Source organism: Amycolatopsis sp. NPDC034160, from assembly GCF_055575355.1.
Map to the genome: position 1 here is coordinate 1 of NZ_JBVISU010000026.1, position 57,671 is coordinate 57,671.

At 67.0% G+C, this 57,671-nt stretch carries 41 protein-coding genes and 1 pseudogene (1 of these 42 running past the window's edge); 28 read left to right on the forward strand and 14 right to left on the reverse strand.

Annotation, left to right across the window (positions count from 1 at the left end):
• Positions 1-1,087 precede the first annotated feature (1,087 nt).
• The 3 genes from asnB (at position 1,088) to ACZ54P_RS34775 (ending at position 4,678) form a co-directional block, all read left to right on the forward strand.
• Positions 1,088-2,929 carry an asparagine synthase (glutamine-hydrolyzing) gene (gene asnB, locus ACZ54P_RS34765; protein ID WP_465465848.1) on the forward strand — a complete coding sequence of 614 codons (1,842 nt, stop codon included), beginning with the start codon at positions 1,088-1,090 and terminating at the stop codon, positions 2,927-2,929.
• 25 nt (positions 2,930-2,954) lie between these two features.
• Complete coding sequence (locus ACZ54P_RS34770; protein WP_465465849.1) at positions 2,955-4,157, forward strand: cytochrome P450 family protein; 1,203 nt, start codon at positions 2,955-2,957, stop codon at positions 4,155-4,157.
• Positions 4,158-4,291: 134 nt separating this feature from the next.
• On the forward strand, positions 4,292-4,678 hold the full coding sequence (locus ACZ54P_RS34775) for a hypothetical protein (RefSeq protein WP_465465850.1): 387 nt from the start codon (positions 4,292-4,294) through the stop codon (positions 4,676-4,678).
• 21 nt (positions 4,679-4,699) lie between these two features.
• On the opposite strand, the gene ACZ54P_RS34780 is transcribed toward ACZ54P_RS34775, so the two are convergent.
• Together ACZ54P_RS34780 and ACZ54P_RS34785 are read right to left on the reverse strand one after the other, a co-directional pair.
• A complete protein-coding gene (locus tag ACZ54P_RS34780) occupies positions 4,700-5,455 on the reverse strand; it encodes an HpcH/HpaI aldolase family protein (RefSeq protein WP_465465851.1) in 756 nt (251 codons plus the stop codon).
• The gene (locus ACZ54P_RS34785) at positions 5,452-6,621 is read right to left on the reverse strand and encodes a M24 family metallopeptidase (RefSeq protein WP_465465852.1); all 1,170 of its coding nucleotides are present in this window, start codon (positions 6,619-6,621) and stop codon (positions 5,452-5,454) included. Before ACZ54P_RS34785 ends, ACZ54P_RS34780 begins: the two co-directional genes overlap by 4 nt.
• 93 nt (positions 6,622-6,714) lie before the next feature.
• On the opposite strand from ACZ54P_RS34785, the gene ACZ54P_RS34790 reads away from it, so the two are divergent.
• The gene (locus ACZ54P_RS34790; protein WP_465465853.1) at positions 6,715-7,530 is read left to right on the forward strand and encodes an SDR family NAD(P)-dependent oxidoreductase; all 816 of its coding nucleotides are present in this window, start codon (positions 6,715-6,717) and stop codon (positions 7,528-7,530) included.
• Between the two features lie 18 nt (positions 7,531-7,548).
• Here the strand turns inward: ACZ54P_RS34790 and ACZ54P_RS34795 are convergent, their stop codons facing one another.
• The 3 genes from ACZ54P_RS34795 to ACZ54P_RS34805 form a co-directional block, all read right to left on the reverse strand.
• Entirely contained in the window at positions 7,549-8,820 is a 1,272-nt protein-coding gene (locus ACZ54P_RS34795; protein WP_465465854.1) for a sedoheptulose 7-phosphate cyclase, read from the reverse strand.
• A 35-nt stretch (positions 8,821-8,855) separates the two neighbouring features.
• Entirely contained in the window at positions 8,856-9,785 is a 930-nt protein-coding gene (locus ACZ54P_RS34800) for an ATP-grasp domain-containing protein (protein WP_465465855.1), read from the reverse strand.
• 273 nt (positions 9,786-10,058) lie between these two features.
• Complete coding sequence (locus ACZ54P_RS34805) at positions 10,059-11,225, reverse strand: epoxide hydrolase family protein (RefSeq protein WP_465465856.1); 1,167 nt, start codon at positions 11,223-11,225, stop codon at positions 10,059-10,061.
• Between the two features lie 103 nt (positions 11,226-11,328).
• Between ACZ54P_RS34805 and ACZ54P_RS34810 the strand changes: the two genes are divergently transcribed.
• The 7 genes from ACZ54P_RS34810 to ACZ54P_RS34840 all read left to right on the forward strand — a co-directional run bounded on the left by ACZ54P_RS34810 (position 11,329) and on the right by ACZ54P_RS34840 (position 20,842).
• A complete protein-coding gene (locus tag ACZ54P_RS34810) occupies positions 11,329-11,964 on the forward strand; it encodes a TetR/AcrR family transcriptional regulator (protein ID WP_465465857.1) in 636 nt (211 codons plus the stop codon).
• Between the two features lie 532 nt (positions 11,965-12,496).
• Positions 12,497-14,020, forward strand: a complete 1,524-nt coding sequence (locus ACZ54P_RS34815; RefSeq protein WP_465465858.1) for an aromatic amino acid lyase — start codon at positions 12,497-12,499, stop codon at positions 14,018-14,020.
• On the forward strand, positions 14,005-14,823 hold the full coding sequence (locus ACZ54P_RS34820; protein WP_465465859.1) for an L-tyrosine 3-hydroxylase: 819 nt from the start codon (positions 14,005-14,007) through the stop codon (positions 14,821-14,823). Before ACZ54P_RS34815 ends, ACZ54P_RS34820 begins: the two co-directional genes overlap by 16 nt.
• A complete protein-coding gene (locus ACZ54P_RS34825) occupies positions 14,820-15,494 on the forward strand; it encodes an O-methyltransferase (RefSeq protein ID WP_465465860.1) in 675 nt (224 codons plus the stop codon). The genes ACZ54P_RS34820 and ACZ54P_RS34825 overlap by 4 nt, the downstream gene beginning before the upstream one ends.
• Before the next feature lie 9 nt (positions 15,495-15,503).
• Entirely contained in the window at positions 15,504-17,726 is a 2,223-nt protein-coding gene (locus ACZ54P_RS34830) for an SDR family NAD(P)-dependent oxidoreductase (RefSeq protein ID WP_465465861.1), read from the forward strand.
• Between the two features lie 429 nt (positions 17,727-18,155).
• Positions 18,156-19,661: a glycosyltransferase gene (locus ACZ54P_RS34835; RefSeq protein WP_465465862.1), complete on the forward strand. Its 1,506-nt coding sequence runs from the start codon at positions 18,156-18,158 to the stop codon at positions 19,659-19,661.
• Entirely contained in the window at positions 19,661-20,842 is a 1,182-nt protein-coding gene (locus ACZ54P_RS34840; RefSeq protein ID WP_465465919.1) for a hypothetical protein, read from the forward strand. The genes ACZ54P_RS34835 and ACZ54P_RS34840 overlap by 1 nt, the downstream gene beginning before the upstream one ends.
• A 370-nt stretch (positions 20,843-21,212) precedes the next feature.
• Here ACZ54P_RS34840 and ACZ54P_RS34845 read toward each other — a convergent pair whose 3' ends face one another.
• Positions 21,213-22,463, reverse strand: coding sequence for a LuxR C-terminal-related transcriptional regulator (locus tag ACZ54P_RS34845; RefSeq protein WP_465465863.1), 1,251 nt, complete (start codon positions 22,461-22,463; stop codon positions 21,213-21,215).
• Positions 22,464-22,850: 387 nt separating this feature from the next.
• On the opposite strand from ACZ54P_RS34845, the gene ACZ54P_RS34850 reads away from it, so the two are divergent.
• The 3 genes from ACZ54P_RS34850 to ACZ54P_RS34860 all read left to right on the forward strand — a co-directional run bounded on the left by ACZ54P_RS34850 (position 22,851) and on the right by ACZ54P_RS34860 (position 30,959).
• The gene (locus ACZ54P_RS34850; protein ID WP_465465864.1) at positions 22,851-24,251 is read left to right on the forward strand and encodes an acyltransferase domain-containing protein; all 1,401 of its coding nucleotides are present in this window, start codon (positions 22,851-22,853) and stop codon (positions 24,249-24,251) included.
• Positions 24,248-29,824, forward strand: coding sequence for an SDR family oxidoreductase (locus ACZ54P_RS34855; RefSeq protein WP_465465865.1), 5,577 nt, complete (start codon positions 24,248-24,250; stop codon positions 29,822-29,824). The genes ACZ54P_RS34850 and ACZ54P_RS34855 overlap by 4 nt, the downstream gene beginning before the upstream one ends.
• 499 nt (positions 29,825-30,323) lie before the next feature.
• A complete protein-coding gene (locus ACZ54P_RS34860; protein ID WP_465465866.1) occupies positions 30,324-30,959 on the forward strand; it encodes a helix-turn-helix transcriptional regulator in 636 nt (211 codons plus the stop codon).
• On the opposite strand, the gene ACZ54P_RS34865 is transcribed toward ACZ54P_RS34860, so the two are convergent.
• Both ACZ54P_RS34865 and ACZ54P_RS34870 read right to left on the reverse strand, forming a co-directional pair.
• On the reverse strand, positions 30,952-31,428 hold the full coding sequence (locus ACZ54P_RS34865; RefSeq protein WP_465465867.1) for a hypothetical protein: 477 nt from the start codon (positions 31,426-31,428) through the stop codon (positions 30,952-30,954). The genes ACZ54P_RS34860 and ACZ54P_RS34865 overlap by 8 nt on opposite strands.
• Positions 31,429-31,598: 170 nt before the next feature.
• On the reverse strand, positions 31,599-32,666 hold the full coding sequence (locus ACZ54P_RS34870) for a hypothetical protein (RefSeq protein ID WP_465465868.1): 1,068 nt from the start codon (positions 32,664-32,666) through the stop codon (positions 31,599-31,601).
• 286 nt (positions 32,667-32,952) lie between these two features.
• Here ACZ54P_RS34870 and ACZ54P_RS34875 point away from each other — a divergent pair.
• The 4 genes and pseudogenes from ACZ54P_RS34875 (at position 32,953) to ACZ54P_RS34890 (ending at position 35,959) form a co-directional block, all read left to right on the forward strand.
• A pseudogene (locus tag ACZ54P_RS34875) lies at positions 32,953-33,813 on the forward strand (LLM class flavin-dependent oxidoreductase).
• A gap of 187 nt (positions 33,814-34,000) precedes the next feature.
• On the forward strand, positions 34,001-34,405 hold the full coding sequence (locus ACZ54P_RS34880) for a cold shock domain-containing protein (protein WP_465465869.1): 405 nt from the start codon (positions 34,001-34,003) through the stop codon (positions 34,403-34,405).
• Positions 34,406-34,511: 106 nt separating this feature from the next.
• Complete coding sequence (locus tag ACZ54P_RS34885) at positions 34,512-34,964, forward strand: SsgA family sporulation/cell division regulator (protein WP_465465870.1); 453 nt, start codon at positions 34,512-34,514, stop codon at positions 34,962-34,964.
• A 440-nt stretch (positions 34,965-35,404) separates the two neighbouring features.
• A complete protein-coding gene (locus ACZ54P_RS34890) occupies positions 35,405-35,959 on the forward strand; it encodes a type VII secretion system-associated protein (RefSeq protein ID WP_465465871.1) in 555 nt (184 codons plus the stop codon).
• Between the two features lie 15 nt (positions 35,960-35,974).
• On the opposite strand, the gene ACZ54P_RS34895 is transcribed toward ACZ54P_RS34890, so the two are convergent.
• On the reverse strand, positions 35,975-38,698 hold the full coding sequence (locus ACZ54P_RS34895) for an ATP-binding protein (RefSeq protein ID WP_465465872.1): 2,724 nt from the start codon (positions 38,696-38,698) through the stop codon (positions 35,975-35,977).
• A 230-nt stretch (positions 38,699-38,928) separates the two neighbouring features.
• Between ACZ54P_RS34895 and ACZ54P_RS34900 the strand changes: the two genes are divergently transcribed.
• Positions 38,929-40,029, forward strand: coding sequence for an FAD-dependent monooxygenase (locus ACZ54P_RS34900; protein WP_465465873.1), 1,101 nt, complete (start codon positions 38,929-38,931; stop codon positions 40,027-40,029).
• Here the strand turns inward: ACZ54P_RS34900 and ACZ54P_RS34905 are convergent.
• The 4 genes from ACZ54P_RS34905 to ACZ54P_RS34920 are packed head-to-tail and all read right to left on the reverse strand — an operon-like array spanning position 39,975 to position 43,823.
• Entirely contained in the window at positions 39,975-41,123 is a 1,149-nt protein-coding gene (locus tag ACZ54P_RS34905) for an ABC transporter ATP-binding protein (protein ID WP_465465874.1), read from the reverse strand. The two genes, ACZ54P_RS34900 and ACZ54P_RS34905, sit on opposite strands and share 55 nt — an antisense overlap.
• Positions 41,120-41,896, reverse strand: a complete 777-nt coding sequence (locus tag ACZ54P_RS34910; protein ID WP_465465875.1) for an ABC transporter permease — start codon at positions 41,894-41,896, stop codon at positions 41,120-41,122. The genes ACZ54P_RS34905 and ACZ54P_RS34910 overlap by 4 nt, the downstream gene beginning before the upstream one ends.
• Before the next feature lie 29 nt (positions 41,897-41,925).
• Positions 41,926-42,783 (reverse strand): ABC transporter permease, encoded by an 858-nt coding sequence (locus tag ACZ54P_RS34915; protein ID WP_465465876.1) that lies wholly within the window; start codon positions 42,781-42,783, stop codon positions 41,926-41,928.
• The gene (locus ACZ54P_RS34920; RefSeq protein WP_465465877.1) at positions 42,780-43,823 is read right to left on the reverse strand and encodes an ABC transporter substrate-binding protein; all 1,044 of its coding nucleotides are present in this window, start codon (positions 43,821-43,823) and stop codon (positions 42,780-42,782) included. Before ACZ54P_RS34920 ends, ACZ54P_RS34915 begins: the two co-directional genes overlap by 4 nt.
• A gap of 428 nt (positions 43,824-44,251) precedes the next feature.
• Between ACZ54P_RS34920 and ACZ54P_RS34925 the strand changes: the two genes are divergently transcribed.
• Entirely contained in the window at positions 44,252-44,728 is a 477-nt protein-coding gene (locus ACZ54P_RS34925; protein ID WP_465465878.1) for a YbaB/EbfC family nucleoid-associated protein, read from the forward strand.
• A gap of 766 nt (positions 44,729-45,494) precedes the next feature.
• Here the strand turns inward: ACZ54P_RS34925 and ACZ54P_RS34930 are convergent.
• A complete protein-coding gene (locus ACZ54P_RS34930) occupies positions 45,495-45,647 on the reverse strand; it encodes a hypothetical protein (protein WP_465465879.1) in 153 nt (50 codons plus the stop codon).
• A 134-nt stretch (positions 45,648-45,781) separates the two neighbouring features.
• Between ACZ54P_RS34930 and eccD the strand changes: the two genes are divergently transcribed.
• The 8 genes from eccD to ACZ54P_RS34970 all read left to right on the forward strand — a co-directional run.
• Positions 45,782-47,176, forward strand: coding sequence for a type VII secretion integral membrane protein EccD (eccD, locus tag ACZ54P_RS34935; protein WP_465465880.1), 1,395 nt, complete (start codon positions 45,782-45,784; stop codon positions 47,174-47,176).
• Complete coding sequence (gene eccB, locus ACZ54P_RS34940) at positions 47,176-48,603, forward strand: type VII secretion protein EccB (protein ID WP_465465881.1); 1,428 nt, start codon at positions 47,176-47,178, stop codon at positions 48,601-48,603. Before eccD ends, eccB begins: the two co-directional genes overlap by 1 nt.
• Positions 48,604-48,765: 162 nt before the next feature.
• Complete coding sequence (locus ACZ54P_RS34945) at positions 48,766-49,095, forward strand: hypothetical protein (protein ID WP_063054162.1); 330 nt, start codon at positions 48,766-48,768, stop codon at positions 49,093-49,095.
• A 34-nt stretch (positions 49,096-49,129) separates the two neighbouring features.
• Complete coding sequence (locus ACZ54P_RS34950) at positions 49,130-49,423, forward strand: WXG100 family type VII secretion target (protein WP_465465882.1); 294 nt, start codon at positions 49,130-49,132, stop codon at positions 49,421-49,423.
• Between the two features lie 83 nt (positions 49,424-49,506).
• Entirely contained in the window at positions 49,507-49,854 is a 348-nt protein-coding gene (locus ACZ54P_RS34955; protein WP_465465883.1) for a hypothetical protein, read from the forward strand.
• Between the two features lie 85 nt (positions 49,855-49,939).
• Positions 49,940-52,753: a large repetitive protein gene (locus tag ACZ54P_RS34960; protein WP_465465884.1), complete on the forward strand. Its 2,814-nt coding sequence runs from the start codon at positions 49,940-49,942 to the stop codon at positions 52,751-52,753.
• Between the two features lie 532 nt (positions 52,754-53,285).
• Positions 53,286-53,612, forward strand: a complete 327-nt coding sequence (locus ACZ54P_RS34965; protein ID WP_465465885.1) for a hypothetical protein — start codon at positions 53,286-53,288, stop codon at positions 53,610-53,612.
• Between the two features lie 129 nt (positions 53,613-53,741).
• Positions 53,742-57,671, forward strand: the beginning of a protein-coding gene (locus ACZ54P_RS34970) for a scabin-related ADP-ribosyltransferase (RefSeq protein WP_465465886.1). Its footprint extends 21,516 nt past the window's final position; only the first 3,930 of its 25,446 coding nucleotides appear in the window; the start codon lies at positions 53,742-53,744; the stop codon falls past the right edge of the window.

A 57,671-nucleotide genomic window follows, 5' to 3' on the forward strand; every position in this document is an offset into this window, starting at 1 on the left:
GACGACCGGCACCCCATCCTGCCCACCAACCCGGAAACAACACCAACAACCACCACCAAGACCAACCCACAAACACACCGGTGGATCCAGGCTCAACGTCCCCGATCTTCCGTGGATCAAGCTCGTGCCGGGCACAGCCGCACCAGCGGGTGCACAACGACGAGTCGTGAGAATCCGGCACCTGAACCCGGACCCTCACAGCAGGTGCGGGGCCTTCACGGACATCCGCGACCAGGCCTTGACTCACAACCAGACGACTACTTGCGCAGGGTTTCCGCAAGCCACCATCAGGACTTCGCTTTCCCCGCACCGAAGGCGAGAAGCGACCGCCCACCCCAGGATGAAAAACGCTCATTGCGTTTCTTCCTTACCTTTCGAGCGATCAAAACTTGCCCTTCACGACCCCCGTGGCGTTCCTTCGGCGCGCAACGATATTCACCGCGGAAGTGCGATTCCCCGATTTCGCCGGTGCCTGTCGTCACACTTTGTCGAAAATGACTATCGTTGCCAATAGCATGACGATATTCGATCGGATGCCGGACGCCGGTGATTACCGAATCCGCTGTCGAGGAGTTCTGTTGAGGGGTAAGGCGAAGGTGTCGTGTTGGGCATCAGGATTCGGTACTGGGCGGTGGCGCTCCGAAGGTGTCGCGAAAGCCACTTTCGGGACATTACGTGTCCTGAAAGTGGCTTTCGCGACACGGGCAGCGGGCGCCGCCTTCGGGGGAACGCGCACCGCCTAGGTGGCATGCCCTGGAGTCAGGCTTGGTGTTGCGAAAGCGGCTTGCGCGACACCTCCTTGAGGGCTGGGGGAGGCGGGCATGGCTCCAATGCGGCATTGGAGACGGTCAGCGTCCCCAATGCCGCATTGGGGACATCAGGCCGCGGCGCGAGCCGACGTCGCTCGCAACACGACACCTTTGCCTTACCCCTCAATGGATCCCACCTGCCGTAGTGGAACGAAGTACTCGACAACGCCGGACTCGACCGGGTGCTCGGCCTGCCCGGCGACGGCCATCCGCTGATCCCCCTCGGCCACCGCGTGTTCGTCACGCGCGCGCCGAACCGATTCTGAGGACGACGAACCATGTGTGGAGTCACCGGCTGGGTCGCCTTCGACAGCGACCTCACCACGAGCGTGCCCCTCATCGAGGCGATGACGGAGACGCTGGGCAACCGCGGCCCGGACGCGGGCGGGACCTGGATCCGCACCCATGTCGCGCTGGGGCACCGCCGGCTGGCGGTCATCGACCTGCCAGGAGGTACGCAGCCGATGGAGGTCCGGACTCCGTCCGGGACAGTCGCGCTCACCTTCTCCGGTGAGGTCTACAACTTCCTGGACCTGCGCGCCGAACTCGAGGGCCGGGGGCACCGGTTCACCACCCACAGCGACACCGAAGTGGTGCTGCGCGGTTATCTGGAGTGGGGTGAGGCGGTCGCCGAGCGGCTCAACGGCATGTACGCCTTCGGGTTGTGGGACGAGCGCTGCGGCAAGCTGGTGTTGATCCGCGACAGAGTCGGTGTGAAGCCGCTCTACTACCACCGCACCTCCGACGGAGTGTTGTTCGGCTCCGAACCGAAGGCGATCCTCGCCAATTCGCGATTTCCGCGCGTCGTGGACACCGGCTGCCTGCGTGAGCTGGTCGGGTTCACCAAGGCTCCCGGCTGGTCACTGTGGAAGGACATGTACGAGGTCGAGCCGGGAACCGTCGTGACGGTGACCCGTGCGGGCATCCGGCACCACACCTACTGGCGGTTGGAGACCACGGCGCACACCGACGACCTCGTGACCACCGTGGAGAAGGTCGGCGAGTTGTTCGGGGACGCGGTGCGGCGGCAGACGGTGTCGGATGTGCCGCAGTGCGTGCTGCTCTCCGGTGGCCTGGACTCCAGCGCCGTCACCGCGGTCGCCGCCGCGGAACTGTGCACGCGAGGGGAGAAGACCCATACGTTCTCGGTGGATTTCGCCGGGTACGAGGAGAACTTCCGCCCCGACGAGTTGCGGGAGACGCCGGACTCGCCGTTCGTCCGTGCGGTCGCCGCGCACGTCGGCTCGGTGCACCACGACATCGTGCTCGACTCCCACGCGCTGGCCGACCCCGGATTGCGGCGCGCCGTCGTCGCGGCACGGGACATGCCGATCGGGCTCGGCGACATCGACTCCTCGATGTACCTGCTGTTCCGGGCGATCCGCGAAGAGTGCACGGTGGCGCTGTCGGGCGAGTTCGCCGACGAGCTGTTCGGCGGATACGCCTGGTTCCACCATCCGGCGGCCCGCGACGCCGACACGTTCCCGTGGCTGGCGTTCAGCAACGCCTACACCGGTGACCGGACCGAAATGCTGCGTCCCGAACTCAGCCGGGACCTGGACATCGGCGCTTATGTCGCCGACGAGTACCGCACCGCCGTCGCCGCCATCGACCATCTCGACGGTGAGGACGCGCTGGAGCGCCGGATGCGCCGCAGCAGCCATCTGCACGTGACCAGGCTGGTGCGCGCGATGCTCGACCGCAAGGACCGGATGTCCATGGCCGTCGGGCTGGAGGTCCGGGTGCCCTTCGCCGATCACCGCCTCATCGAGTACGTCTACAACACGCCGTGGTCGATGAAAGCCGACGGTGGCAGGGAAAAGAGCCTGCTGCGCGGGGCGGTCGCCGGTCTGCTGCCCCGGTCGGTCACCGAGCGCGTCAAGAGTCCGTATCCGTCTACACAGGACACCGGTTACGCCAAAGCTTTGCAATGGCAGGCGGACGACGTGCTCGCCGAAGCCGGACATCCGCTGTTCGAGATCTTCGACGCGGAGTGGGTCCGCCGCGCGACCGCGCAGGATCCCGCCGCGGTCACCGGCAGGCTGCGCACCGGCCTCGAACGGGTGCTGGACCTCTACCACTGGTTCGACCTCTACCGACCTGAGCTCCGGCTCGGCTGAATCGTTGCCGCACAAGGAGAATCCCATGACCACAACCGGACCGCTCGTGCTCGGTGACGACTTCGTCCAAGACGCGCACGGCGTCGGAGCGAAGTTACGCGAAGGCGCACCTATTCGCCCTGTCGTGCTGCCCAGCGGCATGGCCGTCTGGCTGGTGACCGGGTACGAAGAAGCCAGGGCCATCGCGGCGGATCCCCGCTTCAGCAGCCACCGCGTGTACGACCGGATGCATCGGATGGCGCTGGGCGAAGACGAGGAGAGTCCGTTCTCCGAGGACTTCGCGATGAACCTCCTCAACCTGGACCCGCCGGAGCACACCCGGCTGCGCAAGCTGGTCGCGAAGACGTTCACCGGCCGGGCCGTCGAGTCGCTGCGACCGCGGATCGAGCAGATCGCGGACGAGTTGCTCGACGCGATGATGGACCGCGATTCGGTGGAGCTGCTGGAGTCCTACGCCTACCCACTGCCGATCCGGGTCATCACCGAGTTGCTGGGGGTGCCGTTCGAGGACCACGAGCAGTTCACCACGTGGTCGAGAACGATGGTCGATGCCGGAGCGACCGAGGAGGCGGGCTCGGCGACCATGCGGATGGCGGGCTACCTGCACGGGCTGATCGCGGCCAAACGCGAGAACCCCGGCGACGACCTGCTTTCCCAGCTCGTGCACGCCGGTGAGGACGGCGACCGGCTTTCCCCGCCGGAGTTGATCGCGGTCTCCGTCGTCCTGCTCATCGGTGGCTTCGAGACCACGGTGAACCTGATCAGCGGCGGTGTTCTCAGCCTGTCCCGCCACCCCGGCCAGCTCGCGCTGCTGCGGGCGGACCGGAGCCTGATGCCGACCGCGATCGAGGAGTTCCTGCGGCACGAGACACCGAACATCCTGTCTTCGCCCCGCTACACCGCCGAAGAGGTAGAGATCGCCGGTGTGGTGATCCCGGCCGGCGACTTCGTCATGGTGTCGTGGCTGGCCGCCAATCGCGACCCGGCCCGTTTCACCGACCCGGACCGGCTCGACATCACCCGGCCGCGGGGTGGTCACCTGGCGTTCGGCCACGGGCCGCACTTCTGTCTCGGGGCACCGCTGGCCCGGATGGAGGGCGAGATCGCTTTCGGGCGCCTGCTGGACCGGTTCGCCGACATCGAGGTGCTGTCCGCCGTGGACGATCTGCGCTGGCGCGACAGCACGGCCATGCACGGCCTCGAATCGCTGGTGCTGATGCTGCGCTGACCGCCCGGCTGCACCCTGAGGCCGCCCGCACTCGTCCGGGAACCGGGGTATTCGGGGTCAGGACGGGTGTCCACTTCGGGCAGATCGAGTGCGGCGGGCTGCGTCCGTGATCCGTCGCTTCCTATCCTCGGGTCATGGTCGTGGCGTACCGGCAGAAGAGCGCGCCGTTCGCGGTGTACGAAACCATCGGCGAATACAACCTCGCGTACCCCTACGCGCGGATGCCGGATCAGGGCGAGGCCCGCGGCGGCATGCGCAGCTTCACCTGCGCGGCGTCGGGATTGTGGGACGATCTGACCGTCAGCGGGCACAAGTACACTTTGGACTTCCTCCCGGACGACGTACCGATCTCCGGCGAGCCGGAACAGGTAGGTGCCGTTGTGGCGACCCGGTGGGGTGATCCGCCGATTCTGCTGCTGGCCGGAAGGGTTCCCCTTCGGTGGGCGTGGGAGGCCATCACCAAGGCGTGGCCAACCACATTGGACGGTGCGGCGCGGGTCCTGCACTCGACTTCGCGGTAACGAGAGGCGAGCACGCTCCCGCTATTCCCTGGCGAGGTCGACGATATTACGCAACCCGTCCACCACCACGGTGTTGTAGTTGAAGAGGAGAATGCCGGCACCGCGGCTCCGCCATTCCTCGATCTGGTCGGGGCGATGCACGAGCGCGCACAACGAACACTGTGGCGCGGACTTCACCGCCTCGGCTATCCGGTCGACGGCCGATCGGTAGTCCACATGCTCGAAATCCCCTGGTATGCCCAGCGAGAGTGACAAGTCGGTCGGTCCGATCCAGACGGCGTCGACGTCCTCGGTCGCGGCTATCGCGGCGCAGTTTTGGACGGAGTTCCGGTCTTCGGCCTGGACCACGACCACGGTCTCGTTCGCGGCCTTGGCCAGATGCTCGTCCAGGGTCAAGGTGCCGTGGCGGCCTGCTCGTGTGCTCACCGCGAGGCTGCGTATTCCCCGGGGCGGGTAGTGCGCGGCGCGGACCGCGGCCTCGGCGTCCGCGGCGTCCGACACGTGGGGGACGACGATTCCCGTGGCACCCGCGTCCAGTGCGTGCAGCGCGGACGAAGGGTCGCTTCCGGCGATACGCACCAGTACGGGGATGTCGGCGGCGTCACCCGCCCGGATGTGGTGCTCCACCTCGACCGTCTCGGCGGACGCGTGCTCGGTGTCGAGCAGCACGAAGTCGAAACCCAGGTGACCGGCAAGTTCCACGGCTGAATGAGCCGGGATCTTGAGAATCAGGCCGAGCAGTGGATCACCGTCGACGATGCGGGAACGCAGGCTCACCGTTCGCCGCCCGGCCCCGGACGGTTCCAGCCACGTGCCTCGTCACCGGGGGCTTCCCAGCCGTCCTCCGTCACGATCAGTGTGTCCTCCAGTTTGACGATGCCGACTTCAGGATTGGACAGCGTCGTCTCCAGGGACAGGACCATGCCCACTTCGAGCGGGGCTTCTGCGTGGTCGCCGGGGTAGGGGACCGGCCCGGTACCGGTCAGGCGAGGGGCTTCGTGAGTGATGAGGCCCATCCCGTGCCCCACGAAGAACATCTCCTTCGCGTGGGGGCACTCGGCGAGCGCCTTGTCGGCCAAGGCGAAGACATCACCACCCCGCCTGCCGGGTGCCACCGCCGCGCGCACACTCTGTTGCACCGCTTCGACCTCGGCCAGCAGATCCCGCATCAAACCGGTCGGTTCACCGGCTACCGCCATCCGGGCCAGATCGCCGATGTACCCCTGGTACATGCCGCCGGAATCCAGCGACAGCAGTTCCCCCTCCTGCCACACCCTGGACGAGGGGGCGCGATTGAACTCAGGACCGCACGACACCAGGCAATAGTCGAAGACCAGCCCTCGATCGGTCTGTTCCCGGCGGAACCGTTCGACGATCTCACTTTTCGTTTCACCGGGACGGGACGCGGCGAAGGTGGCCGCCATGGATTCGATGATCCCGACCGAAGCGATCCGTACCAGATCGAGCTCTTGAGCGGATTTGATCGCGCGTATCCCTTCGAGGACCGGATGAGCGTCCACTAAGGTCGCCCCCGGCAACTCGGTGCGAAGCACTTCGCCCGCGTCGAAAGGAAGGAATGCCTTCTCCACGGCGATGGTCGCGTTCTCGAGGCCGCGTTCCCGCAGCCCCTCGACGATCGAGTGGGCCGTGTCCACGCTGGACCAGGACAGATGCCGGACGTCGGGGACCCAGAGCGGGAAAACGGAGGTCCCCCATTCCTCGTTGCCGCAGCCGACATAAAAAGACTTCTCGGGTGCGCCCTTGAAATAGACGAGTGCCGGCAGGTACCGGGACACGCCGATCGCGTCGAGATTGGCGAAGAAGAAGTACCGATATCCACCGAGTAGGTGCTGGATGGAGAAGCGAGTGGTGGCGATCACCGCGTCGGCGCCGGACTTCTCCATAAGCGCGTCCATGCGGCTCTGGTCGAAAGGCAGGTCCATGACACTCCTCAACGAATCTTCTGTGGAAAAGCACGCCGGGTCAGTATAGTTTCGACCGGTGAGTTCCCCTTCGGGCGAGAATCGAGTGCAGATATGAACAAATCATCCAGCGGTGCGCAGGCGGCTTCCGATACCCGATCGATCATGGACCGGTTCCGGTTGACCGGCAGGACCGCCATGGTGACCGGAGCCGGGCAGGGCATCGGCCGTGCCTTCGCACATGCCCTCGCTGAGGCGGGTGCCAAGGTGGCGGTCGTCGACCTCAGTGCGGACCGTGCTGCGGAGGTCGCCGACGAGTTAAAGGAGAAGGGCGCGGAAGCGATCCCGATCCATGGCGACGCCGCCGACGAACGATCCATCGAGGACTTCGTGCGCACCACAGTGGATACGTTCGGCAGGCTGGACATCGCGGTGAACAACGCGGGGATCAACCTCAACTCGGCGGCCGAGGAAACAACGCTCGACGAATGGGACATGGTGCACAACCTCAACCTGAGGGGAGTGTTCATCACGTGTCAGCGCGAAGCGAAGGCGATGTTCCCGAACGGGTACGGAAAGATCATCAACACGGCGTCGATGGCGTCGCTGATCGTGCCTCACCCCCAGAAACAGGTGTCGTACAACGTTTCCAAGGGAGCGGTGGTGAGCCTGACCCGGACACTGGCCGCGGAATGGGCCGACCGCGGTATCCGGGTGAACTGCATATCGCCGGGAATCATCAGGACCGCCCTGATCGAAGAATCGGAGGCGCTCGCCCCCCTGGTGGACGAATGGATTTCGACCATACCGGCCGGTCGGCTCGGTGAAGTCGCCGACCTGCAGGGCGCTGTCGTCTACCTGGCCAGTGGGGTCTCCGACTACATGACCGGGCACAACCTCGCGATCGAGGGTGGCCAGACCTTGTGGTAGAAGGTTTCTCGTCGCGCGTCACGCGACTTCCAGGGAACCCCGCAAGGCCATCTCCCGTTGCAGTTCGATGGCCGAGACCAGTTCCTCGTCGCGGACGTCGTTGACGAACAGGTTCTTCCCGATGCCGACGGGCAGTGGCAACCGCTGCTGCCCGTCGCGCCGCCGGACCGTCGCGTGCAGCGCCTGCCCCAATACCTCCGGCGTGTGCAAAGGGCTCCAGGTCGGCAGTCCGAGATCGGACATCACCGCGAACACGCGGCCGCACTCGTCCTCGTCCATCAGTCCGCGCCCGTAGGCGAGCGCGGTGCTCAGCGCCATGTCGAGGCATACGGCTTCACCGTGAAGCATCGACGGGAGCCCGAGCATTTCGACCGAGGGACTGAAGGTGTGCCCGTAGTCCATGCTGCGTTCCAGCGTCTCTTCCCACAGATTCGGTTCGAGTTCTTCCAGCATGCCGGTGATCGCGCCTTCGAGGATGGCGGCGGCGGCATTGTCCCCCTCGGGTGACAGCCCTTGGAAGTTCTCGTCCAGCACGAGCCGGCCGTGACGCTCGAGAAGGCCGAACAGTGCTTCGTCCTTGATCAAGCCGACCTTCAAGATCTCCGCGAGACCGTTGCTGATGTGACGACGGCTCAGCGTCGAGAGGAAACTGCGATCGAGCAGGGTGAGTTTGGCGGCCGCATACGTGCCCAGCTGATTCTTGTGGCCGTTGAAGTTCACTCCGGTTTTCACCCCGACTCCGGCGTCGACCAGGCCGACCAGGGTCGTCGGGACCCGCACGAAGGGGGTTCCGCGACGGTAGAGACTGGCGGCGAGCCCGACGATGTCCATGAGGACACCGCCGCCCACGACGATGACCGGCTCGCGCCTGCGGTCGATCCCGAACTTGTCGAGCCGCTCCACGAAACGCAGTACCACGTCGATTTCTTTGCGTACTTCGCCCGACTTCACGACCATGATCTCGTGGGTGACGTGATGGTGATCCAGGTACTGCCGGAGGTCGGCTCCGTAAAGCCTTTCGACGGCTTCGTCCACCACGACGAAGCGGCGCGGCGCTCGGCCATCGCCCGGGCCGCCGGCGTCAAGGAGATCGGTACGGTCCAAATCGAAGACGCGGTGACACACCCGGACCTCGTAGTTGACCGGTTGCGAGGCCTTGACATGCCAAGAGGAGTTCGCTGTCGTGGGCGCGACCTGCGTCGTGGAGGGCTTCCTCGGCGCGGGCGGTGCGAGAGGGTTCGGCGCGCCTTCGGTTTCCGACCGGCGGAGGGTTTTCGACGAATCGGGCATTTTCTTTGCCTTTTCTTCCTTGGTGCGAGACCCAGTCAGGGCCGGACGAGGTGCTGCTCGGCCGCCACGGCGATCAGCGATCGGGCATAGCGGGCGGCAGCGGCCGGGTAGAGGGGGAAGAACTTCACGGGGGCCACCGACTCGATCTCCAGGAGCAGCAGCCTGCCGGTGGTGGGATGACGGAGGAAGTCCAGCCGAACCGAGTTCGGATGTACCGGAACGGTCTTCAGATAGGCCTCGTAGGCGGCGTCGATGTCGGCGAGATCCTCGCCGTGCTCGGGGTAGCCCGCTCGGGCGTTCGGATGGAACTGTGTTCCGGCGCGCCCCGCCGCGAGGATGGCGTCTTTGGTGATCGCGTGGGAGAACTCGCCGTCGATCATGATGATCCCGTGTTCCCCCACAGAATCGATGCTGGAGATATAGGGCTGTACGCAGGCGGTGACCCCGGCCTGACCGAAGGCTTCGAGCTTCGCGACCAGGTCGCGCTCCTCGGTGACCCGCGCGGCGCCGAGTGTCCCGCCGGACGAGATGGGTTTGACGACGACGGCTCGTTCACCGAAGTCGCGTTCCGCGCGGGCGATCGTCTCCCCGGCGACCGTGCCGATACGGTCGCCGGGCCGGACCACGGTGGTCGGGATGGTCCTTGCTCCACACTCCTCGACCAGCGGAAGGTATTCCTTGCTCATTCCGCCCATGATGATCGGGTGCGGGTTCGCCAACCGGACACCCTGCTGATGCAGGGAATTCACCCATTCCCGGAATTGCCCCAGCTTCAACCACATGCTCCACGGGGACTGGACGGTGACCACGTCGAACGCGGTCCAGTCCACGCCGGGGCAGTCGTCCCAGTTGAGGATCCGCGTGCCGCAGCCCTGTTCTTCAAGGCTGGCTTGCAGTATCGGGGTGTCCCGGTCGGACCAGTCCTTGCCGGGAAAAGCGCTGGATGTCACGAGTGCGATGTCCACGGATTGCCTCTCCATACGTTCACGAGCGCCTCGCTCGGCAGAAGCCGAGGGTATTTCCGAAAGGAATCGCCCACGATGCCGATTCCGCGAACTGGAAAATCGGTCCATCCCGGACACCGGCCGCGGCGGGGACGTCCCGTTTCTCGAGAAGCTACCGGTAGAGCCCGTCCCCCCAGCGTCACTGTGGACATTCGGGCAGGATCGTTGGACGAAGCGCGTGCGGACGCGCCGCGCCCGCTTTCGTGACCCGCGCGAATCCGCGGATCAAGTGCCTCACAGCGAGCGGAACGTCATCCGGATCTGGTCGATGAGAGCGTCCGGCTGCTCAAGGGCGGCGAAGTGGCCTCCACGTTCCAACTGGGCGTAATGCAGTACGTGCCGATAGCGCCGCTCGATCCAGCGCCTCGAGGCTTGCACCGCCTCGCCGGGAAAGACGCTGAAGCCGGCGGGGACGGGATTGGGTTCCGTCGAAACTCCGGACATCGCGCTGTTTTGACGCTCTTCCCAGTACAGCCGAGCTGAGGACGCCGCGGCGTTGGGCAGCCAGTAGAGCATGATGTCGTCGAGGATCTCGTCTCTGGAGAGAATGTCTTCGGGGTTGCCGGCGCTATCGGTGACATCTTCGAACAGGGTGTAGATCCAGGCGGCCAGCCCGGCCGGTGAGTCCGCCAGTGAGTAGCCGATCGTCTGCGGCCGAGTGGCTTGTTCGCGGGCGTAGGCGTCCAGTTCGTCGCGGTAGCGCCGCGCGTGCGCCATCATCCGCTGCTCTTGTTCGGTCGCCTCGTTCATCTCGTCTTCCGTGGGGAAGACCAGCGGCAGGTTGAAATGCACACCGCGACACCGATGTGGCGCCTTGCGGGTGAGCTGCTCGACGACGGACGCGCCCCAGTCACCGCCTTGCGCGAACCAGTCGTCGTACCCCAGACGCCGCATCAAGGTGATCCACGCGTCGGCGACCCGGGAGATGTTCCAGCCCGTCGTGGCGGGTTTGTCGGAGAATCCGAAGCCCGGCATGGAGGGGACCACGACGTGAAACGCGTCTTCGGCGTGGCCGCCGTACGCCACCGGGTTCGTCAGCGGGCCGATCAGGTGTCGGAACTCCAGGACCGAACCGGGCCAGCCATGGCACAACAGCAGCGGTCGCGCGGCCGGTTCGGCCGAGCGAACGTGCAGGAAATGAATGCCGATCCCGTCGACGACGGATCGGTACGAGCCGAGGGCGTTGATGTCCCGTTCGGCCCGTCGCCAGTCGTAATCGTCGGCCCAGTGTTCGCAAAGGGCCCGGATACGAGCCAACCGTGGCCCCTGGCTCCCGTCCGTGACCGTCTCCCGGTCCGGCCATCGGGTAGCGGTCAGACGGCGCCAAAGGTCCAGCAATTCGGCCTCGGGAACCGCGATCGTGAACGGCTCGACGACCGCGTCGGTGGGGGTGAATGTCATCGGACGCTCCTGGAATCTCGGCAAGGGATGACGTCACCCTAACGCATAAGTGGAAGACGTATTCAACTTGGAATTTTCCCTCCACTTAGGTATCGTCCGGTAGGTGACCGACCAGCCGCCTCCATCCCTGCGCCGCGATGCCGAGCGCAACCGGCAGCTTCTGCTGCGCACGGCGTTCGACCTCATGGCCTCGAAGGGATTGGACGTCTCCTACGAGGAAATCGCTCGAGCCGCCGGAACCGGAATGGGCACGATGTACCGCCGCTTTCCGCAGCGACAGGATCTGCTCGACGCCTTGTTCAGTGAGCACATCGAGACCGTCCTCGGCTTGGCCGAGGAGGCTTCGCGGCGCGATGATCCTTGGGAGGGGCTGTCCTGGTTCCTCGAGCGGCAACTCGAGATCGAGGCACAGAGCCGGGGGCTGGGTGAACTGCTGCGCAGCCGTGACCAGGCCACCACACTGGTTCACCGGGCACGCCGGCAGATGACCCCGCTGGTGGCCGACCTGATCGACAGGGCTGTCCGCGCGGGTCAACTGCCTCCCGGTGCCACCCCTGCCGACTTCGTCGCGGTGCACGTCATGGTGGGCAGCGTCATGGACGCTTCCCGAACCTTCGCCCCACAGCTGTGGCGCCGCGCGCTCCGGATCGCACTGGCGGGCATGCGCCATGCCGACCTGTCCGGTCAGGCTCCAGACGAAGCGGTCATCGAACGACTCTACAACGAACAACCAGACTGAAAAAGGAACTCATGATCGCTCTGCCCGGCAATTTGCTCGCCGTACTCAACGCGAAGGCCATCTGTTTCGTGACGACGGCGTGACCCGCGCATCGCCATCGGCATCGCCGATCCCGCGTCGCCGGCCCGGTGCTGGGCGCTGCGCGGCAGAGTCACGGCCATCACTCCCGACGACGCCCGAGACCACATCGACGAGTTGTCCCGGAAGTACCTGGGCCGCCCTTATCCCGGCTTCGGGGGAGGGGCCGAGCAGAACCGCGTCCTGCTCGCGGTCGAGGTCGACAAACTGCACACGCCGTAGCCCCAATGCGGCATTGGAGACGCTGACCGTCTCCAATGCCGCATCGGGGACATGTCCGGCTCCCGATTCACCGCTCGCGACCACCTCGACCTAGGTGGAGGGCCCGATCTGGCCCTTGTGGACGTTCGGGCAATCGCGTTGGACGAAGCGCGTGGATATGCGCCGGGACTGGGCGCGCTGGCAGAGGATCTAGCCCGAGGCCACTTCGAGAGTGCTAGGGGCGACTGATCAGATGAGCCCGATTGAAACCGCAACCACAGTCCTTGACCCTTCGGTTCCCTTCGACCTGAAGCAGTTGGATCTCGTCGGACGGCCGACGAGGGTCGAGTTGTCGGAGAACGCGATCGCGAGCATCGCCCGCGGCCGTGAGTTCGTCGAGGGTGTACTCGCTCGCAACGGGCGACCCGTTTACGGGGCGACCACCGGCTTCGGCCCGCTCGTCGTCTTCGAAGGCCGGGACAGTGCCACCGAGCAGTGCGACAACGTCCTGCAGCACCTTACCGTCGGGCAGGGATCCGACCTGCCGATCCCCGTCGCACGCGCGTCGATGCTCGTGCGTGCCCGGTCGCTGGCGCACGGTCTGTCCGGCGCCTCCCTGTCCACTGTGGACGCTCTGTGTCGGATGCTCGCCACGGGTTTCACTCCCGCCATCCCGACCTGGGGGTCGGTCGGAGCCAGCGGTGACCTCGTGCCGCTCGCCCACGCGGTCCAAAGTCTGCGCGGAGTCGGGCACGCCTACGTCGACGGCGAGCGGATGCCCGCTCGGGACGCACTTGGCCTCGCCGGGCTCACTCCGCTGGAACTGGACGGCCGGGACGCGCTGGCCCTGGTCAACGGCACGTCGGTGACCACGGCCGCGGCCGGACTCGCGGCGCTGTCCGCGCGGCGTTCGCTCCAGGTCGCGATCGCGCTGACCGCGGCCCTCGCCGACCTGCTCGGTGCCGCGCCCACGTTCGCCGCACCCTCCCTGCTGAAGGCCTTCGGACACCCGGACGTCGCCACCACCGGGCAGGAACTGGCCTGGTGGCTGGAAGGGGCGACACCGTCACCGGACCGACCCCTGCAGGAGCCCTACAGCATCCGGTGCACACCACAACTGCTGGGAGCAGCGCGTTCGGCGATCGGGTGGTCGACCGAGACTGTCTCTCAGGACTTGCGAGGGGTCAGCGACAACCCGCTGTTCTTCCCGGACGAGGATCTCGTCGCCCATGGCGGCAATTTCTTCGGTCAGCCCTCCGCCTTCGCCTCCGATCTGCTCGCCTCCGCCGTGACCCAGGTCGGCAACCTGGCGGAACGGCAGATCGACCTGCTGGTGGACCCCGGCCGCAACGGCGGACGGCCGCCGATGCTCGCCGCCGAACCGGGCAGGCAGCACGCGATCCAGGGCCTGCAGGTGTTGTCGACGGCGGTCGTCGTGGCGATGCGCCGAGCCTGCACGCCGGCGGCGATGCAGAGCGTGCCCACCAACCTGCACAACCAGGACGTGGTCCCGTTCGGCACGCAGGCGGCGCTGACCGCCTACGAGCAGGCCCGCATGCTGCGTCTTCTGCACGGGGCCCTCGGTGTCGCGGTGCGGCAGGCGGCGCACCTCGATGACCGTGGTTCGACCGCTTCGCACTGCACCGGCCTGGTGGCCGCGCTGTCCGATCGGATCGACCCGATCACCCGCGACCGGCCGCTCGACGAGGACATCAGGATCGCCGCGGACGTGCTCGACAGTTACGTCCAGGAGGCGAATCCGTGGTCAACCCGGTAATTCCGAGAATCGTCATCCCGCTGCCTCTGGAGCACCTCAGCCCGTGCCGGGCGGAAGAGGGAATCCCGGCCGGTGCACTGCCGCGTCAGCGTGCCGCCACCTGCGCCGCGGCGCTGAACGTCCAGCCCGTGCCACCGCCCCCGTTCGATTCGGAAGCCGAATTCGCCTGGTACCGCTGGGTTCTGGGGCACCAGGGATCCTTCGTGACCTGGCGGCTGCTGTCCTCGGCCCTCGATCGTCGTGACTTCGACGAGGCCGCGGCCCTGTTCGACGCCTACTCGGCGTTGCTGCTCTATTCGGGCAGTTGCACGCCGGAGGTGTACGCGGCGGTGATCCGGCCGCGGATGATGGCGCGGCACCCGGCGATGAGCGGCACGTGGGCACGCGACTACCGCCACATCACCGCACAACTCGCCGAAGTCGTCCCGGCACGCGGTTCGGCGCTGAAAGAGGCGGTCAAGTTCAACCGCCTCGTGCACATGACGGTGGCCTATCGTCTCGTGCCGACCGGACGGTCCCTCCTACGGGACGCCGGCCACGACGTCCACCAGGAGCCCACCGAGGAAGAGCAGTCGATCATCGACGACTTCTTCCTGATGGACCGGGAGCCGAACTGCGTGCCCGGTTTCGTGGCCGCACTGCGTGCCAGGGTGTCGGCGATTCTCGCGGACCTGCACCTGAACCCGGCGCGAGGATGCTACGACCGGGAAGCGGTGAACCGTTTCCAGGAGGAAGCGCCGGAGCACATCGGCCGCCTCGTCTCGATCGCCGAGGCGAAGCTTTTGGAAGGAGTCAACGCATGACGAACACCGAGACACAGCCGGAGAAAGCGGTCTCGCTCACCCCTGAGGTGCTCGAGTACGTGCGTGGGCAGCTTCCGCCGTTCACCGATGTCCAGCAGGAGCTGATCGACGCCACGCTCGCGCTGGGCGGGGTGGCGGAGATGCAGATACCGCCGGAGCAGGGCGCCCTCCTCACCCTCCTGGCGAGGCTGACCGGAGCGCGCGTCGCCGTCGAGGTTGGCACGTTCACCGGGTACTCGACCCTCGCGCTGGCCGAGGGGGTCGGCCCGGGCGGCAAGGTGATCACCTGCGACATCTCCGACGGCTGGCTGGAAATCGCTGCGGACGCCTGGACCAAGGCCGGCGTGGCCGACCGGGTGGAAACCGTCGTGGGGCCGGCGGCGGAGACCCTCGGACGGCTTCCCGACGATCCTTTCGTCGATCTGGCGTTCATCGACGCGGACAAGGTCGGCTATATCGGCTACTGGGAGGCGCTCGTACCGAGGATCAGGCCGAACGGTCTCATCGCGGCCGACAACGTGCTCTACGCGGGTGAGGCGGCCTCGCCCGACGCCGAAGGCAACGCGCGCGCGATCCGCGCGTTTAACGAACACGTGCTGCGTGACGACCGGGTCGAGTCGGTCATGCTCACCGTCGCGGACGGATTGACCTTGGCACGCAAGAAGAATTGAGGTCAGGCCGTGGGAAACGCACAGCCGGTCGCGGCGTGGGAAGTACCCACCGAGGTGAATCTCCATGACCACGTCCTGCGCTCCACCGCGGCGGCGGGGGAGCACCTCGCGATAGTGGATCTTTCGCGAGGAGCCCGCCGTGAATGGACCTACGCGCGGGTGCGCACGGCCGTCGCGGGGCTCGCGGGCTGGTTGCGGCGGACCGGGATCACCGACGACGACGTCGTGGTGGTGCTGACCGAGAACAGCGCCGAATTCGTGGTGGCCTACCACGGGATCCTGGCGGCGGGCGGAGTGGTGCTCGCGCTCGACCCGCGGGACACTGCGGACCACTGGCGAGCCACGATCGACACCAGCGGCGCGAAGGCTTTGATCGTCGAAACGGCCTTGAAGCCGCCGGACTCCGCGCTGCCGGTCGTCTGCGTGGGTGCGCTCACTTCGGGCGGTACGACCTGGGAAGAAGCGGTCGCGGCCGAGCCTGCTCCGGTTCGGCCGTCCGGGGGCGACCGGACGGCGGTGCTGATGAGTTCCAGCGGCACGGAAGGCGTGCCGAAGCTCGTCCAGGTGACCCATCGCAACCTGACCTCGAACCTCGGCCAGATCGATCACCTGCACCGGGTGCGCGGCGACGACGTGGTGTTGTCGGTACCGCCGCTGCGGCACATCTACGGCATGCAGATGGCGATGAACCCGTCGCTGCGGGCGGGGGCGACCCTGGTGATCGGGTCCACTCCGTTTTCGGCCGAAGACTTCCTCCGCGACGTGACCGAAGAAGGGGTCTCCCTGTCCTACCTGGTCCCCAGTGTCATCGCCGAGCTGGGGAAGACCGGACGGCCGCTCCCGTCGCTGCGGATGGTCGTCTCGGGTGGCGCGCCGCTTCCTTCGACGGACGGCACCCGGTGTGCCCAAGCCCTCGGCGTGCCGGTGGTGCAGGGCTTCGGGATGACCGAAGCGGGATGCGTGAGCTTCAGCCCGGACGGGGTGGAGGTGCCGGAGGGGTCCACCGGGGTGCTGGTTCCGGGCACCGAGGTCAAGTTCCTCGGCTCGGAGGACGGAAGCGAATCCGGTGAACTGTGGTTGCGCGGACCCCAGATCGCCCCCGCCTCGGCGGACGCGGACGGCTGGCTGCGCACCGGTGACCTGGTGACCCGCGACGCGGACGGTTTCCTGCGGATCACCGGGCGGGCGAAAGCCCTGATCAAGTACAAGGGACATCAGGTCTCACCCGTCGAGCTGGAAGAGGTGGTGACGAGCCACCCCGCCGTGTCCGAAGCCCACGTCGCGGGTGTGCCCGATCCGGTCGCGGGGGAGATCCCGAAGGCGTTCGTCGTCGTCGAAGGGACTGTCTCGCTGGCGGAGATCACCGCGTACGTCGCCGAGCGGGTCGCGCCGCACAAACGCGTGCGGGCGATCGAACGGGTGGGCGCCATCCCGCGGTCCTCGACCGGCAAACGGGTGCGGCCACCGGCTTTGCGCGTGCTGATCACCGGTGGCGGACGAGGGCTGGGGAAGACCTTCGCCCTAGCACTGGGCGCCTCGGGCGCGAACGTGGTGGTCGCGGGCCGCGATGAGGACGCCCTGGCCGAGACCGTCCTGGAGATCCGGCAGGCAGGCGGAACCGCGACACACGTGGCGTTCGATGTCACCGATGAGGCCGCCGTGACCAGCGGCGTCGCCCAAGCGATGGGTGTATCCGGTGGTCTCGACGTCGTGGTCAACAACGCGGGTGTCCCGGGCCCGACCGGTCCCTTGTGGGCGGTCGACGAGCGGGAGTGGCGGCGCGCGGTCGAAGTCAACCTGTTCGGCTCGGCCACCGTGACCAGGGCGGTGGTGCCCGTGCTCACCAGGCGCGTGGTGAACGTGGTGAGCCGGGCGGGCCGCGTCGGCTGGCCGAACGCGAGCGCCTACGCGGCGTCGAAAGCGGCCTTGATCTCGTTGACCGCCAGCCTGGCGGGGGAGTTGGGCGAAACCGGCCGGGTCGCGGTGGCGTTCGACCCGGGTTTGGTGGACGCCGGCATCACCAGGGCCCATCTGGACCGCGGCCCGACGGGGGTCCCCTGGGAGGACGAAATCCTCGCTTGGACACTGAAAGCCCGCCAAGCCGGGCGCTTCACCTCCACCGAGGTCGCGGCCGACGCGCTGGTCGCCGTCGCGACCGGAGCGGCGGATCACCTGAGCGGCCGCTATGTGTGCGTGGAGGATGTGAAGTTCGGACGTGTCGTGTCGCGTTGAGGGTAGACAAAGACGTTCCGCGCGGGTGCGGGATTCGCGGCCTCCTTCGACACCGGGTCAGGCCTGGTGACCGATCACTGTTCGTCCGTATCCGAGTCCGCTTTCGCCGCCGAACCCGCGCGCCTGGTCGGCCTACTGCGGGTTAGGCACGGCCATCACGAGCCTGCCTGCCACGCAAGCCTTCCCACGACGGCATCAGCGACGCGACCGCCCCACCTCTCATCGGGGAGCGCATCAGAACGAAACACCGGCCGGTCATCACCTGCCGCCAGGCAAAAATTCGGAGACACGCCCTAGGTCGAACGGCTCAGCTGACGATTCGACCGCGTCGCGGCTGACGGATTTTCTGCGCGGATTGCCCGATTGGGCATATCTGAAAGTTTTATGCGTCCGCGCGACGAACAAATAGCTTTCGGCAGGTAACGTTCAGTGTCGAAGGAATTACTGCACGCCGAAACCTCAGGGAACCACGCAGACTACTGGATACCCAAGGTGCGCCGACATGGAATTCCACCGGACAGTGTCGAACCAGGTTGTCTGCCAGAATTTCCCGCTGCGCAATTGCGCCGCAGCACCCCAGAACCACAGCAACTCGGAGGCCACATCGTGACACGCGTCGTCATGGCGGCGATCCCGTTTCCCGGACATGTGAACCCGCTGCGCCCCATCGCCTCGCATCTAGTCGCCGAAGGGCATGACGTCATCTTCGTCACCGGCACTAATTTGCGAGAGGCAGTACTCAGCACGGGTGCGGCCTTTCATCCGCTCAAAGGGCAAGCCGACTATGACGGCCCGAATGTATACAAGACCTTTCCGCAAATCGCCGAAGCGACACCGGGAGTCGAACAGATCGCCGTTTACCTCACCGAAGTACTGGCCAAACCCATGCGGGAGCAGCACGAGACCGTCCAGGAGGTGCTCGCGCTTCAGCCGGACACGCCGACGATCGTGATGCATGAGATCTACTTCAACGGGCTGTGGCCGATCCAGCTGGGCGCACCGGGCATCCGGCCCGCGCAGGTGATCGGCCTCGGTGTCACGGTACTCCCGCTGTACAGCTCCGACACCGCGCCGTTCGGCATGGGCTTGCTCCCCGACGCTTCGCCGAGTGGACGTGAGCGCAACATGCGGCTTAACGCGGAGGTGCTCGCGGCGTTCGCCCCAGCTCAACGCCTCGCCGAGCAGCTCGTCCGTGACTGCGGCGGCACCGGCACACTGCCCTCCTACTTCGATGCGCAGGTCGTGGTTCCCGACCGCTGTCTGCAAATGTCCGTCCCGGCCATGGAGTACCCGCGGAGCGATCTTCCCGGTTCGGTCTCCTTCGTGGGCGTGCCATGGGAAGAGGAGCCCCAGGGCGTGCCGCTGCCCGCTTGGTGGGATGACATGCGGAACGCGAAGCAAGTCGTACTCGTGTCGCAGGGCACGGTCAGCAACACCGACTACTCCGAACTGATACTGCCGACGATCGAGGCGCTGGCCGGCCAGGACTGCCTCGTGGTCGCCACCACCGGAGGACGGCCGGTGAGCACTCTCGGCGCCCTCCCGGCCAATGTTCGCGCCGCGGAGTACCTTCCGTATACCCAGCTGCTTCCACACGTCGATGTGTTCGTCAGCAACGGTGGTTTCGGCGGCATGCAGATGGCACTCAGTCGTGGCGTGCCACTCGTGCTGGCAGGCGAAACCGAAGAGAAAAAGGATTCCACCGCGCATGCCGCGTGGACCGGTGCGGCCATAAACCTCGCAACCGGCAGGCCGCGTGCCGCCGACATCGGCCGAGCGGTGCGGACGGTGCTGGAAGACGACTCCTACCGGGCCGCCGCGCAGCGGCTGGCTACCGAATACGCGGAGCATGACGCACTGCGCGACATCACCGAGATCGTCGAAGCGACAGAGAAGACCATCGTGGCAGCTGGCGCCGACTCTTGGCGGTCGTGATGGTACTCGAAACGCAGCGTAGCATGCATTCGCGCAATGGCGTCGAGACTCATATTTCGCGCACCAGCAAGCGACAGCGAACCGACTTGGTGGCCGCGTTGCTCTCCGATGACGAAAAACTGATCTCCGCGCTGGACACAACGCTCACCGAAGATGACGTGGACGGCAATATCGAGAACTTCGTCGGAGCCGTCCCCGTGCCGCTCGGGCTTTGCGGTCCCGTTCCCGTGCGTGGGCAGCACGCCGTTGGCGACTTCGTGGTCCCCATGGCCACGATGGAGGGCACCCTGGTGGCCTCCTACGGCCGCGGCGCGAAGATGCTCAAGGCGTCGAGCGGCGCCGAGGTGCTCGTGACGGACGACCGCTTCCGTCGGGCTGTGCAATACCGAGTGAAAAGCCTGCACGACGCTCAGGCACTGGTGACCTGGTGCCGGAATCGAGAGCCCGTGCTACTCACCACAGCAGAGAGCACAAGTGGCCATCTGCGCGTCCGGCGCTTCAGCTACGAACAGGTCGGCTCCACCGTACTGGTGTCGGCCGAGTTCACCACCGGTGACGCGATGGGCAGCAACATGGCCAGCAAGGGAATAGCCGCTGTATCGGAGTACATCGTCCGGCACGCCGGATTTGAGCTGGAAGAATTTCTGCCGTACCCGGAGGACAAGAAGCCCATCCCGGCACGCCTGAAGGGTAAAGCGGTGATCGCACGGGCAGTGCTCTCCGCGAACACCGTGGCGTTGCAGGGCCGGACGAACGTGGCACGAGTGGACCGGTACATCCAGACTTATCGGAGCGCTCTCGCATCGCATGGCAGTTCCTCGCTCAACATCCACGTCGCCAACGGTATGGCGAGTCTGTTCCAAGCCTTTGGTCAGGATATGGCTTACCTGGGTGAATGTTCGCAAGGAATCGTCGACTCCCGCGTGACGACCAGTGGCGATTTGGAGATTTCTTTGACACTGCCAACGCTGATCGTCGGCACGGTAGGCGGCGGCACTGGGCTCCCGGCTTTCCGGGCCACCCTCGAAATGGTGGGTTGCAATGGAACCGGCAAAGTACGGAAACTAGCCGAGATCATGGCCGCCGTGTTGCTGGCAGGCGAGGTCGGCTGCGCGATCGCTCAATGCGCAAACGAGTTCATTGCCGCGCACGAAGCTCTTGGGCGCAACGCTCCGGTTTAGGGTGGGTCTCCCCGCTGTGGGGGCGGTCGGGTGATAATCGGGTGATGAGTCGTACCGGTGTGATCTCTGATGCGTTCTGGGGTGTAGTCGGGCCGATTCCGCCCAGTGCAGAGGGTCGGCGTGGCCGTCGGTGGCGTGATCATCGTCCATTTTGAGGACAACGCCGCGAACCCGGAGTCGTTGAACGCGTGGATCACCTCCCGCACATACCCTTCGGTCGCCGCGGACATCACGGCGATCTCACCCGCGGACCGGCCCCGCACCGAGGCCAGCACGATCCCGGACAGCCGCAGCCGCACTCGATCCCGAGCCGACCTCGTGATCTTCACGCCCGCCCCACCAGTACATGAAGTCCGTATTGCCTTACCACTCAATACCCGTCAGAGCGGCGATGGGGGAGGACCTCGCCTGCCAGCGCGCGCCGTCCGCGGATCCCGAGTTTGCGGTACACGTTGGAAAGGTGGAACTCGATCGTGCGCACGGTGAGCACCAGTCGAGTCGCGATCTGCTTGTTGCTGTAGCCGTTCTGGGCCAATTCGGCGATCTTCAACTCCTGCGCGGTCAGCGGAGTCCGCTGTACCGGAGTCGCGAGTTCGCGCAGCAACTCCTCGATCTTGCCGGTCAAGGTCGCGTCACCGATCAACCGAGCTGATTTCTCGGCTCGAAGAAGCTGGGCCTTTCCTTCGAGATGCTGGCCGGACGCGACGAGTCTTCTGCCCTGTTCGTAGCAGACGGTCGCGATCCCGACGGGGGAACGGGCGAACTCCAGCAGGTCGATGGCGTCCCTCAACCGGGCGGACGGCAGGTCGGAGGCCTCGATCGTCTCGAGGACATACAGCCCCCAGGCCATGTGGGCGTGTGACCGCCACGCCTTCGCGATTTCGTATTCCTGCGCCGCCGCGGCGACGGCGATATCGGGCTTTCCGGCGGCCGCGGCGGTCAAGGCCAGCACCCCCCTGCGGCGCGCGACCGAGAAAGTGGCCGCCACCTCCCAGACGGGAAGGTGGGAACACTCGCGCAGGTCTCGATAGGCCTCGTCGGCCCTGCCGTTGATCAGATGAAGCCAGCCGCGCACCACCAGCAGCAACGGGCGCATGGCCGGCCATTTCCGCCCGAGCAGGTCGAAGTCGTGGCTGCGAAGGACCTGATCGGCCAGATCGGCCTCATTGACCGCGACGAGCGCTTCGATGTAGAGGGGCACCGCGAGATCGCGCAGGCATGTAGGGGACGCCGTGTCGGCCAGCCGCGCCAAGGCGATCCTCGAGCCCACCAGGTCCCCGGAGTGTTTGGCGTGCTCGGCCCGCATCAGGGCAACGTGATCGGCGAAGGTGGTGTGGTTCCGCTCCAACCTCCACAAATGGGCGTCCGCACTCTCGAGCGCACCGGTCCGCAGGAGAGTCGTCACTCCATGCCAGAGGCAGCCCGGATCGCGCGAACACGTTTCGTCGGTGAACACGAGTTCGGCCTGCGCGGCTGTCGCCAGCCGATCTGTGCCCCGGGTAAGCATCGCCAGCGCCTTCGTCGCCCGGCAGTCCGGATGTGGTTCCGCCAACAGTGGCCCGATGAACTCGGATTCCGGCGCCGGCGGAAGCGCCCACTGTGGCATTTGATCGAGCTTCATCCGGCCTCCTTGCGTCCTCACCGGACATTCTGCACGTCCTCACCGGATATTCTGCACGATCGCGCACGTCGTGGTTCGGCCACTCGGGTGGAGGATCTCGCCCGGACGCCGTATCACACGGTCACTCTTCGTATCCGGCGACGTGAGGTGGCCCGCGGGTGCGACGGGGCTACTCCGCTTGTGGTGCAGGCAGAGGCCCCCTTTTCCGTAATGCGATATTTCCCGGACGCTACTCGGGGTGAGCGGGCTGCATGTTTTTCGCTTTTCATTGCACAAAAGGCCCGAAATTCATCAACTATCACCCCAACGTGTTATTCTTTGCCGTGCGGAATTGCATTCTCCTTTTGGTGTGAATTGCAGTGTAAAACCGAGACGCCCGGAGTTCCTGTGCACAAGAATCCTCTTTCTTCGACCTTTCTTTTCCCGGGCCAGGGTGCTTATCTGGCCGGTGTCTTCAGTGGCAGTAAGCAGGCGTTTCCCGCCATGGCCGCCGAGCTTGGCCGGATGGATGAATATTCGTTGCGGGCAGGTGGCCCCGCGGTGACGCACTTGCTCACCGATCCCGCCTCGCCCACCTTGGATCACCTTTTGGAGAGCGACGTCCCGGCACTGAGCCTGGCGATCTTCGCCTCCCAGATCGTGGCCGCACGGCTTTACCAGAAGGAGCTCGGCCTTTCACCGGCGCTGCTCATGGGCCACAGTTTCGGCGAGTTCGCCGCGTTGGTGGTCTCCGGCGCCTTGACGCTGGAAGAAGGGGTCACCCTCGTGGTGGCGCGTGACCGAGCGTTACGGGCTTCGGGAGCGACCGGGGGAATGGTCGCCATCGAAGCGGGCTTCCGGCGGGTGGAGCACCTCGTCGCCGCGATGGCCGACGGCAGCCTCACCGTGGCCGCGGACAACGCCTATGACCAGGTGGTGGTCTCCGGTTCCGAGCCGGCCGTCGCCCGTCTCGCGTCCGTCGCCGGCGAACTGGGCATCAAGGCCACCGTCCTCCGGGTGCCTTACCCGTTCCACAACCGCCGGCTCCTCGGCGAAGCCAACGAACTGTTCGCCCGCACGGTGGCCACGATCGCTCCCCGCGTACCGCGCATCGCCGTCCACTCGCCGGTCCTAGGGCGTCGCGTGGAAACGCCCGAGGACGTCTTGGAGGTGCTGTCGAGCCATCTGGTCCGGCCGGTGCGCTTCCTGGACGCCCTGCACGCGGTCCGCGGGGACGGCGAGACCCGGTTCGTGGAGTGCGGCGCGCGGTCGACGCTGGTGGACCTCGCGAGCGCGACCGTGGCCGGGATCAGCACCAGCGCGCCGTTCCGCCGCCGTGCCGACGACGCGGGTGTGCTGGCCGAGGTGCGCCGGCTCGGGGCCGGGCCCGAAAGCGTGGAGACGACGACACCCGCGCCGGCGCCCGTGACACCGGTCGCGCCCACGCCCGTCACGTCCGCCCCGGCGGCACCCGCGGAACCCGTGGAACCGGTGCCCACTCAGCGGGTCACTTCGGTATCGAGCGAGACCGGTGACGAGGGAGGGGATCTCTCCGAGCCGGAGGTGCTCGACGAACTCAAGACCCTCTATGCCGACGCCGTCGGTTATCCCGCCGACGTCTTCGAGACCGGCGTGGAACTCGAGGCCGATCTCGGTATCGACTCCATCCGCCAGACCGAACTTTTGCAACGGGCGAGGAAACGCTACGACGTTCCCGAGGCCGATCACATCCGGATCACCGACTACACGACCCTCGAATCCATCGCCGGGCTGATCGTCGAACTGAGGCACCAGGGAGAGCGGGTGTGAACGGCCAGGACTTCCACGGCAAGATCTGCCTGATCACCGGTGGCTCGAAGGGGCAGGGCCGGGCGATCTCGCACGAACTCGCCGGGCGTGGTGCACACGTCATCGTCAACTGGTTCCATGACGAGGCCGCGGCCGAAGAGACCGTCCAGGCCATCGTCTCCGCCGGTGGCTCGGCGGAGGGCCTGCGTGCCAGCGTGGCGAAGGCCGAGTCCGTGGACGCGATGTTCACGGAGATCGGACAGCGGCACGGCCGGCTCGACGTACTGGTCAACAACGCCGCCCGCGGTGTCTTCGAACCGCCGGAGGTGCTGACCGAACGCGACTGGGAACGCGCGATCAACACCAACGTGCACGGTCCGCGTCGCTGTTCCAGGGCCGCTTTCCCGTTGATGCGGGAACACGGCGGCGCCATCGTGAACCTGGGCTCGATCGGCACGAGCGTGGTCATCGACAACTACCTGTGTCCGGCCGTCTGCAAGGGCGCGCTCGAACAGCTCACCCGGTACCTCGCCGTCGAATTCGGGCCGTACGGCATCCGGGTCAACATGGCGTCCGCCGGAATGCTGGAAAGCCGGACCGTCGAGCTGTTCCCGGACAGCGAAAAGGTGCTCGAAGCCACCGTCGCGGGCACTCCGCTGAACCGGTTGGGCACCTTCGAAGAGAACGCCAAACTCGTCGCCTTCCTGGCGTCGGACCAGGCGTCGTGGATGACCGGCGAAGAGGTCGTCAACGACGGCGGTCTCCGGCTGGGCGGAGCGTTGATCCGCGCCGGAGGCACTTGGGGCGGGCGGGAGCGGATCCTGGCCGCCGCCGCGCCCAATCCCCAGGTCACCACTCCGGAACCGGTCGTCGCACCTGCCCCGGCACGTACCGAGCCGGTGGCCGACGACGCCGAAGACGGCTGCGTCGCGATCGTCGGCATGGGCCTGGTCGTGCCCGGCGCGGAATCACCGGAAGAGTTCTGGAACCTGCTGCGGACCGGGACACCCGCGTTCTCCGCGCCGGGGGACCGCTACCCGGAGGAGACCTTCTGGGCGGCGTCACCGGGAGAGCGGGACCGCACCTACGCCGGTGTCTCTGGTTTCGTCCGGGCCGGCCGGTCCGACGACGTCGCCCCGGAGACGAGCCTGTCCGCGTCCTGGCTGCGCGGCGCACTGCGTCAGGCCCTGCCCGCCTCGGCGGACCGCGGCTTGAAGACCAGCTGTCATATCGGGGCCTGTTCCGACGGCGACCAGCACTTCGAACAGGCGATGGTGGTGGAGGGCTACGCGCGGCGACTCGCCGAGCAGTGGCCGGGAGAAGACCCGGTCTCGCTCGACGAACTCCGTGCCGCCTTGCGCACCCGCTACGACCTCGACAGCGGGCATGCCGCGGGACACCTGCCGGACGGGATCGTCCGGCACGCCATCGACGGACTTCTACCGGGGGACACCCCGTTCACCGTGGTCGACACGGCCTGTTCGTCTTCGCTGTACGCCCTCGACCAGGGGATGTCCGCGGTGCTCGAGGGCCGATCCGACCTGGCTCTCTGCGGGGGCTATTTCATGGTCACCCCGCGCTTCAACGTGCTGTTCGGCAAGCTTTCCGGGCTCAGCAAGGCGGGCAAGGTCGCCTCCTACCAGCGGTCGGCCGACGGGACCCTGTTTTCCGACGGTGCCGCCGTCATCGCGTTGCGCCGTCTCTCCGACGCCCGGCGCGACGGTGACGAAGTGCTCGCCGTCCTCGCCGGCTTCGGTGCCGCCGCGGACGGCCGGGGCCGCGCCATCGCGGCGCCGAACGCCCGCGGCCAGGGGCTGGCGGTGGCGAGGGCGGGCACGGCATCGCGGGTGCCCGCGGAAGAAATCGGCTGGATCGTCGGGCACGGCACCGGCACCAGCGCGGGTGACGCCGTCGAACTCGCCGCTCTCGACGAGGCCGCCCCGGCCGTTCCGGTGCTGTGCACGTCCAACAAGCCGCTGGTCGGGCACACCGGCTGGGCCGCGGGCGCGGTCTCGGTGATCCATGCCGTGCTGGGCCTGCGCAAGGGCGTCGTACCCGCGCAACGGCCCATCCCCGAGCAAGGTGAGCTGCTCGAATCCCACCGGGTGACCGTGCCGATGCGGGACACTCCGCTGCCCGCGTCGTCGACCACTGTGGGTGTCTCCGGATTCGGATTCGGTGGCACCAACGGACATCTTCTGCTGCGGAAGGAACCCGTACGGGGCACGCCCGTGGTCCGGAGCAAACCGGAGGCAGCCCACGACGAGCCGATCGTTCTGGTGGGCTGGTCCGCACATCTCCCCGGGGCACCCGACGGTGCCACGGTGCTCGACCGGCTCCGGGCGGGGAAACCACCGGCCGAAGCCGCGACCTTCCCGTCGCCGTATCCCGCGCCGCCGGTGCGCGTCACGAAGATGCCGCCCGCCGCGTCCACCGCGGTGGACCGGACGCAGCTGATGGCACTGGAGGTCGCCGATCGGTTCGTGACGGAGAACGGTCTGCTCTGGCGCGGCATCGAGCCGACCACCGGGGTGATCGGCGCGCACTACGGTCCGGCGACGTCGTGGCTGGAGACGGCCTTGCGTTGCTACGCCGACGATCTCCTGTCGTGGAATCCGCCGGGACTGTCCGAGGACGACTTCGCCGTGGCGGCCGAGGCCGCCGTCAAACTGGTGCGGGAGACGACGCCCGTGACCACACAGGACAGTCAGCCCGGACTGATGGGCAACGTGATCCCGGCCCGGATCGCCAACCACTACGACCTCAACGGACCGGTGTTGCTCGCCGACGCGGGGCCGGCGGCGACGCTCCACGCCGTCGACATCGCGCACCGGTACCTGCGCGAAGGCACTCTCGACCTCGCACTCGTGCTCGCGGTCAACGGCAACAGCACCCCGGAACTGGAGACGCTGCTGGGGCGGGAAGCGCTGGGGGAGGGCGCCTTCCTCCTGGCCTTGGCGCGCCGCGGTGACGCTGTCGCGGCCGGCTGGCCGGTGCTGTGCGAGGTCTCGACGGAGGCACCGGTGACGTCCGGGACGGAATCCGGCGCACGCGAGCGCGACTACCTCGGCGCCCACGGCGCGATCGACCTGCTCACCGCACTCGCCACACTGGACGAGACCCCTCGACGCGAGATCACCGGTGCCTTCCCCGCCCCGACGGTGACCCTCACCGCGCCTGACCGCACCAAGGTGATCCGGCGCAACGATCGCTACGTTTGTTCGTTGGCCGAGGATCTCGAACCGGTGGCCGGAAACTGGACGATTCCGCCCGGTCCCGACTGGCTGGTCCTCGCCCAGCCGGGATGTGCGGACCTGGTCCCCGCCGCCGTGCGCGAAGCGGGCGCCGTCGTCCGGGAACTGGACGGTGCTGTGCCGGTCGAAGAGCAGGTGTTCCTCGGCGATGACCGGTTCTCCCACGTCCGCATCGTCGTTTCGACGCGGAAGACGGGCTGGCCGACTTCGGCGAACGAAGACCTCGTGCTCACCCACGAGGCGCTTTTCCTCGCCGCGAAGGCCTGCCGTGACCGCATCGACGACGGCGGATCGCTCGGCGTCGTCATCGACGATGCTCTCGCAGGTGGGGTGCCCCACCCTGACACCGGACTCTTCTCGGCTTTGGTGAGCAGCCTCGCTTGGGATCTCCGCGGCGCCCGGCTCGCCGTGGTCATCGGCACCTCGGACTGGGACGTGGTCAACCGGGAACTGGCGAACTATGGCGGGAATCCCGTCGTGATCCACCGCGACGGGAAGCGGCTGCGGACGACGATCGTGGCCTCGTCGTCGGAGCTCGACGAGATCGGCCCGGTCCTTCGCCCCGGCGCCGTCGTGGTGACCACGGGCGGCGCTCGGGGGATCACGGCGGCTTGTATGAAGGAACTCGCCGCCGCACAACGGATCCGGCTCTGGCTCCTCGGCTCGTCACAACTGCGAGAGGTGCCCGAGAACCTCCTCGACGCGCCTGACTCCGACTTGAACCGCCTTCGTGGCGAGTTCATCGCCACCGAACGCGCGAAGCGGCCGGACCTGTCGGTTCGGGAGCTGAACGCCCAGTTCGCCAAACTGCTCAACGCTCGCGAGTCGTTGCTGAATCTGCGTGAACTCCGTGCGTTGTGCGGTGAGGACGCGGTGCACTACCTCTCCTGCGATCTCAACTCGGCCGAGGCGGTCACCGCGGCGATCCAGCGGATCCGGGAGACGGACCCGCGAGTGGACCTGCTCGTGCACGGTGCGGGTCTGCACAACGGCGGTGACATCTCGCGGATCACCCTTGACGGCTTGCGTCGGATCCGCGACGTGAAACGGCGCGGGTACCACAACCTCAAGGAAGCCTTCGGGGACGCGCAGCCCCTTTCGTGGTGCAACTTCGGCTCGGTGGCCGGACTGGTCGGCCTGCCGGGCGAAACCGACTACGCACCGGGGAACGACTTCCTCCACGGTGCGGCCAGGGCGAACACCTTCGCCCGGGGTCTCGAAGAACGCACGCTGGTGTGGCCGATCTGGTCCGAGGTCGGCATGGGTGGTTCCGATCTGATGCAGGGCAACAACGAGCGAGCCGGGATCATGGCTCCGCTCAACCCCGCCGAAGGGGTGCGGCACTTTGTCGCGGAACTGACCCGATTCCCGGCTTCCGAGCCGTTGGTCGCCTTCCTGAACCCGAGGGAGCGGGAGACCTTTTCCCGGCAGTTCCCCGGTTTCGTGCGGAATCGTCCGGCGCGGGCGCCTTGGTTGCTCGGTATGCCGTACCGGTTCGACGCCGGCTCGGCGGAGTGGGTGCTCGAACTGGGAGACCGGACAGCCGGATTCCTCGCCGACCACCTCGTGAACGACAAACCCACCCTGCACGGCACCGGCCTCGCCACGGTCGCGGCCGAAGCGGCGACGGAACTGTTCCCGGACCGTCCGGTGAGCGCCCTGCGTGAGCTGCGGTTCCACGCGTTCGTGGCACCGAAGGCCCGGCCGGGAAGCCCTTACCGGGTGACGGCGACGGTCACCGGCCACGAGGGCGAGAAGGCGCTCGTGGAGGTTCGGATCACCAGTGACGTCGTGGACCGGCGTGGTCGAGTGCTGCGTCGCGACCGGCCACATTTCACCTGCGTCGCCGAACTGGGACCTCTCGCGTCGCCGCCGAGAGCGGCGGAGCGGGTCACCGGGAAACACTCGGAGGACCCGTACTACCGGACAGGCAGCGGTGTCTACCTCGGCGGTGTCTTCCAGGCCACCTCCGAATCGGTCGAAGGCCCCCGCGGCTCGAGTGCCCGGTGGGTGTACGTGCCCCCGGCGACCGAGTCGGACCGCACCCTGCAGGAGAATCCGCCGGTCCCGTCGGTCCTGCTCGACGCACTGGCCCGGACACGGATGCTGCGGACGGACGAGAACGGCGTCCACCTGCTCGCCGTTCCCCGGGCCATCGGGCGGATCGACTTCTTCACCGCGGGCGGCGACGGCCCGGTCTCCCGGGCGAATCCCGACGGCATCGTGCTCAACCACGTGGCCGCCGAAAACGTCGACGAGGCATCCACAATGGACGGTCGGGTGCTGATCCGGATCACCGGCTGCGAGATCTACGACGTGGACGACACCGAAGCTCGCTAGGCGCGGGGTCGTGAGTCGTAATGCCGGTCCCTCTGCGACACGCCTTCTTTGCCTTACCTCTCACTAGGACCAACAGTGTTCTAGTGAGAGGTAAGCCAAGCGTGTCGTGATTGTGGGCGGCGGGAAGAGCGAAGGCGTAATAGGCGTGCTTGAACACGGCACACGCGTGCTTGGAGTCCGCACTCGGACGTCCCGGCTCCAAGCACGTGAGACCCGGCTCTGAACACGCAAGTGCGGCGCCACGTCATCCAGGCCACCATCCCGCCCGAACACAGTTCGAGCGGCGAAGCGAGCCGGGCATGACCCCAATGTGACATTGGAGACGGTCCGCGTCTCCAATGTCACATTGGGGACATCAGGCCGCCTGTACCGAGGGTGGCCTGCCACCTTCGGAAGTATTCGTTCTCGCGAATGTGAAAAGTAACATCGGACACCTTCCTCCTGGTTTCAGGCCGGCCGCTTGACAGTCGCTGAACCTTCAATAAGGTTCAGCAGAAGAATGAGCGAACAGAACACGGAAACGGCGGCCCGTGCCGACGTCGAGAACGGGCATCATGCACTCATCGGGCAGCCGGGCCGGTCGGTCCCGGACGGGTTCCGGGCGCTGCTGGTGGATCCGCATCCGGTCAGGCGGCGGAATCTGGCGGGCAGGCTCAAGATCATGGGCGCCGAGACGGTCACCGAAGCCAGCGCGCCACACGGTCTACCCGGTGCGGAGAGATGTGACCTCGTCCTGCTGCACACGCGCCAGGGTCCGCGCGAAGTGGCCGGCCTGGTCAGCGGTCTGCGCCGCCAGGGCCGGAAACGCGTGATCGTGATCGCGTCCGGGGAAGATCCGGCACCGGCGACCGCCGCTTTCGCCGCGAACGCGATCGGCTACCTGGTCGACAGGTTCGAACCCGCGCCGCCTGTCGGCAAGACCATCCGGGACGAGCTCGTGGAGAGCTTGTCCGGGCGCGAGCTCGAGATTCTTTCCCTGGTGGCGGACGGGAAGTCGAATCGGGAGATCGGCGTCGAGCTCGTCTTGTCCGTGAACACCGTCAAGGGGCATCTCGCTCGGATTTCCAGGAAACTGCACACCGGCGACCGGTCGCGGATGGTCATGCTGGCGCTCAGGTCCGGAGCGATCAGCTGAGTTCGCCGCGCGCCGCCCGAATCAGAGGATATCGGTGCGACCGCCACTGCGGACGCGAAAGCGCGGCGATGACCCCGGAGGCCACGGGCAGCCAGCGGTCCTTCGGCGACGGTTCGCGCAGCCATTGCACGGCGCCGCGTGAGGTGACCGTCGGCGGCAGCAAGGCTTTGGTGGGGGAACGGTGAAACAGCACGCCTTGCGGCAGCTCCTCGTCCGAGACCACGCAATCGTCCGATTCGACGAGCGCGAACGCTCGGAACGGGGCACCGGGCACCAGCAACATCGGACCACGAGGCAAGGCGGCGGTCGCGGCGAAAAGGTGTTCACCGCCCCGGAACGGCACGGAAACCGCCGCCATGCCACCGGAGAGGCACAGTAGCAGCGAATTTCCCTGGATTTCGACATCCCAGGCGAAATTGGCCTTGTAGAACTGGGCGGCCGCGAGCAGTTTCGGTGATACTCCCTCCATCACCTTGACAGTCGCCCCGGAAGAAACAGTTCCCATGGAACCCGCCATTCTGCTCACGATCCTGTCGTCGTCACCGCATTCCTTCGGAATGCTCGGCTGCTATTCTGTGCCCGGCGACTTCATGAATTCTCTATGTACGGGACCGATCGCCGAAGCGACGTCCGGTATCTTCAGGACGCGGTCCACGCGGGTTCGTTTTCGGCCGACGGGGTCAGTGCCTTCATGACCCGGCCGAGCGCCACGGTGTCCGGAATCGGCGGCGGCCCGTCGATGTCGTTGATATAGGCCACGAATTCGGGATCCGGTGTCAGATGGTGCTCCCGGAGGTAGTAGGTGACCGAGTCGGTCCATACCCAGGAGCCGTCGGTGTAGAAATTCGCCGGCACCGTCGCCCCTCGATCGGGTTCGACGATATCGTCCAGCAGCACCGAAGTGACGAGCAGCAACGTGGCCGACTCGAGATACTCGCAGATCCTTTCCCGCTCGCCATCGTCTGTGATCTTCGGCCGGTCGGGATCGAACATAGGCCCCGCTTCAGGGTCGACCTTGTCGAAGACCCTGGCCACCCGGACCTCGGAGTCGGTGTCGGCGGCCCAGAGCAACCTGCCGTTCTGCTGCGCGGCGCGCTGATAGCGCAGGCCGCCGGTACCCAGTGGGATCACCTCGATCTGCGGGTCCCGTTCGCCGGCGGCGATCAGGCTCTCCTGGAAGCGTCCTGCCAGTTCGGCCGGTGCCGAGGCTTCTTCGTGCTCGTCGTCGACCTCGGCCACATACACCACGCGAGGGGGCGGATAAGGCGCGTCGTCGACGGGGCTGCGCACGACGCTCCAAAGGCCGCGAAGTCCGGGTTCGCCGGTCGCGGTGGCGAGCAGGTCCTGTTCGGCGAGCGCGGAGATCAGCATCGCGTTGTTCGTGTCTTCGTTTTGCTCGCCTTCGCCGGACTCGTCCCATTCCGCCGAAAATCGCCATGGCGGCGAAACGTCGTCGGGGGTGAGTTCCACATCGGCCAGCGAACTGGGGTCGCCGCCGTCGGTCTCCAGCAGTTCACCCAGCACGTCGAGGTCGTCCTCGGTCAGCGGCAGCGTCGTCCGCCTGCCCGCGAACACCAACAGCCGGGCGACGTCTCCGCATCGGTGCTCCGCCAGCATGCCGCGTGCATGGGTGAGTGTGTCGTCGGGCAGCCAGCCGGCGGTGCGGAGCAGCATGCCGTGAAGCTCAGGGGTGAAGGGGTGGGTCATCATCGCTCCCAAAGGGTCGCCGGTCACCGTCATTCTGACGCCGGTCGAAAAGCGAAGCCGGTGCGAAGGCCGATGAAGTGCCCCAATGTGCACCTTTCGCAGAAATTCATCACGTCGTGGGAGCTGCGTCTCCGCTGACGACGACAAGCTGGTGGTCGTCGAGGAGGTCCCGGGCAAAGTGCACATGCACGGTCGACGTTTCGGCCACGTGATCGTGGAACCGACGTTCGCGGGCGGCGGTCTGGCCCTGCAGAGCGAAGACTTCGGCGCGACCTCGTCCCTTGCCCTGCTGCCCGGGACCATCCCGTTGCCCGGCGTACCTCTCGCGCGCCCCCGGGAGATCGTCGAAGAACTCCCGGATCTTCGATACACCGACCTCGCGACGCCAGCAAAGGCGGGTACCGACGCCTGCACGCCCTTGGCGCTGGCATCCCCATGGGCGCCGGGACTACGGCTGGATACCGCCGTCGCTCAGGTGTACAACCGTGGCCCCCGCCCTGCCGGCGATGAACGCGGCCACGTTGGCCGGGCTCGCGCCGGGCCGTTTCGTCCTGGGAATCGGCGCGTCGTCCCCGGTGATCGTGCAGAAGTTGGAACGCCACGGAGTACGCGACGCCGCTCCGCCGGGTCCGGGACACCTTGCGGGCTGCCCTGCTGGCGAAAAAGTGAGCGAAGCCTACGAGACCTTCTCGGTCAGCGACTTCCGCCTGGAGTACCCGGTCGATCCACCACCAGAGCCGGCGCTCACCGATTGGCTCGCGCCCGGCGACGTACCGCAGATTCGCGAAGAGATCGGACAGAACATCGAACTGGCCGCCCGGGTCTTCGTCTGTCCCACCCGGGACAGGGCCCTGTCCCGCCGGCTCGCCCGCAGACTCAACACCGGCTACCTGGCAGTGCCGGTCTACGCCGCTTTCCACGAATGGCTCGGCCGCGGCGAGGCCCTCCCGCCGATGCACGAAGCCTGGTCTCGTGGTGATCGCCGCAAGGCCATGGAGGTGATCCTGGCGAGGTCGTGCACGGCGCTCCTGACTGCCGTGAACGAATCCAGTCCTATGTCGACAGTGGCCTCTCGGCGCCGATCATCGCGCTGGTCCCGGCTGACAATTGTCCGATCGACCATGTCCGGAAGCTGGGACCTGACTGACGTATCCAGAGAACTTCGGGCACAGTTTCGGTCGGAAACGCCTTGCCGTCGGCCAGGGAACCGTGACCGCGACGAGGATGCCGACCTGGGCGATAGGGTCGGTGCGGTATTCGGCTCGGGGCGCCGGCGTGCGGGGAACCACCGGCCTGACACCGCGGAAGAAAGTCCAAGGAGACAATTCATGCTGATGACCGGCAAAGTGATCCGTTACGACGAGCTGCGAGGTTACGGCTTCGTGGCGCCGGACAGCGGTGACGAAGATGTCTTCCTGCATGTGAACGATCTGACGTTCGACAAGCGGCTGCTCGCGGCGGGGGTACAGGTCCAGTTCACCACAGAGGAAGGTCCTCGCGGGCTGAAGGCGTCGGACGTCACGCTGCTCGATCGCGGTACCCAGGAAATTCCGGCCCGGGCCGACCGAGGGCCGTCCGTCCGCCATGGTGACCATGACGTGCTCACCGCCCAGGACCTGCGCGAGGAGGTCACCGAAGTGCTGTTGCTCGGCGCACCGATGCTGACCGGTCAGCAGATCGTCGAGATCCGGCAGGGTTTCATCGCGTTGGCGTTGTCGCACGGCTGGGTAAGCGACTGATCGTCATGGGTGGCTCGGCGTGATGAAGTCAGTACCCGATCGGCGGTTTCGTGGCCCGGACCGGCGTGTTTAGGGGAAATGAAGTCTCGGCGTCAACACTGTGGCCATGAACAACGAGATAATCCCATCAACGTCCGAGAACGTCTCGATCAAGCACGTGGCGCACAGTCACGATGTGGTCTTCGTGCGCGCGCTCCCGAATGTCGATGACATGCTCGTCGAAGTCGAACTCCGCTATGACACCAGCGATCCTTTCGCGGTCAAGGCCTCCTTTCTGCGTGGCACCCCGAACGAGATCGACTGGTTGTTCTCACGCGAACTCCTCGCGGCCGGTCTGCTCGAGCCCGCGGGGGAGGGCGACGTCCGGGTCGGTCCGTCGGTCTCCGATCCCGAAGGCGTGCAGATCGATCTGAAGACCCCGGACGGTGCGGCCACCTTCACGGTCAGCGCGGAAGACCTGAAACACCTGCTGGACTGTAGCCACGCCATGGTGCCCCGCGGTGAAGAAAACCTTTGGATCGATTTCGAATTCGAGCTTCACCGTCTCGTCTCCGGCTGAGGTGGTGAAGGCCGCCTCCAGGAACTATTGAGGGGTAAGGCAAACGTGGCATGTCCGTGAAGGCCTCCTTCGCTACTCTCAAGGTAGGGAAGGAGGCCTTCACGGACTTCACTTGGCCTTCGGCCAGAGGCCGACGATCGCCTCGGTGGGCGGCCGCGGGTTTCGGTTTCAGGCTCCCAGCCGGGCAGGACCCAGTTCTCCAGGTCGTCTGGTCGCGCGGTGTCGTTCCCATCAGCGGACCAGCTCCTCGACGAGATGGCGGGAGACGCCGCCGCGGCCATCGGTGCTTCCGCCCGATCGGTTCCTTCGGTCAGCGAACTTGCCCCATCGCGCATTCGGTGCTGGTGAACCGGGCGATCTCCACCGCCGCGATGAGTATTCTGCCGTGCGGGATGTTCGGCAGGAATGCCGGGCGCGCCCCACTTCCGGAAAGGGAGACCATGATCGAGCAATCCGAGGAGACCGCTGCCGGAGAAGCTTCCGGCGGCAGGCTGCTGCTACTGCTCGACCCAGAGTTCAGGATGAGTGAGGAGCAGCGGGAATTGCCGCCGCAGGTGGTCCTGGGCGCCTGGGTCGTCGACGAGGCGGGAGAGCCGAGTCGCTTCCACCCAAATCCCGGCTATCGGCCCAGTACTCCCGGCTCTCCGCTGGATCCCGTGGACGCGGTGCTCCGCGCACTCGCCGACGGCCAGGACGTCGCGGACCAGTTTTCCGTCGTGCTCCGTGACACGGTTCTCGGTATAGCCACGGACGACGAAGGCGTCGCGGTGATCAAGCCGGCACCGGACGGGGTGCCGTCGGTTCAGGTGACCACTTCCCACGGCCACCGTGCGCGCGTCGGAGACGACCTTCGCTGGCTGGACGTCACCGTCGAGGAGTTGGCCGAGGCGTTACCCCCGCGGGGCGTGGACGTGCTGCTGAATCCCGGCTCACCGGCGTCGATGCGGGTGCTCGCGGACGCGATCCGCGCCGCTGCCCAGAACGAAGACGCCTGACCGCTCTTTTCTCGGTCAGAGCCGGAGTTCGCCGTTGGCGATCGCGGTCGACAGTTCGATGCGGGAGCGGTAACCGCTCCGGGTGAACAACCGGCTCAGCCGCCCTTCGACGCTCTTTTCGCTGGTGATCAGCGCCGCGGCGATCTGCTTGTTGCTGAGGCCTTCGGCGGCCAGTGTCGCCAGCAGTCGCTCGTTCTCCTCGACCGTGTTCCGGCGGCCGGGGACGACGATGCCGTGCTTCTGCATCAGCGTGCGGGTCTTCGCGCGGTGCATGAGCGCGCCGAGTCCGGCCATCAGTTCGTAGGCTTCGCTCAGGAGGGCGGGATCCGCCACCCCATGTTTGACCAGACGCGCGATGAGGACCGACAACTCGAACGGCTGACCGCGTTCATGGGCCATCCGCAGGCACTCCGCCGCCGCGTCCGCGTTCTTGGTGACCGCCGCGCGCACGAACGAGGCGAGCAGGATCGCCCGGCCCGTCGGCAAGGAACACGCCAGTTGCTCGATGTCCACCAGGCAGCGCTCCGCGGTCCGCAGGTCGTCGAGGTCGAGGGCCAGATCCGCCAGTTCCGCACCGGCGGTGTCGCAGCCGACCACCAGTCCGCGTTCCCGGGCGACGCTCAACGCGGTGGTCAGCCGATCGGCCGCCCTCCGCGGGTCGCCGAGGGCGCGATCGATCAGCGCTTCGGTGAAGTCCATCAGATGGGCGAGGACCGGGGTGCTCTCCCCGGCCGCGGTCGTCAGTTCGCGTGCGGTCGTGAGCCGTCCCTGGCAGACGAGGGCGGAGACCGTCGCGGTGAACATCCCGGTCGTGGCGGCGGCGAAACCGGGGGCCGATCGGTACGCCACACTTCGGCAGGCCAGTTCGGTCGCGGTCCGGAAGTCACCGCGCAGGACCGCGGCCGTCGTCCGGTTGGCCGGCCCGACCTCTTCCCAGGAAACCTCCTCGTCGGCCAGCAGCTTCTCGGCGCGGTCGAGTTCGCCGGTCAAGAGCAAACCCGTGAGATGCGCGTCGACCAGCTCGACGCGGTAGGGCGCGACATCGCGCAGCGGCCAGTCCCGTCGTTCCAGGAGACTCTGCTCGAAGAACTCGCCTCTGCCCTGCCAAAGGCCGCCGAGCGCGCTCAGCAGACGCGACACGACCGCTTGCGGCCCTCCGGCGTGGATCGCCGGGACGGCGGCGTCCGCCCATCGCACCGCTTCCGCCCAGCGGTCGAGCAGCGCGCACGCGGTCGCCCGGATCAGCGCCCGCGAGCCGGGATTCCCGGCCAGGCGGTGGTCACCGTCCGCGATGTCGCGCAGCGGTTCGGTGTCGCGCCGGCCACTGAGGCCGCAGAGCAGCAGCGAGTGGGCCTCGAAGACGGCGTCCGGGTCCAGCTGATCCGCGAAGTCGCTCAGCACCAGCCGGATCGTGCGCAGACTTCGCTCATAGTCGCCATTTCGGTGATAGGCGGCGCCGAGCAACAGCAGTACCTTCGCCCGGTGTAGCCGGTCGCCGGCGAGTTCGGCGGCGGCGTCGAGCCAGCGGAGTGCCGACGCGGCACCGTCCCGGCCGGCTTCGGTGGCGCGGCGGATCAGTTCCTTCGACGCCCGCACCGGATCCACGGACCGGCCGGCTTCGGCCAACAGGTTCGTCCGATGCTCCAGGTCGGGACAGTCCGCGGTGTGCGACCACAGGGCCTCGACGGCGGCCGCTGCCAGTATCCGCCGTTCGTACGGTCCGCAGGACTCGGCCAACGCGGCGGCTTGGCGGGGGAGGGGGAAGCGCCACGACGCGCCCGCACGATGGAGCACACCGGCGGCTCGCAGGGTTTCCAGGCGGTCGAGCACGTCCTGCTCGGAGACGCCGATCACCGTGGCCGCCAGCCGAGGTGCCGCACTTCCGAGCGGGCACAGGAAGGCCATGGCCTTCGCCGTTTCCCAGGCCGCTGTGCCGAGTGCTCTGACCGTCGCGACGGAATCACCGGGCGGAAGCGGGTCCGTCGCGGCCATCGCGGGGACGAAGTACGCGGACCGGTTCACCACCCGGATCGCGCCGCGCCGGCGCAACGACTCCATTGTCTCGCTCACCGCGGAGCGCACGCCGCGGCTCATGGCGTGTACGTGGTCGACGAGCGCGGATTGGGGCGCGGCCCCCAGCGAGTTCCTCAGGTCGTCCGCGAGCAGCTCCTTGGTCAGTGGACGCAGGCGCAAGGTGAGGGCCAGGTCCTTCTTCCGGAGCCGGGCCAGCGCCTCGGGGCCGTAGCGAGCGGCGGCGCCGTTCGCGGGAAAACGCAGCGCGCCGACACAGGTCAGGTGACGGCCGTCGAGCATCGGGATCAGCGCTTCGAGTACCGCGAGGGAGGATCGGTCGATCCACTGCAGATCGTCGAGCAGCAGGACGGTGCCGTCACCGGCGCGACGCAGAGCCGCGGCCGCGGCGTGGGCCGCACGCAGCGCCACCGCCGGTTCTTCGGCCGCACCGGCGACCGGGCCGATCGAAGCCCAAGCGGGCTCGCCGGGTATCGGACCCCGCAGCCTGGTGGCGGTATCACCCCGCCGGTCGTCGGGTGGAAGGGTGAAGCGAGCGGGAGTGACGTCGCCGGTCGAGGTGAACCGCATCGCCGAAACGTGCCTTCGATCCGCTTCGTAGCGTTCGGACAGCCGGGCGAGCAGGTTCGTACGACCGGTGCCGGCGAGCCCGGTGAGCAGGACCAGTGGTTTCTCCGCCTCCAGAACGGCGTCGAGGATGTCTTCCACTTCGCCATCATCGACGCGACCGGCGGCGGAGTCGGGCTCGGAAAGGTGAACTGGTCCGACATCGTGCCCGAAATTCCCCCGGCCCGGTGGCCAGGTGAATCTCGTGCCCGAACAGACAGATCGAAGGGGGAAGATCGGGCAAATCGTCCTCCGGGCCATTGACCGCCGGTTTTCGGCTTTGTGACTCTGCGAACGCGGGAATGCTTGCCGGACAAGAGAAAAGGGCCACCATGCCACGGGTCGCGCAAATCGCCGGTGCCGGAATCGGCGGACTCGCGCTGGCGACGGCGCTGGGGCGTCGAGGCTGGTCGGTGACGGTCCACGAGCGTTCGCCGGAGTTGCGGGAGATCGGTGCCGGCATCACCCTCGGCCCGGACGGCATCGAGGCGCTCACCAAACTCGAGGCCTTGGACGACACCATCGTCGACGCGCATCGCGTCGACTTCTGGACGATGTACGACGAGCGCGGCTGGATGGTGCAGTCCGCGGACGTCACCAGGGACATGTACTGCTGCCATCGGCGTTCGCTGCACCGCGCGCTGGTCCGCAGCGCGAGGGCCGCGGGTGCGGACATCCGCACCGGTTCGGTCGTGACCGGAATCGTCGAGGGCGGCCTGGTGCTCGGCGGCGCTGAGCCGGAGATCCTGCGGGGTGACCTCGTCGTCGGTGCGGACGGTGTGGGTTCGCGCGTGCGGCGGGCACTGGAAGCCGACGGGCTGGACGTCCGGATGGTGGACCTCAACGTGTCCGGGCTCCGCTACGTGCTGCCGCGTCTGGGCCACGAATGGATGACCGAGCAGCCCGAATGGCTGCGGGACAGCCGCCGGGTGGGCATTCTTCCGTTGGGCGACGCCTATGCCGTGTGGTTGTCCTGCCGCCGCGACGACGCGCGTTCGCGCACCGATCCACTCGAGAGGGACCATTGGATCTCGACGTTTCCCGAGGCCCGCGAGGTGATCGAGCGGGCACCCGCGGACGCGGTCTGGCGCGATCTGGTGGAGATCCGCTGTGGTGCCTGGTCGAAGGGGTCGACGGCTCTCGTCGGTGACGCGGCTTTCGCGATGGCCTCGAATCTGGGCGTGGGCGCGGTTTCCGCCCTGGGCGCCGCGATCGCGATGGCGGAGGAAGTGTCCGATGCGGACGATGTCCCCGCCGCGCTGACCCGCTGGGAGAAGCGGACGCGACCCCACATCACCTACAACCAAACCTGGTCACGGCGTTACAACAGCATCGCCACCGCTTGGCCGCGCCGGCTGTATCCGTTGCGGTCGGCCACCTACTGGGCATTGGGCAAGTCGGCCGAACTCAACCGGCGCTTTTCGGGAGTCTGAGCAGAAGGGGCCGGCAGCACCCAGCTCTGTTCCGGCCGCCACGCCACCCGGAGCCCGGTGCCCGCCACGAGTCCGTCGGCGGACCGCGCGGTGGCGGAAACCGTGACGGACGGACCTTCGGCCGGTTCCGCCCAGACCACCGTGCTCGATCCGTGGAACACCACATCCGAGACCGTCGCCTCCATCGCGATCGTATCCGTGTCCGGCTCGCCGATGGTCAGGTCCTCCGGGCGCACCAGGACGTGCACCGCGGCACCGGCTTCGATGCCTGGCCTACCCGGAACTTCCGCGTGCTGACCGTCGCCGAGTTTCACCTCGTAGCGGCCGCCGCCGCGTACCGCGCGTACGGTCGCGCTGAACCGGTTGACCTCGCCGACGAAGGTGGAGACGAATTCGGTGGCGGGGCCGCGGTAGACCTCACGGGGTGTCCCGACCTGCTCGACGCGGCCGGCGTTCATGATCGCCACCCGGTCGGACATCGTGAACGCCTCGGCCTGATCGTGGGTGACGTGCACGAAGGTCGTGCCGGTTTCGCGTTGCAACCGGCGAAGTAACAGCTGCAGTTGCTTGCGCAGGGAAAGATCCAGCGCGCCGAGGGGTTCGTCCAGCAGCAGCACCTCCGGGCGCAGCACCAGGGACCTGGCCAGGGCGACCCGCTGCCGTTGCCCGCCGCTCAGTTCCGGCGGCCGGGCGTCCGCGCGGCCCGAAAGGCCGACCTGCTCCAGCATGGCGTCGACTTCGGTGCGGGCGGCCCGCCCACGGATACCGCGCTCTCGCAAGCCGAACGCGACGTTGCCCGCCACACTCAGGTGGGGGAACAGGGCGTAGTCCTGGAAAACGGTGGTGACCGGGCGCCGGTGGGCGGGCAGCCGGGTCACGTCCGTCCCGCCCAGCCACACGGTGCCCGCGGTTTCCGGAAGCAGGCCCGCGATCATCCGCAGAATGCTCGTCTTCCCGCACCCGCTGGGGCCGAGCAACGAGAAGAACTCCCCTCGGATCACGTCCAGATCCACGTGGTCGACCGCGGTGGCCGCCCCGAACCGGCGGGTCAAGCCGCGGATCCGGACCGCGGGAGGCGGGCAATCGATGGTCACCGCTGGGAACTCCGTCCTGATCGGCCCGGGATGGGCAGTTTGCCCGCGATCAGCAGGGCGAGCACCGGCAGTGCGGTGGCCAGCAGCAGCGCCGTCCCGATGACGTTGATCTCGGGGGACACGGAGAGGCGGATCTTGCCGAGCAGGAGCACGGGGAGTGTTTCGGCCTCGGCGCCACCGAGGAGCTGGGCGACGACGACGTCGTCCAAGGAGAACGTCAGCACCATCAACGCGGCGGCCGCGATGCTCGAAAACAGCATCGGCAGGGTGACCCGCCAGAGCACTCGGGCCGGCGGCGCGCCCAGATCGGCCGCCGCGTCCTCGAGACTCGAGCCCATCGTGGTCAACCTGGCCTGCAGGAGAACGGTCGCGTAAGCCGAGCAGAACACGGCCTGCCCGACCACGATCGTCGCGGTACCGAGGGGGAGACCGACCTGTTCGGCGCTGAGGAAGAGACCCAGCGCGAGTACGACCTCGGGCAGCATGATGCGAGCGAAGACCAGCGCTTCCAGGACGCGGCGCGCGCGAGGAGAGGCACCTCGCCACCAGAGCGCGTCGGCCAGGGCCAGCGTGACGGCGACGACGGTCGTCGCCACCGCCACCAGCAGACTGGTTCGCAGAGCCTCCTGGACCCGAGGGTCGGAGAAGGCCTCGCCCCACCAGCGGAAGGTCGCCCCCGCCCAGGACACGAGCCGCTCGTCGGCGTTGAAGGAGTTCACCACGACGAGCGCGATCGGGGCGTACAGGGCGAACAGGACCACGGCCGTCACCATCGAAGCGATCTTCGGTCTGCGACGCCTGGTCATGGCTCTTCGCTCCGGGCGGTGGCCTTGCGGCCGAGAAAGAGAACCAGGGTCACCACCGCGGTCAACAGCACGGCCAGCGCCGATCCGAGCGGGTAGTCACCGACCTCCTGGATCTGGTTGGCCACGATGTTGCCGTACATCAACGTTTTTCCCCCACCGAGGATGGCCGGGACCACGTACTCGCCGATCGCCGGGATCCCGACCAGCAGACAGCCGGCAGCGATGCCCGGCGCCGCGAGGGGGATCTCGACGCGCCGCAACCGGGACCACGGACCCGCCCCGAGGTCCGCCGCCGCGAGCAGTTGTGAACCTTCGACCCGCTCCAGGGCGACGAACAAGGGCAAGATCATGAGCGGCAGATAGGCATAGACCATGCCGATCACGACGGCGGTCGGGGTGTACAGCACGGTGATCCCGTCGGGGGCCAGCCCCAGCAGGCCGAGTACATCGGCGACCGGGCCCCGATCCCCGAGCACGCCCACCACGGAATAGGTGCGCGCCACGAATCCTGTCCACAGTGGAATGATCACCGCGGCCAGCAGTGCTCGTCGGGCACGGCCGGAGCATCGGCTCAGCGTGAGCGCCACCGGGAAACCGATGACCAGGCAGGCGAGCACGGTCGCGAGGGACATCATCAGCGAGCGGAGGACCGCGCCGAGGTAACGCGGTTCGAGCGCCCGGAGATAGTTCGAGGGATTCCAGCCGAAAATCGTCTCGTAGGTCAGCGAATCCACCCTGCCGAACGACATCACGGCCAGCAGTCCCAGGGGGACGACGAAGAACAGGACCGAGAAGCCGGTAGACGGCAGGATGAGCAGCCGTCGTGGCCACCCACCGGGCCGGGGACGGATCATGCGGCGATCGCACGCTCGAACGCGTCGGCGCGCCGACGCGAGCCTTCCGGTCCGCGATATTCCGCGAACTCCACCTTGGCCGACGCGGTCGCGTCGTACCGAAGGCTGGGATTGTCCTTGATGGACGGATCGATGTGCGGCTCGGCCGAGGGGAGCAGGTAGGCGGAGCGGGTGGTGTTCACGAAGTCGGCGTAGATCAGGGGATCGAGGTGATGATTCATGAACGCGTACACCGTGGCCAGATTGTCGCTCCCCTTGAGCGGCAGCCAGCCGTCCACATAGCCTGGCAGGCCTTCGCTGGGCGTGACCCACACGATGTCCTTGTTCTTGGCCTGTGCCGAAGCGATGTCGTAGTCGTAACTGACCGCCGCGATCGCGTCGCCGCTGATCAGGTCCTTCGAGAAATCCGTCGGGAGGAAGGCGCGCAACGTCTTCTTGAGCTCACGCAAGGCCTCGACGGCCGCGTCGAGCGCCGGCTCGTCGTCGGCGTTGGCCGAATGCCCGGTGAGCAGAAGCGCCACGGACATCACGTCCTCGGCGTATTTGAGCACGGTCACCTTGCCCGGATGGGCGGCGGACAGCCGCCACAGATCCGCCCAGGACCGGGGCCGCTCGGTGATGAGGTCCTGCCGGTAGCCGAATCCCACCTTCCCGAGATCGACCGGAATGCCGAAGGGGAAGGAGCGCCGGAAGAACTCGGGGACCTCGGCCAGTCGCGGCACCCGGGCCGGATCGAACGGGGCGGTGAGGCCCGCCGCCTGGATCTGTCCGGCGGTGGCGCCACCGGCCAACGTCAGATCGTAGGCCTCGAGATTCTGCCGGATCTGGACGACGGCCTGGGCCGCCCCGGAAGTGAGCCCGGAGACCTGCTTGACGTCGGCTCCGGGAAACGCGGCACGGAAGGCCTGGACTTCGGTCGCGCCCATCCAGTCCGGATAGTTCATCATCGTGATCGTGCCTCCGACGGCGCCGTCCCCGCCGGTCCGGACCGGGCTCCCGCACGCCGAGAGCACACCGGCCGACGCGAGAAGCATCGCCATGTCCGCACCGTGCCGGAGAAATCTCCGCCGTGAGTGCATCGGTCGGTCCGTCACCACGCGAATCACCGCCATCCACTCTGGGAACCCCGGTTCCCCTCGCCACGAGCAAGGCGAGTTCCCATTCCTCGAAAACCAATTGCACTGCTAATTCACCTCGGAGAATTTCCGGTTTTATTGTCGATCGACAACGGTGAATCAGTCCACCGAACGGATCGGAGTTGCCCGTCCATGGTGCCCGGTTGCCCGATCGGGCAAGGTGCGGCTGCGCTGTCCGAAGGGGACAGCAACAGGCTTAAGGGCAGAGATCACCGCAAAAGAGGCCGTGCGCGCGGGTCTCGATCAGCTTGGAACGGTTTTCCTGTAGTCGTTGGGGACGAGCTGTGGTGCCCGGGTGTCGGCGCTGGTCATGAATAGTGAGGAATGGTGTGATGACGGAGTGGGCAGCGGCATTCAACAACGCGGATCTGGGTGTCGAGCAGGCATTGGCGGATCTGGAGCGGGAGAAGCAGAAGCTGCGGGAGGTGAGCAAGATCTGGGAGGAGAGCACGACGACCGTCCGGGCGAAGGACAATTCGTTCTTGATGACCTTCGACGGACGCGGCGAGTTGACGGACCTGTCGTTCCAGGCATCGAAGTACCGCTCACTGCCTCCCGCCCAGCTGGCTCATCAGATCGTGGAGGCGGTGCGGCAAGGCCGTACCGAGGCGTTGGCGAAGGTCGAGAAGGTCATGGGCACGGGTTCGGCGACCGGGCTCGATTTCGCCGGGGTCGCGGGCGGCAAGGTCGACCCCATGGAGATGATGAACTCGCTGCTGGGACCGATGCTGGAGGGTCTCGACGGGCTCGGCATGAGCGTTCCGGACTCGTTGGACAAGGACAAGGAAAAAGGCAAGAAGAGCGACTGACCGTCGCTGGTGGACCGGTCGCCGACCGGGGTGGGCTACTCGTCGATCGCCGTTGCGTTCGCTAGCTTCAGGGCGGGAGAGCCTTCGGCCGTGGTTCTGGACTGGCGACGAGCGTCAGTCGCCAGCTCTGTGTGTCCACAGGGGACATCTCCAGGTCACGCTGCGCCCGATTAACGTTTCTTTGCCCGGTTCTGCGAGGGGGTTGTGAGTGCTAAAGAGGGTTATTGAGGCGTAAGGCAAAGGTGTCGTGTTCGGGAGGGTCTGTGAGACGTTGGGCATCAGGCTTCGGCACTGAGGGTGGTGTCCCGAAGGTGTCGCGAAAGCCACTTTCGGGACATCACATGTCCCGAAAGTGGCTTTCGCGACACGAGCAGCGGGCGCCGCCTTCGCGAGAACGCGCACCGCATAGGTGGCCGACCACGACACCTGCGCCTCGTCCCTCACTAACCCTCATCGTGAGAGGTGAGGCCAAGGTGGCATGCCCTGGGGGGACATCAGGCCGCGGCACGAGCCGACGTCGCTCGCGACACGCTGCCTTTGTCTTACCCCTCAATAGAACGCCCATTGGCACTCGCGACCCCCTCGCAACACTGCGCGAAGTACGCAAATCGGGGCGCTGTCGTCTCGAAAGATGTCCTTTATGGACGGTGGGGACCTGTTTCGGGTCGTGGGCGAGTCCGATCCCCGCCAGCGCCGAGGCCCGATCCAGTGCGGTCCGCCGGGGCGACAGCGTCGCGAAGGCCAGCACCCCCACCCGCCTTGCCCTTCAAGGGTTCAGGATCTTGCCGTCGTTCCCCGGGGCCACCTCCATCCGCCCGTAGAGCTTCTTCAGCTGCGCTTGCGCGTTGCGCACCGCTTTGTCGATGTCCCTGTCACTACGGAAGACCGGGTGCGGATCCACGGTCAGTTTCTCCGGCATGGCGTGCTTCTTTCCTTGGTGAGTGATCCTCCCCGCTTTCGAAAGGAACGGCCGGCGAGGCCACCCGCCGCGTGGTCCGGCGCTAGCGTCTGGCCGGACACGGGTCTAGACCTGGAAGAAAGGCCTGGTGCCTGATGGAAGAGCAGACACAGCATCGCACGACGAGTTCGGCGAGGCTACGTTTCGTCCTCGGCGGACAGGCAAGGGATCTGGCCCTGCCGGCCGAGGTTCCCCTCGTTGATCTGCTGCCCGCGATCCTCGCCCAGTTCGGCGCCGAGACGATCGAGCAGGGCGCCGAGCACGAGGGCTGGGTGGTTCAGCGGATCGGTGAAGCCGCGCTGGACGAAGACCGCACCTTGCTTCAGTTGAGCGTGGTCGACGGGGAGAGCCTCCATCTGCTTCCCCGCGCCGAGCAGTTCGCCGCGATCGACTACGACGACCTGGTCGACGGGGTGGCAGAGCAGGTGCGGGAGCATCCCGGTGCGCTGAACCCGGCGCGGGTCGGCTGGATGTTCCGGCTGGGCGCCGTGGCCCTCATGCTGCTCGCCTGCTGGTTGCTGCTGGTCGGCACCGCCGTGGCGGCGCAAGTGCTGCTCTCGACCGGGCTTTCGGTGGTGCTCCTGGCTGCCGCGGCCCTGGTGGCCCGTGGCGCGGCCAAACCCGTACCCGCGGTGATCCTGGCCGGAGCCGGTGTCGGTTTCGCCACGTTGGCGGGCTGGGATCTGGTGCTCCTGCTCGATCCGGCGGCGATCGCGATGATGGGCGTCACCGGCGCCGCGGCGGCGGCCCTGCTCGCTCTCTTGGTCGGGATCATGGTGGTCGCGGACGGCGCGGCGCTGTTCGCCGGGGCGATCCTGTTCACCGTCGTGTTGCTGATCACCGGCCTGATCGGCTCCGTGACCCCCGCGGATCCGGCCCAAGCCACCGCCATTGGCCTGGTGACCTCCCTGATCCTCGCGTTGTTCATCCCGACGACCGCGTTCCGCCTGTCCGGGCTGACCCTGCCGATGCTCCCGACGGGCGCCGAGGAACTACACGAAGACATAGACGCGGTGTCACACAAGGTGGTCGTGGATCGCGGTACCGCGACCTTCGGCTACTCGACGGCACTGCACGTCGGAGTGGGGGCGGCGCAGGTAGTGCTCCTGCCGGTGCTCGATCTCGCCGATGACGGCTGGCACCTTACATTCGCGCTGGTCATCGCCCTGCTTCTGGTGCTGCGATCCCGCCATCCGAGCGGCATGATCCAGCGCTGGGCGGTACTGGCGCCCGCCGCGGTCGTCGTGCTGCTGGTCGCCGCCGATCTCGGGCTGGCGCGGCCGATGGAGACCCGCTTCGTGGTCGTGGTCCCGCTGGTCCTCGTCGCCGGTTTGTTCCTCCTCGGCGGCGAACGCCTGCCCGGTAAGCGGTTCCGGCCCTACTGGGGCCGCACGGTCGAGATCTTCGAACTGATCACGGCCATCGCGGTGCTGCCGATCCTGTTGCAGGTCCTGCACGTCTACAGCTTCATGCGACACCTGGCCGGCTGATGAAATCACGCAAAGATCAGGTTCAGGCCTACTTCTTCGTCGTCGGGCGACTGGCGGCGGCCGTGACGCACGGCAAGCCGGACACGCTGGAGTCGCCCAGCAAGCGGATGACCACCGGGACCGTGCTCGGTTTCGTGCTCGCCGCGGTGACGATGGGTGTCTTCGGCATCTTCGGCATGTTCGTGCCCTCGACCGGTAACTCCTCCTGGAAACAGGACGGCGCGATCGTGATGGACGAGACCAGCGGCGCGCGTTACGTCTACCTGGCCGGCCAGCTTCGGCCGGTGCTCAACTACTCGTCCGCCCGGCTGGTCGCCGGCCAGTCCGGTGGTCAGGTCACCTCTGTTTCGCCGAACGCGCTGGCCGGAACCCCGGTCGGCCAGCCGATCGGGATCGCCGGCGCGCCGGATTCGCTCCCGGCGGCCGACAAGGTGACCGGTGGCACGTGGACGGTCTGCGCGCGGCTGCCCGGCTCCGCGACGACGCAGAGCGCGGTCGTGAGTGTCCTCTTTGGACATGGGCCGGGCACCGTGCTCACCGATGGCCAGGCGTACTACGTGTCGGCGCCGAGTGGCGAGCTCTATCTGGTGACGCGCGGCAAGCGCTTCAAGCTGCCGAGCAGTTCGGTCGCCGTCGCCCTCGGCTACGGCACCCAGCGGCCCGTCGAGGTGCCTTCGTTGTGGCTGAACACGATCGCCCAGGGCCCGGACTTCGTCGCCCAGTCGGTACCCGGCCTCGGTCAGCCAGGACCGGTGATCGACGGGAAACAGAGCCTGGTCGGCCAGATTTACCAAGCTCGCAATCCGGCGATCGGGACAGAACAGAACTACCTCGTTCGCCGGGAAGGGTTGGCCGCGCTCAGCCGGACCGGAGCGGCACTTCTGCTCACCGCGCCGAGTACCCGGCAGGCCTATCCGGACGGGCCGATCGAAGCGGTCCAGGTCACACCGGACGCCTTGACCGGCGTAGCCGTCTCGGCCACCGCCGGGATCGCGAACGAGCTGCCTCCGAGTCCTCCCGAGGTCGTCACCCCGCCACCGGGTTCGCAACCTTGTGTCCGCCAGGATCCGTCGGCGGGCGCGGGCCAGGCGACGGTCGCCGAACTGCTCCCTGACAACCAGGTCACCCAGGCCTCGGTTCCGCTCGGCACGCATCAGGCGGGTATGACGGCCGACCGGGTTTCGATACCGGCGGGCAGGGGTGTCCTCGCCCGGAATCTGCCCGCACCGAACGCGCCCTTGGGCGTGACATATCTGGTCACCGAAGTCGGGGAGAAATACCCCTTGGCCGATACGGAGACCATTACCGCGCTTGGCTATACCGAATCCGTGGCGGTCCCGGTTCCGATGCAATTGCTCGATCTGCTGCCGACCGGGCCGGTGCTCAGCGTGAACGCCGCCCGGCAGGCTCAGACCGTACGGTCCTGATCGCGGCTGTCCCGCTCGTAAGGGGAATCCCTACCGGAAGCCCGGATGGCCGCGAAAAGACGATTCGGGACAACTTCGGAATTTAGTCTTGAATAGTGGTCGTGCTACTACGAAAACGTAGGGCTCGCCAAAGTCGTAGCACTCATCGCAGGAGGAAGCACAGTGGCACATTCCACTAAGCTCAATGATCAGGACATCATCGCCCAGGCCGCCAGGCACGAGGAGACGGCGAACAACGTCAACGATCAGCTCGACAACCTGAAGAGGGAGGTCGAGGCCACCCTCGCGGCCAGCACCAGCGCGGCCACCAGGGCACTCAGCTCGGTGACGGGCGAATGGGTCGAAGCGGTTCGCAAGACGGTGCTCAGCAACTTGAACGGTATGGCGGGCGACATGCGTCGTGAAGCCGGTGCCCAGGTGGACACGGACGCCGACAACACGCAGTCGATCCTGAACGTCCCCATGGGAACCAGCACCTTCCTCGGCGCCTGACCCGACCACGCACGATCTTTCTTGAGGAGTTTTGATGGCTGACGGCACGATTACCTACGACTACCCCGTCATCGAGCAGTGCGTCGCGATGATGATGAAGAAAGCCGACGAGATCGACAACCAGGCGACCACCCTTGGTAGGGATGTCAAGACGATCATGCAGGACTGGGTCGGTGAAACGGCGAACTCTTACGAGGCCCGCTCCATCAACCTCCAGACCGGTCTGGACGAGCACCGGCAGAACCTGCTCAACCTTCGTCAGAAGGTGTCGGACGCGGCCGCGGCCATGGAGGCGGCCGACAAGGGTGGGGCGAAAGGCATCGCCTAGTTCGCACGGTGTGCCGGGGTGCTCGCGCCCGGCACACCGCTTTTCCCTGAACGGCCAGAACCGTTCGAGAGCAAGGAGTCGAAGTGTCGACGAAGTTCGATGCCGAAGCAATCGCGACCGCCGGCCAGAACATCGGCCGGCTGATGGACGACCAGAGCGCCTTCGAAGCGCTGAAGCAGCCTTGGCCCCATGCGGAGAAGTTCAAGCTCGCGGGCTGGCTGGACCGGGTCGTCGACGACCGGCGCAACGCCGTCGTGGCGCATGCCGCTCAGCTCAGGATCGCCTTCGATGAGATGGAAACGAAGCTCAACGACATCTCCGAGCGATTCAAGACCACCGACGGCCGGAACGCCGAAGAAATCCAGAAGGTGATCGCCGGCCTCGACCGCACCGCCTGCGGCGGCGATTCGAACGACGTAGTCACCACCTGACCAATCGCCGGGAAAGGAACCGGGCGGTCCGCGCTGATCCGCTTCAGTCGACCTCGGTGCTGGCTGTCCAGATAGGGATTCTCAGATGTCCGCTCCTCAAGGTAAGCCTCCGACGGTCGGCCAGTACGCGACAGCCCCGCCCGCGCTCGATCCTTCCTCATTCTCCACGTTGGCATCGTTCGAAGCCGCCGTCAGTGACCTGGTCAACGCTCCAGAAGGTTCGATCAGCACCGCGTGGTACAACCTGGAGAAGGACATGAAGATGGCCGAGCTCGCGCTCGCCGCCGTCAACGAGAAGTTCGCCAAGCAGATCAAAGCCGTCAGGGATGCTTTGGAAGGCGAGACCAGCGAGTCGTTCGCGAAATACGCCACCGCGGTCCTGAACACCAGTGACGAAGTCTATGACACGATAACGGGCAAGCAGTTCAGCACGAACATGGGGAACATCGGTCGTGCCACCCAGGCCTTCGTGACCACTTACTGGCAACTCCAGAAAATCGGGCAACAGGTTTACGAGCAGCGATTGGCCGCCCTGCAGGCCGATGCCCAGAGGAAGATCCAGGCCGCTACCACCGAAGCCGCGGCCGCGGCGATCGTGACACAGTTGCCGGGCGCGATGCTCGAGATCAAAACGTCGTCGGACGGAGCGTTGTTGAAGGATCTGCAGAACGCCTTGGGCACTTTGGGGACCGCGTACAACGCCCGTGGCGCGGACCTGGTCCCGCTCTATATTTCCGATGGCGACACGACCACCGCGGCGCCCGGAGACAGCTACCAGGCACAGACCAGGAACAATCCGCAGAATCCGAGCGGTTCCGATCTCCCGGGACCGGGGTACGCCGAGGTGCGCTCGGAGGGTTCGATGACGACTGGTGAGACGGTGCCTGGCCAGAATGGGCAGGAACGTCTGCGGGAGCCGGCCTACGCGGCGGAAAGCGCCGAAGCGAGGCGTGCCGGGGAACTGAAGCCCGTCGAAGCCACGGACCCTGGTTCGCTCGGCACGGCTACGGCTCCCGGAAACGGCGAGGGCGGTGGACTTGACGGGACGGGCGGCGCGACCACTCCGCCGGCCGGTGGCGGGATGACGCCCGAGGCGAAAGCGGCTCTGGGAGACGCGAAGACGGCCGCCGGTGACGCGATCGACGGTCTGGCCGCGAAGACGGATGATCCCGCGCGCAAGGAGGCGTTGCAGGACGCCAAGGAAGCGGCTCAGGGCGCTATCGACGGTCTGACGGGCGGGGCACCGGGCGAAACGGCGGGCGGGGCACCGGGCGAAACCGCGGGCGAAACGGCGGGCAGCCCTGGAGGTGCCGGTGGATCGCTGGATCCGAGCGCGGGTGCGAGCCCGGGGGCGGGTACGAGTCCGGGGGCGGGTATAGGCGGTGGGCTCACGCCGTCGATGCCGGGCCTGGCGGACGCGAAGAAGGCCGCAAGCAAGGCGATCGACGAACTGGGCAAGAAAACCGACGACCCGAAGCGCAAGCAGGCGCTGGACGACGCGAAGAAGGCCGCGGAAGACGCCATCGATGGGCTCACCGGCCCGACGGCACCCGGCGACCTCACCGGCGGTCCGGGAGAGCCCACCGCCGACGAGGCGAAGGAAGCAGCCAGCGGCGCGATCGACGACCTCGCGAAGCCCAATGATTCCGCAACTCGTCAGCAGGCGCTGGAGGATGCGAAGAAGGCCGCGTCGGACGCGGTGGACGGCGTCCTCGGCGGGGACGGTGCCTCGACGGGCAGCGGATCGGCAGCGCAGGACGCGGCAGGGAAGGCGATCGACGACCTCATCGGCCAGACCGACGATCCGGAACGCAAGGAAGCCCTGCAAGAGGCCAAGGACGCGGCTAGCGACGCGATCGACAAGCTGACGCCGGATCTGGGCGATGCCAAGCAGGCCGCGGGAGACGCCATCGGCGATCTGGCGCAGCCGGGGGATTCAGAGGCCCGGCAACAGGCCCTGGAGGACGCGAAGAAGGCCGCGTCGGACGCCGTGGACGGCGTCCTCGGTGAGGGGGCCGACCCGGAGGCACAGGCCGAGCGTGCGCAGTTGCTCGACGCGAAGGAGGCGGCGGGCAAGGCGATCGACGACCTCATCGGCCAGACCGACGATCCCGAGCGCAAGGAAGCACTCGAAGACGCCAAGGGCGCGATGAGTTCCGCGATCGACAAGATGGCCGCTCCGGAGCATTTCCAGCAGGTGCAGGACGCGAAACTCGCTGCGGAAAAGGCGATCGACGGCCTCGGCACGTCGAGCGACGATCCTCAACGGCGCGAAGCGTTGGACGCCGCGAAGGCGGCCGCGAACGACGCCATCGACCGAATCAACGATTCACCCGAACTCACCGGGCCCGAGCACGACCAGGCTTTGGCGCAAGCGAGAGAAGACGCGACCAAGGCGATCGACGCCCTCGCCCAGCCCGACGACACACCCGCCGAACGTCAGGAACTCGCCGACGCGAAGGCGGCCGCCACCAAGGCCATCGACGCGATCGGCGGGAGTGGCGGCGGCAGCGCGATGCACGACTTCCTGCAGCCGACCGCGTCGGCGGGCGGGGACGTCGGTGGCGGCGCCGGTGGATCCGGTGGCGGCACGGGACCGGCGCCCGCGACCGCGGGTGGGCCGGCCGCGGGCAAGTTCGACACCCAGCCTCTCTCCGCCGGTGCACCGGTGAGCACGCAAGGCGGTCCTTCCCCGGCGGGCGTACCCGGCGGCCTCGCCGCGGCGCAGCAGGGCGGTATGCCGATGGGCCCGATGGGACCGATGGGTGGCGGCGGCATGGGTGGCGGCGCCGGTGGACAGGACGAGAAGGAACGGGAACCGCAGGTCTGGGTCCAGGCCGACCAGGGCGCCTGGGGCGAGAACGACGACGCGCAAAGCCACGTCCTGGGTAAGAACTGATCCACCTTCGGGAGTGCTTCACGTGGTCATGTCCCCAATGTGGCATGGGAGACACCGAGCGTCTCCCATGCCACATTGGGGACAGTGTTTCTGTTGCCGGACTGGCCAGATAGCCGGGTTCCCGCGAAGCCGCGTGCTGCTCATGCCGCGAAAGCCCCTTTCGGGACACCACATGTCCCGAAAGGGGCTTTCGCGACACGCTACCGCGGTCACAGCGTCGGAGCCTGATGTCCTGGAGGTCCCCGCTGAGACCTTCAACGCCTCAAAGGAGGCCTTCAGGACACACCACGTTCACCTTACCTCTCAATAGGCGCGTCGGTCACATCAGGTGACGACCGGATGCCTTTCCCGCGTCAGGGCCGGCTTCGAGGGGAGGTAAGGGCAACAAAAACCGGAAAAAGACCCCTGGTCGCGGTTTCCGTTGGCGCTAGACCGAACGTGTGTAACCGTGGTTTGTGCCTACCTGGCCAGAGGGCGGGCACGCGGCCCGGATCGGGCGCGACAGGTAACGCGGCCCAGAGTGGAGGACGAAATGGCCGAGACGTTCCGGCTGGACCCCGAAGGGGCGTCCGCCGCCGCCGCTCGACTGGGTGCGCTGGGGGAGCGTTTGAAGGAATCTCTTCGGGCTCTCGAGACCACTCTCGATGATCGCCATGGATGCTGGGGTCAAGACGACATCGGTGAGGCGTTCGCCAAGAACTACGTGGATCCCGCGGAAAAGGCCCGTGAGGGCGCCCGCGTCGCCGGCGACGGAACCGGCCAGCTCAAGGACGGTATCAACAAGAACGTCTCGGTCCTGAGCGGCCTGGATCAGGAAAGCGCCGCGCGGATCGACGCGTCGACGGGGCAGAACGGCTGATCCCGGCCTGGTGAGTGAGCAGCCGGTCGCGTCCCCTGCGTGGATGGTGACCCGCTCGAGTGAGAGGCGTTCAGGGGAGTCGAGGTGGTGGAGAGCTCAGGCACCGGGGGCGGTGGTGGTCAGCGGCCGATGAACGGCGCTGATGAGACCACGCATCTACCGGCGAGTCTTCAGCACTTTTTCAAGGTCGTTCTGGGGATGGAGTGGCCGGAGGGTAGCGAGGGCGGGCTGAAGGCGATCAGCCACGCCTGGTCGCAGTTCTCCGACGATGTCGATGCTGTTCTGGACGAGCTGCCGACGGTGGCGGCTCAGCTTGATCGTTCGTTCGATGGTGTGACGGCGTCGAAGGTCCTGGGCTTTGTCCGGAGTGACCTGACCGCCGGGTTGGAGCAGTTACGGGAACAGGCGGCGGCTTTCGAGAAGCAGGCGAAGAACGCGGCCGCCGATATCCAGAAGAACAAGATCATGCTGATCGTGTTCGCGGCGATGACGTTGGCGGCGATCATCCAGCTGCTGTCGACGTTGTTCGGCGCGATCTTCATCCCGGTGGTGCAGCTGGCCGCGCGCCTCACCATTCAGGGGATTTTGCAGCTGCTGAAGGCGAAGCTGGCTCAGTTGACGGTTCAGCAAGTGGGTAGCCAGTTGTGGAAACTGTCGTCGACGATCGCGAAGTGGGCGGCGGGCGGTGCGGCGTTGATGGTGGGGGTGGACGGGGGTATCCAGGGTGGTCAGATCGCGGGGGGCGATCGGGATGGGTGGGATATCGAGTCGCTGAAGGGTTCGGCGATCGGTGGTGCGATCGGTGGTGCCGCGGCGGGGGTCTTCCATGGTGCCGCGCGGGGGTTCGGCAATTTCTTCGCGAAAGACGTCCGGCACCAGTTGCCTCGGGGCTGGCAGAAGACGTTCGATCTGGCGGGGCCGTCGGCGTATGCGCTGGGGCAGGTCGCGATGGTCGCGTTCAGTAATCCCGTGGTCTTCATCGCTTTGAAGGATGACAAGGGGGTCATGTGGGAGGGGGTTTTGGGTGCGTTGTCGGGGCCGGGCGGTAACGGGAGGGGCGGGGGAGTCCCTGGTCCTGGTGAGATGGTGCTGGGTCAGTCCTTTTTGGACAACCTGGACCGGCTGGGTTTGGGGTGGTTGAAGCCGGCCGCGGATCCTGAGGTGGCAGGTGGGAAACCGGAAACCGACGACGGTGGCGATGGCGAGGACAGGCCTGGTGCCGAGCAGCCGCCGTCTTATGCGGAGGCGGTGGGGGAGCGGCCGTCTTCTGTGGACAAGCCCGGCAAACTGGTGATTCCCGAGATGACGGCGGAACCGGAGGCCGATGAATCCGCGAAGATCGTTCCCGCGGACAAAATGCGTGACATCTCGTCCTCCGGGAATGCTCCTTTGGGGACGGTCTTCGGCTCGGAAGCGCCCGCGCGGCAGACGATCCCGACCGAGAGCACAGGTACGCCGAGCCTGCGCGAGTTTCTCGACCGGGATGAGAAGCCGACCGTTTCGGGTGGTTCGCCGAACGGGCAGACGCCTGTCCAAAGCCAGGCCGTTGGCCACACCGATGGTGCTCCAGGACCGGCGGCGACCGTGGGCGGAGAACAGACGGGAACGGACGGCCCTCGCGGAGAAATCACCACGCCGGAACTGACGGCGGGTGCTTCCCGGGCGTCGGTGATACCGGGCGAGCACCCGGCCGCCGCCGTGACCGAGCAAGCCGTTGGAGGGGAGTCCGCAACGGCCTCGGGTAATCGGCAGGTGGACTCTGGAGCACGACAGATCACGGGTGAGGCCGGTGAAGGACAAGCCGACGGCGGTTCCCGTGGTGAAGCCGACCTGGCGACGAGGCGGCAGCAGACGGCTGGTCCTTCACAGCCATCGACGGAATCCGCCGACCTGCCGAATGGGGTCGTCAACACGCAGCCCCACAGCCAGTCCCAGGGCGAGCCGTCAACCCACAGCCAGTCGCGGCCTCAGAGTCAGGCGCAACCCTCGGGTCAGGCGCAGGCGTCGGGACAGGCGCAGGCCTCGGGACAAGCCCACGCCCAGGCTCTCAGTCAGTCCCAGCCTCAGCCTCAGAGTCAGGCGCCGTCCCAGAGCCCGGGGCAGTCCGGCGCGGGAGCGCGGACGGAGTCGACGGCGTCCGCCGGGCAGTCGCAGACGGCCCGCACGGACGTGACGCCGGGAAGTCAGCCGCAGACCCAGTCCCGTCAGGTCGGCGAGGCGTCGTCCACGGCGCGGGCGTCGGATCAGCAGACTCCGTCGTCGTCCCCGAGCGCCGCGCCCGATCGCGTTGCCGCGAAGCCGTCCGGTGCCACGGCACCATCCGCTCGCCCCGCGACGACCGCGGACAGCCCGGACGGCGCCGGACAATTTCGCCCGGTCGGCGATCCGTCCCGGCCCGCGGCCGCGACACCGACGACGTCCACGTCCCGGCCGAATGGGCCAGAGGCGCCGCAGAACCGCTCTAACGCGGGCGGTGAGGTTTCGACCACTCGGCAGCCGAGTGTTGTGAAGCCCGCCGCGCCGCTGTCGTCGCGCGAGGGTGTGCGTTCGGCGCCGGAGGCGACCACGCCCGGGACGGTCTCCGGTCCTCGGGTCGCGGCACCCGGTTCCGTCTCTTCGAACGGGCCCGCTCGATTGTCCACTTCGGACAACAATGCTCCGCAGCTTCCCACGCGCCCGGCTGTCACGCCGGAGGTGGTGACCGCGCGAGCGGCAGCCGGACCGGCTGGGTCTGTCGGGGATCCGGTGTCGTTGGTGGAGGTGGTGGGTGGTGGGCGGGTTGGGTTGTCTGATGTGGATTTTGTGCCGTTGAGGGATGGTGCTGGGCGTGAGGTGGGTGTGTTCTTCCCGTTGGCTTCCGGTGAGGTTGAGGTTGTGGGGTCGGCTTTCGCGCGGGGTGCGGGGGTTGCGGGTGCGTATTCGGTGGTGGGTCATGGTGGTGGTGGTTTTTCGGTTCGGCGGCGGTCGGATGGTGCGCGGGTCCGGTTGGATGAGGCTGGGTTGTATCGGTTGCTCAGTAGTCGTGAGTTGCCGGGTGGGCAGGGGTGGCGGGGCAGCCCCGAGTTGGTGGTGTTGAGTTGTCGGGTGGCTGATCCGGCGGTGGGTGATCTGCTGGGTGGTTTGCGGAAGTTGTTACGGGAGAAGGACTACCACGGCGACGTGAAGGGTCCTTCCGGTCAGGCGCGGGTGTTCGAGGACGGGCGGGTCGAGCATCTCGATATCGAGTCCACTGTGGTCAGTGGTGGGCCGGTCCGGTTCGTCGATCTGGCGACGCCGGAACCGCGAGGACCGCAGGCGGAAGCCGCCCTGATCCCCCTGCCTGAAGCGACCGGCCCGGGACCGAACCGCGGGATCAGCAAGCCGGCCACGCCAGAAGTGGTGAGCTCCTGGCGTGGCTGGATATCGACGGTTAATCCGTTGCACTTGTCCGAGGCGCAGGAGGCGGAGCTGTCGGCGTTCGCGGCTCGCTTCGCGGCCAATGTCAAAGTGCTCGTCGCGCATGGTCGGGAGATGCCGGATGTGCAGCTGTTCGTGCACGACAACGCGAAGCGGCACGAGGTTTACGGGCCAGCCCTGCATTGGTTGCTCGAGGAGAGATTGCGCGCCGCGCTCCGAAAGGAGGGAATGAACGCGCAGGCGCTGGGAATCACCTTCGACCGTCGTCTGCAAGGCCCTACCCGGGGCAAGGAACTCGCTATTTCCATCGTCGAGTCGCCGAACCGGTCGCGGCAGTCCTATCGGGCCGAGCGCGCGCTGAACTTGTTCTTCAACCAAGCCAACCTCGTCGAGCAGGCCAACCATGCCGAGGTGCTCCCGAGTGCCGCGGTCCGCCGATTGCGGTGGATGATGGAGGGCCTGGCCCGGCGAGTCGAGGACAACCGGGACCCGAGAACGCCTCCGGTGCTCACTTTGAGGCTCGTGACGACGCTGTCGCTGGAGGAGGTGAGGAAGAACAGTGTCACGGCCAAGGTGAACGACGCGGTGCGGGCGGTGTTGCCGGGCGCCTCCGAGGAGGAGATCAGGGAGTTCATCGACAAGCACATCGAGTTGGACGTAATC

Excerpts from the sequence above, each read along its gene's own strand:
- ACZ54P_RS34925 (WP_465465878.1), top strand. The coding sequence starts at position 44,252 with ATGACGGAGTGGGCAGCGGCATTCAACAACGCGGATCTGGGTGTCGAG.
- ACZ54P_RS34795 (WP_465465854.1), bottom strand. The coding sequence starts at position 8,820 with ATGCCCGATTCGTCGAAAACCCTCCGCCGGTCGGAAACCGAAGGCGCG.
- ACZ54P_RS34960 (WP_465465884.1), top strand. The coding sequence starts at position 49,940 with ATGTCCGCTCCTCAAGGTAAGCCTCCGACGGTCGGCCAGTACGCGACA.
- ACZ54P_RS34805 (WP_465465856.1), bottom strand. The coding sequence starts at position 11,225 with ATGACATTCACCCCCACCGACGCGGTCGTCGAGCCGTTCACGATCGCG.
- ACZ54P_RS34900 (WP_465465873.1), top strand. The coding sequence starts at position 38,929 with ATGCCACGGGTCGCGCAAATCGCCGGTGCCGGAATCGGCGGACTCGCG.
- ACZ54P_RS34825 (WP_465465860.1), top strand. The coding sequence starts at position 14,820 with ATGACGAACACCGAGACACAGCCGGAGAAAGCGGTCTCGCTCACCCCT.
- ACZ54P_RS34910 (WP_465465875.1), bottom strand. The coding sequence starts at position 41,896 with ATGGTGACGGCCGTGGTCCTGTTCGCCCTGTACGCCCCGATCGCGCTC.
- ACZ54P_RS34915 (WP_465465876.1), bottom strand. The coding sequence starts at position 42,783 with ATGATCCGTCCCCGGCCCGGTGGGTGGCCACGACGGCTGCTCATCCTG.
- ACZ54P_RS34770 (WP_465465849.1), top strand. The coding sequence starts at position 2,955 with ATGACCACAACCGGACCGCTCGTGCTCGGTGACGACTTCGTCCAAGAC.
- ACZ54P_RS34920 (WP_465465877.1), bottom strand. The coding sequence starts at position 43,823 with ATGGCGATGCTTCTCGCGTCGGCCGGTGTGCTCTCGGCGTGCGGGAGC.
- eccB (WP_465465881.1), top strand. The coding sequence starts at position 47,176 with ATGAAATCACGCAAAGATCAGGTTCAGGCCTACTTCTTCGTCGTCGGG.
- ACZ54P_RS34870 (WP_465465868.1), bottom strand. The coding sequence starts at position 32,666 with ATGACCCACCCCTTCACCCCTGAGCTTCACGGCATGCTGCTCCGCACC.
- eccD (WP_465465880.1), top strand. The coding sequence starts at position 45,782 with ATGGAAGAGCAGACACAGCATCGCACGACGAGTTCGGCGAGGCTACGT.
- ACZ54P_RS34775 (WP_465465850.1), top strand. The coding sequence starts at position 4,292 with ATGGTCGTGGCGTACCGGCAGAAGAGCGCGCCGTTCGCGGTGTACGAA.
- ACZ54P_RS34880 (WP_465465869.1), top strand. The coding sequence starts at position 34,001 with ATGACCGGCAAAGTGATCCGTTACGACGAGCTGCGAGGTTACGGCTTC.
- ACZ54P_RS34845 (WP_465465863.1), bottom strand. The coding sequence starts at position 22,463 with ATGAAGCTCGATCAAATGCCACAGTGGGCGCTTCCGCCGGCGCCGGAA.
- ACZ54P_RS34860 (WP_465465866.1), top strand. The coding sequence starts at position 30,324 with ATGAGCGAACAGAACACGGAAACGGCGGCCCGTGCCGACGTCGAGAAC.
- ACZ54P_RS34815 (WP_465465858.1), top strand. The coding sequence starts at position 12,497 with ATGAGCCCGATTGAAACCGCAACCACAGTCCTTGACCCTTCGGTTCCC.
- ACZ54P_RS34840 (WP_465465919.1), top strand. The coding sequence starts at position 19,661 with ATGGTACTCGAAACGCAGCGTAGCATGCATTCGCGCAATGGCGTCGAG.
- ACZ54P_RS34890 (WP_465465871.1), top strand. The coding sequence starts at position 35,405 with ATGATCGAGCAATCCGAGGAGACCGCTGCCGGAGAAGCTTCCGGCGGC.
- ACZ54P_RS34785 (WP_465465852.1), bottom strand. The coding sequence starts at position 6,621 with ATGGACCTGCCTTTCGACCAGAGCCGCATGGACGCGCTTATGGAGAAG.
- asnB (WP_465465848.1), top strand. The coding sequence starts at position 1,088 with ATGTGTGGAGTCACCGGCTGGGTCGCCTTCGACAGCGACCTCACCACG.
- ACZ54P_RS34865 (WP_465465867.1), bottom strand. The coding sequence starts at position 31,428 with ATGGAGGGAGTATCACCGAAACTGCTCGCGGCCGCCCAGTTCTACAAG.
- ACZ54P_RS34950 (WP_465465882.1), top strand. The coding sequence starts at position 49,130 with ATGGCTGACGGCACGATTACCTACGACTACCCCGTCATCGAGCAGTGC.
- ACZ54P_RS34930 (WP_465465879.1), bottom strand. The coding sequence starts at position 45,647 with ATGCCGGAGAAACTGACCGTGGATCCGCACCCGGTCTTCCGTAGTGAC.
- ACZ54P_RS34885 (WP_465465870.1), top strand. The coding sequence starts at position 34,512 with ATGAACAACGAGATAATCCCATCAACGTCCGAGAACGTCTCGATCAAG.
- ACZ54P_RS34790 (WP_465465853.1), top strand. The coding sequence starts at position 6,715 with ATGAACAAATCATCCAGCGGTGCGCAGGCGGCTTCCGATACCCGATCG.
- ACZ54P_RS34965 (WP_465465885.1), top strand. The coding sequence starts at position 53,286 with ATGGCCGAGACGTTCCGGCTGGACCCCGAAGGGGCGTCCGCCGCCGCC.